The 56624-nt window shown below is 72.1% G+C and carries 50 protein-coding genes (2 of these 50 cut by a window edge); 26 read left to right on the top strand and 24 right to left on the bottom strand.

Features of this window, described 5'->3' with window-relative positions; genetic code table 11:
• Nucleotides 1-1117, top strand: the 3' portion of a protein-coding gene (locus ACFUTX_RS12800) for a glycosyltransferase family 2 protein (RefSeq protein ID WP_378865121.1). The gene continues 53 nt to the left of window position 1, outside the view; the window shows 1117 of its 1170 coding nt (coding positions 54-1170); its start codon lies off the left edge, out of view; its stop codon occupies nucleotides 1115-1117.
• Nucleotide 1118: 1 nt separating this feature from the next.
• On the opposite strand, the gene ACFUTX_RS12795 is transcribed toward ACFUTX_RS12800, so the two are convergent.
• Nucleotides 1119-2528 carry a polysaccharide pyruvyl transferase family protein gene (locus ACFUTX_RS12795; protein WP_378865118.1) on the bottom strand — a complete coding sequence of 470 codons (1410 nt, stop codon included), beginning with the start codon at nucleotides 2526-2528 and terminating at the stop codon, nucleotides 1119-1121.
• Between the two features lie 188 nt (nucleotides 2529-2716).
• Between ACFUTX_RS12795 and ACFUTX_RS12790 the strand changes: the two genes are divergently transcribed.
• Nucleotides 2717-4252, top strand: a complete 1536-nt coding sequence (locus ACFUTX_RS12790) for an ArnT family glycosyltransferase (protein WP_378865115.1) — start codon at nucleotides 2717-2719, stop codon at nucleotides 4250-4252.
• Between the two features lie 34 nt (nucleotides 4253-4286).
• Here the strand turns inward: ACFUTX_RS12790 and ACFUTX_RS12785 are convergent, their stop codons facing one another.
• The 4 genes from ACFUTX_RS12785 to ACFUTX_RS12770 all read right to left on the bottom strand — a co-directional run bounded on the left by ACFUTX_RS12785 (nucleotide 4287) and on the right by ACFUTX_RS12770 (nucleotide 9987).
• Nucleotides 4287-5258 carry a glycosyltransferase family 2 protein gene (locus ACFUTX_RS12785; protein ID WP_378865112.1) on the bottom strand — a complete coding sequence of 324 codons (972 nt, stop codon included), beginning with the start codon at nucleotides 5256-5258 and terminating at the stop codon, nucleotides 4287-4289.
• Nucleotides 5255-7168, bottom strand: a complete 1914-nt coding sequence (locus ACFUTX_RS12780; RefSeq protein ID WP_378865110.1) for a glycosyltransferase — start codon at nucleotides 7166-7168, stop codon at nucleotides 5255-5257. Before ACFUTX_RS12780 ends, ACFUTX_RS12785 begins: the two co-directional genes overlap by 4 nt.
• A 102-nt stretch (nucleotides 7169-7270) precedes the next feature.
• Nucleotides 7271-8590, bottom strand: coding sequence for an O-antigen ligase family protein (locus tag ACFUTX_RS12775; RefSeq protein ID WP_378865107.1), 1320 nt, complete (start codon nucleotides 8588-8590; stop codon nucleotides 7271-7273).
• A complete protein-coding gene (locus ACFUTX_RS12770) occupies nucleotides 8587-9987 on the bottom strand; it encodes an O-antigen ligase family protein (protein WP_378865104.1) in 1401 nt (466 codons plus the stop codon). Before ACFUTX_RS12770 ends, ACFUTX_RS12775 begins: the two co-directional genes overlap by 4 nt.
• A gap of 76 nt (nucleotides 9988-10063) precedes the next feature.
• Between ACFUTX_RS12770 and manA the strand changes: the two genes are divergently transcribed.
• The 4 genes from manA (at nucleotide 10064) to ACFUTX_RS12750 (ending at nucleotide 16099) form a co-directional block, all read left to right on the top strand.
• A complete protein-coding gene (gene manA, locus ACFUTX_RS12765; protein WP_378865101.1) occupies nucleotides 10064-11251 on the top strand; it encodes a mannose-6-phosphate isomerase, class I in 1188 nt (395 codons plus the stop codon).
• Between the two features lie 173 nt (nucleotides 11252-11424).
• A complete protein-coding gene (locus ACFUTX_RS12760; protein ID WP_378865098.1) occupies nucleotides 11425-11751 on the top strand; it encodes a WhiB family transcriptional regulator in 327 nt (108 codons plus the stop codon).
• Between the two features lie 95 nt (nucleotides 11752-11846).
• Nucleotides 11847-14690, top strand: coding sequence for a glycosyltransferase (locus tag ACFUTX_RS12755; protein WP_378865095.1), 2844 nt, complete (start codon nucleotides 11847-11849; stop codon nucleotides 14688-14690).
• Nucleotides 14687-16099 carry a DUF5719 family protein gene (locus tag ACFUTX_RS12750; RefSeq protein ID WP_378865093.1) on the top strand — a complete coding sequence of 471 codons (1413 nt, stop codon included), beginning with the start codon at nucleotides 14687-14689 and terminating at the stop codon, nucleotides 16097-16099. Before ACFUTX_RS12755 ends, ACFUTX_RS12750 begins: the two co-directional genes overlap by 4 nt.
• A 28-nt stretch (nucleotides 16100-16127) precedes the next feature.
• Here the strand turns inward: ACFUTX_RS12750 and ACFUTX_RS12745 are convergent, their stop codons facing one another.
• Nucleotides 16128-16568, bottom strand: a complete 441-nt coding sequence (locus ACFUTX_RS12745) for a metallopeptidase family protein (protein ID WP_378865090.1) — start codon at nucleotides 16566-16568, stop codon at nucleotides 16128-16130.
• Nucleotides 16569-16627: 59 nt separating this feature from the next.
• Between ACFUTX_RS12745 and ACFUTX_RS12740 the strand changes: the two genes are divergently transcribed.
• Both ACFUTX_RS12740 and ahcY read left to right on the top strand, forming a co-directional pair.
• Nucleotides 16628-16834: a DUF3499 family protein gene (locus ACFUTX_RS12740; RefSeq protein ID WP_378865087.1), complete on the top strand. Its 207-nt coding sequence runs from the start codon at nucleotides 16628-16630 to the stop codon at nucleotides 16832-16834.
• A gap of 41 nt (nucleotides 16835-16875) precedes the next feature.
• Nucleotides 16876-18348, top strand: a complete 1473-nt coding sequence (gene ahcY, locus ACFUTX_RS12735; protein WP_378865084.1) for an adenosylhomocysteinase — start codon at nucleotides 16876-16878, stop codon at nucleotides 18346-18348.
• Nucleotides 18349-18357: 9 nt separating this feature from the next.
• Here the strand turns inward: ahcY and ACFUTX_RS12730 are convergent, their stop codons facing one another.
• A complete protein-coding gene (locus ACFUTX_RS12730; RefSeq protein ID WP_378865081.1) occupies nucleotides 18358-19203 on the bottom strand; it encodes an RDD family protein in 846 nt (281 codons plus the stop codon).
• Between the two features lie 16 nt (nucleotides 19204-19219).
• On the opposite strand from ACFUTX_RS12730, the gene ACFUTX_RS12725 reads away from it, so the two are divergent.
• Genes ACFUTX_RS12725 through katG form a run of 3 tightly spaced genes read left to right on the top strand, consistent with a single transcriptional unit; the run spans nucleotide 19220 to nucleotide 23058 of the window.
• A complete protein-coding gene (locus ACFUTX_RS12725) occupies nucleotides 19220-20215 on the top strand; it encodes a stage II sporulation protein M (RefSeq protein ID WP_378865078.1) in 996 nt (331 codons plus the stop codon).
• Between the two features lie 48 nt (nucleotides 20216-20263).
• Nucleotides 20264-20710, top strand: a complete 447-nt coding sequence (locus tag ACFUTX_RS12720) for a Fur family transcriptional regulator (protein ID WP_378865075.1) — start codon at nucleotides 20264-20266, stop codon at nucleotides 20708-20710.
• A gap of 38 nt (nucleotides 20711-20748) precedes the next feature.
• Nucleotides 20749-23058: a catalase/peroxidase HPI gene (katG, locus tag ACFUTX_RS12715; RefSeq protein WP_378865072.1), complete on the top strand. Its 2310-nt coding sequence runs from the start codon at nucleotides 20749-20751 to the stop codon at nucleotides 23056-23058.
• A 144-nt stretch (nucleotides 23059-23202) separates the two neighbouring features.
• On the opposite strand, the gene aqpZ is transcribed toward katG, so the two are convergent.
• From aqpZ to ACFUTX_RS12685, 6 genes are all read right to left on the bottom strand, one after another.
• Nucleotides 23203-24000, bottom strand: a complete 798-nt coding sequence (gene aqpZ, locus ACFUTX_RS12710; protein WP_378865069.1) for an aquaporin Z — start codon at nucleotides 23998-24000, stop codon at nucleotides 23203-23205.
• A gap of 114 nt (nucleotides 24001-24114) precedes the next feature.
• The gene (locus ACFUTX_RS12705; RefSeq protein ID WP_378865066.1) at nucleotides 24115-25416 is read right to left on the bottom strand and encodes a DUF58 domain-containing protein; all 1302 of its coding nucleotides are present in this window, start codon (nucleotides 25414-25416) and stop codon (nucleotides 24115-24117) included.
• 12 nt (nucleotides 25417-25428) lie between these two features.
• Complete coding sequence (locus tag ACFUTX_RS12700) at nucleotides 25429-26418, bottom strand: AAA family ATPase (RefSeq protein ID WP_378865064.1); 990 nt, start codon at nucleotides 26416-26418, stop codon at nucleotides 25429-25431.
• Nucleotides 26415-27617, bottom strand: coding sequence for a DUF4350 domain-containing protein (locus tag ACFUTX_RS12695; protein ID WP_378865061.1), 1203 nt, complete (start codon nucleotides 27615-27617; stop codon nucleotides 26415-26417). Before ACFUTX_RS12695 ends, ACFUTX_RS12700 begins: the two co-directional genes overlap by 4 nt.
• Nucleotides 27614-28303: a DUF4129 domain-containing protein gene (locus ACFUTX_RS12690; RefSeq protein WP_378865059.1), complete on the bottom strand. Its 690-nt coding sequence runs from the start codon at nucleotides 28301-28303 to the stop codon at nucleotides 27614-27616. Before ACFUTX_RS12690 ends, ACFUTX_RS12695 begins: the two co-directional genes overlap by 4 nt.
• A complete protein-coding gene (locus tag ACFUTX_RS12685) occupies nucleotides 28294-29763 on the bottom strand; it encodes a hypothetical protein (protein ID WP_378865056.1) in 1470 nt (489 codons plus the stop codon). Before ACFUTX_RS12685 ends, ACFUTX_RS12690 begins: the two co-directional genes overlap by 10 nt.
• 245 nt (nucleotides 29764-30008) lie before the next feature.
• On the opposite strand from ACFUTX_RS12685, the gene mtrA reads away from it, so the two are divergent.
• The 5 genes from mtrA (at nucleotide 30009) to hpf (ending at nucleotide 35624) form a co-directional block, all read left to right on the top strand.
• Entirely contained in the window at nucleotides 30009-30689 is a 681-nt protein-coding gene (gene mtrA / locus ACFUTX_RS12680; protein ID WP_378865053.1) for an MtrAB system response regulator MtrA, read from the top strand.
• A 7-nt stretch (nucleotides 30690-30696) separates the two neighbouring features.
• Nucleotides 30697-32406, top strand: coding sequence for an MtrAB system histidine kinase MtrB (mtrB, locus tag ACFUTX_RS12675; protein WP_378865050.1), 1710 nt, complete (start codon nucleotides 30697-30699; stop codon nucleotides 32404-32406).
• A complete protein-coding gene (locus tag ACFUTX_RS12670) occupies nucleotides 32403-34088 on the top strand; it encodes an LpqB family beta-propeller domain-containing protein (RefSeq protein ID WP_378865047.1) in 1686 nt (561 codons plus the stop codon). The genes mtrB and ACFUTX_RS12670 overlap by 4 nt, the downstream gene beginning before the upstream one ends.
• A 92-nt stretch (nucleotides 34089-34180) precedes the next feature.
• Nucleotides 34181-34879 carry a ComF family protein gene (locus tag ACFUTX_RS12665; RefSeq protein WP_378865044.1) on the top strand — a complete coding sequence of 233 codons (699 nt, stop codon included), beginning with the start codon at nucleotides 34181-34183 and terminating at the stop codon, nucleotides 34877-34879.
• A gap of 88 nt (nucleotides 34880-34967) precedes the next feature.
• On the top strand, nucleotides 34968-35624 hold the full coding sequence (gene hpf / locus ACFUTX_RS12660) for a ribosome hibernation-promoting factor, HPF/YfiA family (RefSeq protein ID WP_378865041.1): 657 nt from the start codon (nucleotides 34968-34970) through the stop codon (nucleotides 35622-35624).
• Nucleotides 35625-35673: 49 nt separating this feature from the next.
• Here hpf and ACFUTX_RS12655 read toward each other — a convergent pair whose 3' ends face one another.
• The 3 genes from ACFUTX_RS12655 to ACFUTX_RS12645 form a co-directional block, all read right to left on the bottom strand.
• On the bottom strand, nucleotides 35674-37029 hold the full coding sequence (locus ACFUTX_RS12655; RefSeq protein ID WP_378865038.1) for a hypothetical protein: 1356 nt from the start codon (nucleotides 37027-37029) through the stop codon (nucleotides 35674-35676).
• A gap of 64 nt (nucleotides 37030-37093) precedes the next feature.
• On the bottom strand, nucleotides 37094-38836 hold the full coding sequence (locus tag ACFUTX_RS12650; protein ID WP_378865339.1) for a DEAD/DEAH box helicase: 1743 nt from the start codon (nucleotides 38834-38836) through the stop codon (nucleotides 37094-37096).
• Between the two features lie 118 nt (nucleotides 38837-38954).
• Entirely contained in the window at nucleotides 38955-39542 is a 588-nt protein-coding gene (locus ACFUTX_RS12645) for a PadR family transcriptional regulator (protein WP_378865035.1), read from the bottom strand.
• Between the two features lie 209 nt (nucleotides 39543-39751).
• Here ACFUTX_RS12645 and secA point away from each other — a divergent pair, with 209 nt between their 5' ends.
• From secA to ACFUTX_RS12630, 3 genes are all read left to right on the top strand, one after another.
• Nucleotides 39752-42571 carry a preprotein translocase subunit SecA gene (gene secA, locus ACFUTX_RS12640; protein ID WP_378865032.1) on the top strand — a complete coding sequence of 940 codons (2820 nt, stop codon included), beginning with the start codon at nucleotides 39752-39754 and terminating at the stop codon, nucleotides 42569-42571.
• 92 nt (nucleotides 42572-42663) lie between these two features.
• A complete protein-coding gene (locus tag ACFUTX_RS12635) occupies nucleotides 42664-43890 on the top strand; it encodes a pyridoxal phosphate-dependent aminotransferase (protein ID WP_378865030.1) in 1227 nt (408 codons plus the stop codon).
• Nucleotides 43891-43957: 67 nt separating this feature from the next.
• On the top strand, nucleotides 43958-44305 hold the full coding sequence (locus ACFUTX_RS12630; RefSeq protein WP_378865027.1) for a hypothetical protein: 348 nt from the start codon (nucleotides 43958-43960) through the stop codon (nucleotides 44303-44305).
• Here the strand turns inward: ACFUTX_RS12630 and ACFUTX_RS12625 are convergent.
• Nucleotides 44302-44742 carry an Rv3235 family protein gene (locus ACFUTX_RS12625; protein WP_378865024.1) on the bottom strand — a complete coding sequence of 147 codons (441 nt, stop codon included), beginning with the start codon at nucleotides 44740-44742 and terminating at the stop codon, nucleotides 44302-44304. The genes ACFUTX_RS12630 and ACFUTX_RS12625 overlap by 4 nt on opposite strands.
• A gap of 125 nt (nucleotides 44743-44867) precedes the next feature.
• Here ACFUTX_RS12625 and ACFUTX_RS12620 point away from each other — a divergent pair, with 125 nt between their 5' ends.
• Nucleotides 44868-45467 carry a hypothetical protein gene (locus tag ACFUTX_RS12620; protein ID WP_378865021.1) on the top strand — a complete coding sequence of 200 codons (600 nt, stop codon included), beginning with the start codon at nucleotides 44868-44870 and terminating at the stop codon, nucleotides 45465-45467.
• A gap of 7 nt (nucleotides 45468-45474) precedes the next feature.
• Here the strand turns inward: ACFUTX_RS12620 and ACFUTX_RS12615 are convergent, their stop codons facing one another.
• Entirely contained in the window at nucleotides 45475-45756 is a 282-nt protein-coding gene (locus tag ACFUTX_RS12615; protein WP_378865018.1) for a DNA-binding protein, read from the bottom strand.
• 98 nt (nucleotides 45757-45854) lie between these two features.
• Here ACFUTX_RS12615 and ACFUTX_RS12610 point away from each other — a divergent pair, with 98 nt between their 5' ends.
• The 3 genes from ACFUTX_RS12610 to ACFUTX_RS12600 are packed head-to-tail and all read left to right on the top strand — an operon-like array spanning nucleotide 45855 to nucleotide 49238.
• Complete coding sequence (locus ACFUTX_RS12610) at nucleotides 45855-46484, top strand: SAF domain-containing protein (protein WP_378865015.1); 630 nt, start codon at nucleotides 45855-45857, stop codon at nucleotides 46482-46484.
• Nucleotides 46481-47746, top strand: a complete 1266-nt coding sequence (locus tag ACFUTX_RS12605) for a CpaE family protein (protein ID WP_378865012.1) — start codon at nucleotides 46481-46483, stop codon at nucleotides 47744-47746. Before ACFUTX_RS12610 ends, ACFUTX_RS12605 begins: the two co-directional genes overlap by 4 nt.
• A gap of 4 nt (nucleotides 47747-47750) precedes the next feature.
• On the top strand, nucleotides 47751-49238 hold the full coding sequence (locus ACFUTX_RS12600) for a sensor histidine kinase (protein ID WP_378865009.1): 1488 nt from the start codon (nucleotides 47751-47753) through the stop codon (nucleotides 49236-49238).
• Nucleotides 49239-49374: 136 nt separating this feature from the next.
• On the opposite strand, the gene ACFUTX_RS12595 is transcribed toward ACFUTX_RS12600, so the two are convergent.
• Nucleotides 49375-49623 carry a WhiB family transcriptional regulator gene (locus ACFUTX_RS12595; protein ID WP_018171995.1) on the bottom strand — a complete coding sequence of 83 codons (249 nt, stop codon included), beginning with the start codon at nucleotides 49621-49623 and terminating at the stop codon, nucleotides 49375-49377.
• Between the two features lie 254 nt (nucleotides 49624-49877).
• Between ACFUTX_RS12595 and ACFUTX_RS12590 the strand changes: the two genes are divergently transcribed.
• Entirely contained in the window at nucleotides 49878-50255 is a 378-nt protein-coding gene (locus tag ACFUTX_RS12590; RefSeq protein ID WP_378865007.1) for a histidine kinase, read from the top strand.
• A 21-nt stretch (nucleotides 50256-50276) separates the two neighbouring features.
• Here ACFUTX_RS12590 and bcp read toward each other — a convergent pair whose 3' ends face one another.
• From bcp to aroA, 3 genes are read right to left on the bottom strand one after another with little or no spacing between them, the layout of a single operon-like run.
• Nucleotides 50277-50750: a thioredoxin-dependent thiol peroxidase gene (gene bcp / locus ACFUTX_RS12585; RefSeq protein ID WP_378865004.1), complete on the bottom strand. Its 474-nt coding sequence runs from the start codon at nucleotides 50748-50750 to the stop codon at nucleotides 50277-50279.
• Nucleotides 50751-50759: 9 nt separating this feature from the next.
• Nucleotides 50760-51833, bottom strand: coding sequence for a ribosome small subunit-dependent GTPase A (gene rsgA, locus ACFUTX_RS12580; RefSeq protein WP_378865002.1), 1074 nt, complete (start codon nucleotides 51831-51833; stop codon nucleotides 50760-50762).
• Nucleotides 51830-53197: a 3-phosphoshikimate 1-carboxyvinyltransferase gene (gene aroA, locus ACFUTX_RS12575; RefSeq protein ID WP_378864999.1), complete on the bottom strand. Its 1368-nt coding sequence runs from the start codon at nucleotides 53195-53197 to the stop codon at nucleotides 51830-51832. Before aroA ends, rsgA begins: the two co-directional genes overlap by 4 nt.
• A gap of 62 nt (nucleotides 53198-53259) precedes the next feature.
• On the opposite strand from aroA, the gene ACFUTX_RS12570 reads away from it, so the two are divergent.
• A complete protein-coding gene (locus tag ACFUTX_RS12570) occupies nucleotides 53260-53949 on the top strand; it encodes a sigma-70 family RNA polymerase sigma factor (RefSeq protein ID WP_378864996.1) in 690 nt (229 codons plus the stop codon).
• On the top strand, nucleotides 53946-54188 hold the full coding sequence (locus ACFUTX_RS12565) for an alpha-ketoglutarate decarboxylase (protein ID WP_378864993.1): 243 nt from the start codon (nucleotides 53946-53948) through the stop codon (nucleotides 54186-54188). Before ACFUTX_RS12570 ends, ACFUTX_RS12565 begins: the two co-directional genes overlap by 4 nt.
• 11 nt (nucleotides 54189-54199) lie before the next feature.
• On the opposite strand, the gene ACFUTX_RS12560 is transcribed toward ACFUTX_RS12565, so the two are convergent.
• On the bottom strand, nucleotides 54200-55105 hold the full coding sequence (locus ACFUTX_RS12560; RefSeq protein ID WP_378864990.1) for a diacylglycerol kinase: 906 nt from the start codon (nucleotides 55103-55105) through the stop codon (nucleotides 54200-54202).
• Nucleotides 55102-56624, bottom strand: the 3' portion of a protein-coding gene (locus tag ACFUTX_RS12555; RefSeq protein WP_378864987.1) for an FAD-binding oxidoreductase. It continues 115 nt past the right edge of the window; the window shows 1523 of its 1638 coding nt (coding positions 116-1638); its start codon lies off the right edge, out of view — the gene reads right to left on this strand; the stop codon is at nucleotides 55102-55104. Before ACFUTX_RS12555 ends, ACFUTX_RS12560 begins: the two co-directional genes overlap by 4 nt.

Here is a 56624-nt window from a genome sequence, read left to right as displayed (position 1 = left end):
CATCGCCGCGATGGTCGAGCACCACCTCGCCCAGGGCGTCGATCTCATCATCGCCACCGACAACGGCTCGATCGACGGAACGCGCGACATCCTCGCCGCGTACGCCGAGACCGGCCGCCTCGAGCTGCACGACTATCTCGCCCACGACAAGAACCAGTCCGCCGTCGTGAGCGGCATGGCGTCTCGCGCAGCCACCGAGCACGGCGCGACCTGGGTCATCAACGCGGATGCGGACGAGTTCTTCCTCCCGGTCGATCCCGCACTCACCCTGCGCGACGCGCTCCGCCACACCCCGACGGGCATCGGCGCCTTCGAGGCGAAGGTGGTGAACCTCACCGGGGCGCCCGCGAAGTCGGGTGGGGCGCTCACGCGCCTCGTGCGCCGCGACCAGCGCCCGGAGGAGACCCTGATGCAGACGGTCGCGCTGCATGCGCACCCCTCCAGCGACATGATCCATGTCGGCCGCCCGGACGTCGAGGTCGTCCAGGGCAATCACGGCGTGAACATCCCGAGCATGGGTCAGCCGCCGAAGGGCTTCGCGATCGAGGTGCATCATCTGCCGTGGCGGACGTATGCGCAGTACAGCACCAAGATCATGAACACGGGCCGCTCGTACGACGCGAACCCGACGCTCAACCCGAGCCCGCGTCATCACGGCATGCGCGACTACCGGCTGTGGAAGGCGGGACTGCTCGAGCACCTGTACGTCGTCCGGCATCCGGGTGACGACCCCGGGCCGTCGTTCCCCCTCGACGACCGGGTCGTCCGCGGCTTGCTGCGCCTTCTCGACACCGGCGCGGCGCTGCGGCCCGATCTTCTCGCCCCCAGCCTGTCAGCCGAGTTCGAGGAGTACACGCCCGAGGAGCGCGAGACGGCTCGCGAGATCGCCGACCTGGTGATCCCCCTCGAGATCGAGCACCTCGCGGCCAGCACGAAGTGGCGGGATCTCTACCGCGGCGAAGCGGCGGCTCGGCGGCGCGACGCCGCCGAGAAGGATCGTGCGGTCGAGCTCGCGGAGCGGCTCCAGCGGCGGCCGGAGGCCCGGCTTCGTCGGCTGGTGGGGCGGGTCATCCGCGCCCCGCGCGCCGTGGCCCGTCGCGCGCTCGACCGGCTCTGACTCAGGGGAGGCGCAGGCGCGTCTTCGCCCGGTCCACTGACTCGAAGAGCTGCCAGCGCCGGCTGCCGCGGATCTCGTCCAGTTCGGCGCGGACGGCATCGGTGCGCTGGGCGGCGGCGTCGGCCAGTGCCCGCTGCCGATCGACCTGTTCGGCGGCCGACCGGATCTCGGCGGTCGCCCGCTGGGCGACCAGGGACGCATCGTCCGCCTCGCGTCGGCACGCCGCCAGGCGGGTGCGGACGGCCGCGGACCTGTCCGCCTCGACGGCGGCAGCGAGCTCGGCCGCCACGGCCGTGAAGTTCTCCAGGGCCTGCTTCGCCAGGTCGTCGCGCGGCGCGGCATCCGTCCCCAGAGCCTGCGCCACCGCGCCGGCCAGCGTGTCCACGGTGACCCCGAACGGCTGCTCCGCGTCCCAATCCGCGGCGTAGGCGTCGACCTTCGGCTTGGCCAGGCTGACCCGGGGCACGCCATACGCCGACGCGATGACGCGACCGTGAAGGGATGCCCCGATCCACAGGCGCGACGCGGAGATCTCATCGACGCGGTCCCAGATGCCTCGGGCGGGACTCACCGTGACGTCGCGGGCCGGGGCCAGGCGACGGATCGCGGCGGCCACCGCTTCGGCGGACGCCTCGGTGTCGTGGCCGGGCGCCAGGCCCGCGGTGAACATCCGCAGCGGGACGTCGGCGTCGGGCAGAGCGGCGACGAGGGCGGCCGCCCAGGATTCGATGTCCTGCTCGCTGAGCGCGTGCTCCGACAGGTGCACGAGCACGGGCCCCGATGCGTTCCGCGGGCGGGGGCGGTCCTTCGCCACGGTGTGGGCGAAATCGGGGGCGAGCCGGTGGGCGATGCCCTGTTCGTCGAGGAAGGCGCTCGAGGCGCGATCGCGGACCGAGACGATGTCGGCCTCGCGCACCGCGGCGATGAGGCGCGGCTGGCGCCAGCCCGCCTCCCGCGCGATCCCCGAGAGGCCGACGGAGTTGAGGACGAGGGCGACACCCGCGTTGCGCGGCACCGCCGACGGGCGCGGGATGTACGGCGGGTCGAGCACCTGCCCGCCCATCGCCTTGGCGAGGGTCAGACGGCTCTCCTCGAGAGAGGAGTGCGCGAGCTGCCGGCGTGCGTCGGTGCCGTACGTCGTGAGGTAGGCGTACTCGGGCGGAGTGGCTCCCACTTCGCCGCCGACCACCCACGCGGCCTCGAAGTCCTCGGTGTCGAGCAGGGTTCGCCAGTTTCCGACCGCGTCGTCCAGGGGCGAGACAGCGGGGGCGATGGGCGCGCCGAATGACAGTGCCCATTCGGGCAGTCGATCCTTCAGCAGCACGGCGTAGAGGAGGTCGCCGAAGTTGTCTCGCTCGATCGCACCGGTCGCCAGGAGGCGCGGTCGCGAGTCGGTGGCCGACTGGGTCATGATGGGTCCTTCTCCGCGCGCGACGCACGCGGTGCTCGGGTCGACCACGTCGGCGTCGCTCCGATGCTACCCACCCCGGCACGGGAGTGCGTGCACGCTCGTTTAGAATCGATCGACCGCGCGAGAGGAGCCATGTGGCCGCCCCTGTCCTTGACACCGTCGGATCGGCCGCTGGAGGCTACCCCGCCGTGAGCCGCCGCGAGCGCGGCGCGATCGCGGCCGTCACCGCGGGCATCCTGGCCGTGATGGTGCTCTGGGCTCTGCTCGTGCCCGTCTTCGGCGCTCCTGACGAGCATGCCCACGTCAACAGCGCAGTCCGTCTCACGCAAGAGATCGCGTGGCCCGACCCGGGCGACGCGGCCATGTACGGGATGGTGGCGGCGGCCCGCGAGGAGGCCGCGCTGCCCGCGGCCGATCGCTCCACCTTCGCAGAGCTCGACGAGCGCGTTCCGGGCTGGGGCGGGGTCGATCAGATGACGCAGCATCCGCCCCTGTACTACGCGTTCGGTGCGGCGGTGCTGCAGTCCATCGGCTTCATGGAGCTGCGCGCCGACATCGCCGTCACCGCTCTGCGTCTTGCCGGCCTGATCTTCGCCCTCCCGCTGCCGCTGCTGCTGTGGAACTCCGTGCGCCGGCTCACGCGGTCACCGAAAGCAGCGGTCCTGGCCGCGGCGAGCATCCTGGCCGTCCCGCAGCTCGCGCACATCTTCGCCGCGGTGTCCAACGACGGGCTCACCGTCCTGCTGTGCTCCGTCGTCATCTGGCTCGCCATCCGCGCGATGACGGGCGATCACCGATGGCGGACGGTGCTCGGGATGGGGGCGGCTCTCGGACTGGCACTGCTGGTCAAGGGGACCGCGCTTCCTTTCGTGCCGTTCGTCGCCGCGGTGCTGCTGATCTGGCCACGTCATTCGCCGTTCCTCGCTCGTCTCCTTCGCGCCGGAGCATCCCTCCTGCTCGCCTTCGCGATCGGCGGCTGGTGGTGGGTGCGCAACGTCCTCCGCTTCGGCGACATCCAGCCCAGCGGACTCGCCAACGTCCGTGACACGGTGCCCTGGGAGCCGGGAACGGAGCCGAACCCGATCGGTTTCCTGGATCGCCTCTGGTCCCGCGCGTCGGTGAGCTTCTGGGGCAACTTCGGCTGGCTGGAGTTCCCGCTCCCGCAGATGCTGACCGACATCCTCACGGTGGCTGCGCTGCTCGTCGTCGCCTTCTACGCCTATCGCCGCGGCGCCACGCGCCTTCCCGCGATCGTCCTGACGGCGCTGCCGGTCGTCCTTCTCCTGATGCTGTTCCTCAACACCTGGCGGCACTACCTTCGCACCCAGCAGTTCACCGGAATGCAGGGTCGATACTTCTTCGTCGCACTGGTCGCCCTCGTGGCGGTGAGTGCCATCGCCTGGCGGCGATTCGTGGCGGCCGAGCATCGCGTGCGTGTGGGCCTGGCCCTGCTGGGCGTGTTCGCCGGTCTCGCCGCGTTCGGACTGTTCCGCGCGTACTGCGGCCTGTATGAGAACGACATCTACCGCATCACCCTCGAGGGGATGCGGGAATGGGCGGCCCTCGTCGCCGGCGGTTGGCTGTCGATCATCGCGGGGTCCCTCCTCGCGGCCGCCGCCGGTGTCTTCGCCGTGCTGGTGGCGTGGCGATTCATCGGCAGCCCGCCGCAGCCGACGGACACCGCTGCGGAAGACCTCCCCGCCCTCGCCGCGCCGACCGCCTGATCGCCGCGGCTGCACCGCCGGGAGACAGCGCGGATCACGCGCGGGCCGGCTCCAGCGGAGGCATCGGCTGCCACGAGCGGTCCTTGGCGATCGCGCGGCCGTCGCGGAGCCCGCGGAACAGGTTCGACGTGCCGCGGACGGTGCGCTCGACGAAGAGCAGGCGGATCAGCTCCTTGCCGAAGGTGAGCGCCGTCCCCGCGGCGAACGGCACCCGCCTGTAGACGCCGAGCGACCGATAGTAGTGCTTGATGTAGGCACGGTTGCGCATGATGTAGTACCGGTAGGCGTTGCTCGAGGCGTTCAGATGGCGCACGCCCATGTCCCACTGCTTGATCTCGCGCCCGCGCCGCAGCACGAACTCGTTGACGATCACCGAGTTCGTCTTGCGCGACGCCAGCCACCCGTACGTCTGGTCGTCCCAGTAGATGAAGAATCGGGGATCGGGCAGCCCGATCTGGGCCACGATGTCGCGATGGATGAACATGCCCTCGAAGCATCCGGAGTTCATCGGACGGTAGCCGGACGCGTCGAAGCCCGCGGGAGCGAACGGGATGGGAATGGCCAGCGGCTCGGCCACCCGGTACTGCCAGTAGAACTCGCTGCCGTCGTAGTCGTAGCGCCGGCCCTGGATGCTCTGGAACCGCGGCGCCCACTTGCCCATCTTGGCGAGGCCGTCGGGGATGACCTCGACGTCGTCGTCCATGAGCCAGATCCACTCCGACCCCAGTTCGTACGCCACGCGCACACCCTCGCTGAAGCCGCCCGATCCGCCGGTGTTCGTCTCCATGCGGCGGTAGACGAGCGTCGTGCCGATGCGGTCGGTGAACGACGCGACCAGCTCCGGGGTGTCGTCGACCGAGGCGTTGTCGATCACGACGACGTGGCCGGGCTTCGGGTCCATCTCGCCGATGCTGGTGAGAAGCCGCGAGAGCAGGCCCGAACGGTTGTAGGTGACGATCGCGATCGTCGCGGTCGCCGGGTCGAAGGGGCGCGCCGGAGCGGTCACGGGGTCGTCTCCTCGAAGGTCCGCTGCCAGGACGGCAGCGAGGTGAGCTCGTCACGGGCGGAGCGATACCGCGCGGCCAGGGCCGGCCATTCGCGCCGCAGCCGCCGGTGAAGGCGGACGCTTTCGAGCAGCATCCGCCGGAAGGCGCCCCGGTCGCGAGTGTAGATGTTCTTGCCCGACCCGTCGGCCGCGCTGACCAAGGCGCTGTCGAAGACCGGCAGGCGCCACCAGTGCGCGTCGCCCTTGCCGAACTCGACCTCGGGGTGCGCGACGTTCTCGGGCCGGGGGGAGTGGAACCAGTGCGAGATCAGCGTGGTCACCGTGAACCAGCGCAGACGTAGCCCGGTCGGGTTGTCGAGATCGTTCGCCCGGCGATGGGCGAAGACCACCCGGCCCCGGCGGGAGCGCATCGGCACGCCGGTGTCGCGGTGGACCACCGTCTCGGGGAAATCGGCGGCGAGGGCGCGTGCGGCGGGCATCGCGGTCGCCAGCGTGCGGCGCATGTGCTCCGGACCGGACAGCACGTCGCGCAGTGCGCGGTGCCGGAGCGCGACCGGGTAGTACTGCATCATCATGAGGTGCTTGAGGTCCATGCGGCGGCTGTGCCGGAGCAGCGTCCCGCCGCGCGGGACGGAGGAGTGCAGGAGGCCGCTCACGATGCGGTTCCGAGCATGGAAGTAGGCCTGCCAGTCGATCGAGTCGTCCTTGCCCACCCACGACACGTGCCACAGGGCGACACCGGGCACCGACACGGTCGGGTATCCGGCCTCGCGCGCGCGGAGGCAGTACTCGGCGTCGTCCCACTTGATGAAGGCGGGGAGCGCCAGGCCGATCTCACGGATGATCGAGACGGGGATGAGGCACATCCACCACCCGTTGTAGTCGGCGTCCAGACGCATGTGCAGCATCGGCGACTGCCGCAGGTTCGCGACGCTGAAGTCGTGCGGCAGCTTCTCCTGGTAGAGCGCGCGCCACATGAACGGCACCTCGTCGACGACCTCGGCCCATGCGTGGAGCTTGGGACGGTCGAGCAGATCGAACATGTGGGCCCCGACGATCGTCGGGACCGTCGCGTAACGCCCGAAGACGATCGAACGGCGCACCGACTCGGGCTCGATGCGGACGTCGTCGTCCAGCAGCTGCACGAAGTCGCTCTCGTGCCGCGCGAGCGTCTCGGTCATCGCCCGGGCGAAGCCGCCCGAGCCGCCCAGGTTGGGCTGCGAGACGATCTGGAGCGTCTCGCCGAGTGCGGCTGAGATCTGCGGATACTCGGGGCGCTCGTCCACCCGCCGGTTGCCCTGGTCGACCACGAAGATGCGGTCGATGAGCTCCAGCGCATCGGGGGACTCTGCGAGGCTCGCGAGCGTGGCGACGCAGTACTCCGGCTTGTTGAACGTCGTGATGCCGATGGACGCCTTGCCCTCGCGGACCGGCGCCGACTCGGTGGTCCAGTCCGCTCCCTCGAAGACGGCGTTCTTCTCGTCGGCCACGATGTCGAACCAGATGAACCCGCCGTCGCTGTACTGGTCGAGAACCAGGTCGAAGCGCGCCGTCGACTCGCCGTCGACCTCGCGGGTCTCGATCCGCTGGCGGACGCCCGACCCGTTGGAGCGGTAGACGAGGATGGTCGCCGGCCCGACGGTCCGCACGGTGAGGGCCACTTCGCGCACCGAGGTCCAGTGCTGCCAGTACGAGGCGGGGAACGCGTTGAAGTAGGTGCCGAAGGACACGCGGCGGCCCGCGAGGATCCGCGCGCGCGTGCGGCCGAGGATGTTCCCGAGCTGGGCCCGGTTCGACACGCGCACCGGCTCGTGGTCGATGACGGACCAGGTCTCGGGATCCACGTAGAGGGGCAGCAGATCGGGATCGCGGTCCGTGGGGAAGACGACGTTCTGGAGGACGTGGGGCACGGGGGATATCTCCGGAGGGCTGGCGGGCGCCGGGTCGGTGGGCCGAGAGAGAAGCCTACCCTGGTCGGCCTGCCGCTTCCCTGAGCGCGCTGCGGGGGCCGGCTACGCGCCCGCGCCGCCGCGAGGCAGGCCGTCGTCCGCGCCGGGCACGTCGATCCGCTCTCGCCAGGACCGCGACATCCCGGCCCGCACGGCGCACAGGACGAGCATCATCCACCCGATGCCGACGAGGGTGAAGCTCTCGAACATCGAGTCGATGATGAGCGCGATCAGGATGAGCGGCGTCCACGCGTAGATGACGGAGCGACGCTCGCTGGCGGCGAGCCACGCCCGCACGAAGGCGGTGGCGGCGAGCGCGACGAAGAGGATGAGCCCGACCCAGCCCAGCTGGAGGAGGACGTCGAAGAAGGCGTTGAGCCCGGTGGCGTGCGTCGCGTCGAGGAAGTAGTTGATGGTGCCGAACGGCTGCTCGAGGGGCGGCCACGCGCCGAACCAGCCCCACCCTTGGACGGGCTTGAAGCGCACGAAGTCGAGGATCATGTTCCACAGGTCGACGCGCATCGAGAAATCGGTGCCAGCTCCGAGCCACGCGATGATCGGGTGCCGGGCGACGTATCCGGCGACGAGGCCGATGACCACGGCCGCCCCGAGCCCCAGCTGCAGCGCCCCACGGTTCTCGGGCTTCGTGTGGCGCACGAGCGCGAGGGCGGCGACGGCGAGGCCGACGCCGACGGCGAGGACGAGCACGGTGGGGGAGTCGCTCAGCGCGGCGAGGCCTCCCGCGAGCACGACCGAGGCGATCGAGACGCCCGGGCGCACCGACTGGGTGCGGTACTCGATGAGGAAGGTGATGAGGGCGAGCACGGCGACGAAGCCGAGCATGTTGCGGGTGCCGAAGATGCCCTGGACGGGACCCAGTTCGGCGAGGCGCCCCTGCACGCCGAGGAACGGGAACGGCATGTCCAGGAGCACTCCCGCCAGCACCTCCACTGCCAGCGACGCGCCGAGCAGCACCCGCAGCACGTCGCCGACGGCTCGCGCCGTCTGCAGCGTGTCGCGCACGTGCCCGATGACCACGGCGAGGAAGGCGAGTGCCGCCGTGGTCACCCAGCTCCACAGCGAGTCCGAGGCATCCGTGCTCCAGAAAACGCTCGCGAGCGCCCACCCGAGGAAGACCATGAGGGTGGTGGGGACGAGCCGCACCAGCGAGATCTCGTCGCGGCGCGTGCCCAGCATGCCCGCGCCGATGACGCACAGCCCGACGATGATCGTCACGTACGTGACCAGTCCCGCGATGCGCTCGATCGCGAACGACGCGAACACGGCTCCCAGCACCGCGAGCGTATACGCCCGCGCGAGCGCCGCCGAGCTCAGCAGCGAGCGGAACCACCCCGGCGAGGAGTGCGCGGGCCGCGCCGTCACGGCGCCTGCTTCGCGGGCTCGCCGCGCTCGATCGCGGCGCTCTGCTCCGCGGGGCCCTCTCCCACATGGGGCGACTGCTTGATCTTCGCGCCGAGCATCACCACGAACAGCCAGCCCCACAGGATCAGCGGGCTCGATTCGGCCAGGCCCTGCACCAGCACGATCGCACCGACGAGCGTGGGGAGCAGGGTGAGCGCGCTGTAGGGGCGGTCGTCGCGCAGATCCCATCGGGGGCGGTCCACGGCGAAGAACCACGACCGCCAGACGAACGCGAGGTACAGCAGCGCCAGCAGCACCACTCCCACGATCCCGAGCTGCATGCGGATGTCGACCCACATGTTGTGCGCCTGCAGCACGGTCTGCCCGTGGTCGATGATCCAGCCGTCGAACGCCGGATCCCACGGGGCCCACGGGGTGGCGTAGCCCCAGCCCAGCCAGGGGCGCTCCGAGGCGCGGGCGAGGACCGCCTCCCAGATCGCCTCGCGCCCCGTCAGGTCGGAGCTGCGGCCGAGCGACCTGAAGATCGTGTCGCGCAGCAGGTAGAGCGCCGTGAGGCCGCCGAGGCCCACCACGGCGTAGCCGATGTAGTACCGGGTCCGCTCGCCGGGCCGGCGGGTGCGCCGCATCAGGAGGACGGTGGTCAGCACGACGACGACGCCCGCCGCCGCGACGTACGCGGTCGCCGACGACGCTCGCACGAACAGGAACGCCGAGAGCCCGATCCATGCCCACAGCAGCGTCCGCCGGGGAGCGCCGGCGGCGATCCGGATGCCGAACACGATGATCGCCAGCAGCGCCACCGGTCCGAGCAGGTTCGCGTTGCCCATGATCCCCTGGATGCGCCCGCCCCAGTCGAAGAGGTTGTCGCGCGACCAGTACTCGATGGGGTCGTCGGCCTCGCCCACCACGAACCCGGGCAGGATCGGCGCCTGGATGACGACCGAGACCCACAGCTCGAAGAGCAGCGAGAGCGCCATGACCCATTTCAGGGCGGATGCCGCGGCCCGCACGAGCTCGCGCCATGTGAGCACGCTCCCCACGAACAGCGCCTGGATCGTCGTGATCCACAGCAGCAGGAGAGTGAGGGCGGTGGTCTGCGGCCACGCCGACCAGATCAGCGACAGGGTCGCCCACGCGACATAGGCGACCACGAACCACGGGAGTCGGCGCCACTGCACCGGCGGGCGGATCGAGAACCACAGGATCACGGAGAGGATGCCTCCGCCGATCGTCACGACCGCCGCCGTCGGCTCGCCGAACGCGTGCACCCAGGCGGTGCCCGACAGCGCCATGAACATCACGAAGATGCACCAGCCGCGCAGCATCAGGTGCCCCGTCTTCTCACGGACCGGGGGCGCCGGCGGCGCGGACGCCGGATGCTTCGAGTGGACGGCCATCGCACACAGGTTACCCCCGGGGCGCTGCGCGTCCGCTGCGCCCCGGCGGCCGTCGTCCCCGCCCTACGCTGGGGGCATGCTCATCCCGCTGACGAACGAGCCCCGGGACTATTCGTGGGGCTCGCCCTCCCTCATCGCCGACCTCGAGGGCCGGGCGCCGTCGGGTCGCCCCGAGGCGGAGGTGTGGTTCGGCGATCACCCGGGCGATCCCGCCGTGATCCCCGACGGGCGCACGCTGGCCGAATGGCTCAGCGACGAGGCTGCGCGCACGGGCTCGCCGGAGCGGCTCCCGTTCCTGCTGAAGCTGCTGGCCGCGGCATCCGCTCTGTCGATCCAGGCGCACCCGTCTCGGACGCAGGCCGAGGCGGGCTTCGCGCATGAGGAGGAGGCGGGCATCCCGCGCGACGCGGCGGAGCGCACCTACCGCGACGCGAATCACAAGCCGGAGCTCATCGTGGCGGTGAGCCCGAGGTTCCGGGCCCTCGCCGGTCTGCGCGACCTCGACGCCACCCGGCGCCTGGCCGCTGCGCTGGGGCCGGGCGGTGCCGCGCTCGCGGAGCGGCTGGAAGCGGATGCCTCGCCACGCGACCTCGTGCGGTGGGCGCTGTCACCGCACAGCGCGGCGGAGGTCCGCGGCGTCCTGGACGCCGCCCGGTCGGCGTCGTCGGACGAGTTCGCGGCCGAGCTCGAGCTGGCGCGCGCGCTCCACGAGGGGTTCCCCGGCGATCCGGGCATCCTGGTGGCCCTCCTGATGAACCTCGTCACCCTGCGGGAGGGGGAGGGGATGTTCGTCCCGGCGGGCGTGCTGCACGCGTATCTCGAGGGCCTGGGCGTGGAGCTGATGGCCGCGAGCGACAACGTGCTGCGCGGGGGGCTGACGCCCAAGCACATCGATGTGGCCGAGCTGCTCGCCGTGCTCGACGACCGCCCCGGCCTTCCGCCGATCGTCCGGCCGCGCCCCGAGGGGCCCGGACGAGTTCGCTATGACGTGCCCGTCGCCGACTTCTCGCTGGTCCGCGTCGACGTCGGCGCCGGCGTCGAGGTCCGGCACCCCCTCGACGGCGCCGCGATCGTGCTCGCGACGGCGGGTGGGGTGCGGGTGGAGGGCTCGGCGGGCGCCGCCCCGGGCGCTTCGGGCGGGTTGGTCGATCTCGCGCCGGGCGCCGCCGCCTTCGCCTCGCCGGACGAGCGAGCGCTCGTCTTCTCGGGGACGGGCACGGTGTTCGTGGCGTCGCAGGGACGCGAGCAGTCCTCGCCGGCGTGAGCGGGCGAGTTCTCATCCGACCGTTATCGGGCGCGTCGCGCGCCCGGCGCGTCGCGAAGGTTCAAGACCGAGTTGAGGCTTTAGTATCTGCGACTTGACCTGACGGAACTACACCGGTGTAATTACTTCAACACGCACCCAGGCGTGGGGGGGATCACCGGGGGGAGAACGAAGTGACGGCATCCCAGTACCGTTCAGGCGTTCCCGACAATTGGTTCGTCGATCCAGTCCAGCTCGGGGTTCCGGGCGTTCGCCGACAGGCCGACGTCGAGGACGACAACCCGCTCAGCTGGCAGACCGACGCGCTGTGTTCGCAGACCGATCCGGAAGCCTTCTTCCCGGAGAAGGGCGGCTCGACACGCGACGCCAAGCGGGTGTGCCAGTCGTGCGACGTCCGCGGCGAGTGCCTCGAGTACGCACTCCAGAACGACGAGCGCTTCGGCATCTGGGGCGGACTCAGCGAACGCGAGCGGCGCAAGCTCAAGCGCCGCGCGAGCTGACCACCGCGTCGGCCGCGGCATCCGCGCCGCCGATCTGCGATCCGCGGCGCGTACGCCGCCGCGTGTCGCGGATGCCCGCCTAGGCTGACCACGCCATGCCCGCTCGAGTACACGCCATCCTCGTCGTGCGTCCCGACGGTCGCACGCCCGCCGCGTACCACCTGCGGCGCACGCTCGCCGCGATCGCCGAGCAGGCCCGACCGGTCGACGTCCTCACGATCGTGCTGTGCGGCGGCGATGACGCGCTCGCCGAGGTGGCGCGGTCGTCGACCGCGGAGTCCGTCGTCACCGCGCCGCACTCCACCGGATACGCGGGCGCCGTCGACCTCGTCACTCCGCGGATCGACGGCGACGCGGTCTGGCTCCTGTCGCAGGACACCGCCCCCGAGCGCGAGGCGCTCGCTCGCCTGGCGGGAGCGCTCGAGCGGTCTCCGTCGGCCGCGTTCGCCGCGCCCAAGCTGGTGCGATGGGACGACCGGTCCGAGATCGTGTCGCTCGGGATCGGGATGACGAGGCTCGGGCGCTCGGTGGGTCTCGCGGACGGCGAGCTCGACCAGGGCCAGCACGACGGCCGCGACGACGTCCTCGGCGCCGACGTGCGCGGGCTCCTCGTGCGGGCCGACGCGTGGCGCACGCTCGGCGGCCTCGATCACGGGCTGCACGGCGCCGACGAAGGTCTCGACCTCGGAGTGCGCGCCCACCTCGCGGGCGCGCGGGTCGCGCTCGCGCCGACGGCCATCGTCGCGACCGCCGGCGACGGCGTCGCCGGTCTCCCGGCTCCGCTCACGAGCCAGCGCCGCCGGCGCATCGCGTTCGCGTCGCGGGCGGCGCAGCTGCACCGCCGCCTCGTGTACGCCCCGGCTCCCACCGTGCCGCTGCACTGGCTGGCGATCCTGCCGCTGGCGCTGTGGCGCACCGTCGTCGATCTCGTGCGCAAGACCCCGGGCGACATCCTTCCCGAGTGGGGTGCGGCCGGTGTCGCGATGGTGCGCCTCGTCTCCGTCGCCCGGGCGCGGCGCCGACTCGCCGCCGTCAAGCGTCTCTCGTGGGCCCAGCTCGCTCCCTTCCGCGTGTCGCGTGCGCAGCTGCGCGATCGCGGCGACGACGAACCGGCCGACGTCCTGCCCACTTCGGCACGAAGGACCGACCTGCGCTTCTTCTCCGGCGGCGGCGCGTGGCTCGTGCTGGGCGCGCTGCTGCTCTCCATCGCCGTGTTCCCCGCGCTCCTGGCGTGGCCCGTGCTGGGCGGGGGAGCGCTGCAGCCCTTGCGGGCGACCGTGGGCCAGCTCTGGACCGACGCCGCGTTCGGCCAGCGCGCTCTGGGCCTCGACACGATCGGTCCCGCCGACCCGTTCGCCGCGGTCATCGCCGTCCTGGGCTCGCTCTCGCCGTGGGAGCCGTCGCGGGCGGTGGTGGTGCTGTGGGTGCTGGCGCTTCCCCTCGCCGCTCTCGGCGGCTGGTTCGCCGCCACGCGCGTCACCGAACGCTCGGGCCTGCGGCTCGCGGCGGGCGTGCTGTGGGCGCTCTCGCCCGCGTTCCTCGCCGCCCTCACACAGGGACGTCCTGCGGCGGTGATCGCCTACCTCCTGCTGCCGTGGCTCTTCGTGGCCGGATCGGCGGCCCACCGCTCGTGGGCGGGGGCCGGGGCGACCTCGCTGATCGCGGCGGCGCTCCTCGCGGTGGCGCCGTCGCTCGCGCCCGCACTCGCGGTGATCTGGCTCGCGGCGGTCGTCGTCGCGGCGGCGCTGCGCGCCGGGCGCGGCATCGCGAAGCTCGTGTGGGTCGTCGTCCCCGCCATGGCGGTGTTCGCGCCGCTGGTGTGGAGCGCCGTCCGGCGGGGCGAGTTCTGGGGTCTCGTGTCGGATCCCGGGGTCGTGTGGGCAGGGCCGCAGGTCGCCGCCGACGCGACCGGCCGTGCGCTGCTCACGGCCGGGATCCCCACGCCCGATCTCGCGGGCTGGACCACGTTGCTCCCCGAGGCGCCCACCTGGTGGGTCCCGCTGCTGACGGTGCCGATCGCGGTGCTCGCTCTCGTCGCTCCGCTCACCCAGCGGTGGGCGGCCGGCGTGACGCTGCTCGGCGTCACCGCGCTGGGCCTCGCGACCGCCTTCGCCGCCGTGGGCATCGCCGTGTCGTTCGAGCAGTCGCTCCCGGTGGCCGTCTGGCCGGGGAACGGTCTCGCGCTCGCGTGGCTGGGCGGGGTGGGTGCGGCGCTCGTCACCCTCGACGCCGGGCTGGCCCCGCGCCTGCGGTTCGCGCGCGGGGCGGCCGCCGCGGTCGCCGTGGTCGGTGTGGCCGTGCTGGCCGTGCCCGCCCTGCTCAGCGGCACCGCCCGCCTCACCAACGGCCCGGCCAGCACGCTTCCGGCCTACGTCGCCGCCGAGGGACGCGACGACCCGGATGTCGGGACCATCGTGCTGACCCCCCAGAACACCGACGGCATCTCGGCGCGGGTGATCTGGGGCGGCAGCGAGACCCTGGGCGGCCAGACCACCCTGCTCTCCACGCGCACCGAGGCAGCGGCGCAGGATGCCGCGATGGCCGACCTGGCCGCCGACCTCATGACCGACTCCGCCGAGGACGTCGTCGCCCAGCTCGCCGAGCGGGGGATCGGCTTCGTGTTGCTCGCGCCGGCGGCCGCCCCCGAGTCCGACGCCGCCCGCACCACGAGGCTGTCGGCGACCACCGCGCTCGACCAGCGCGACACGCTCGACGCGGTGGGCGAGACGACGAAAGGCTCGCTCTGGCGGGTGACGGCGGATGTCGCGTCCCGGCCCGGGGTCGAGGCATCCGTCCGCACCACCGCGGTGACGATCGGCATCGCGCAGGTGCTCGTGCTGGCCGCGGCGCTGCTGCTCGCCCTGCCGACGGCCGCCTCGCGGCGGGAGGCACGGCGCACGCCGCGCGTGGCCGGACCCCACTGGCAGGAGGGACGATGAGCGACAAGCGTGCTTTCCGGTGGGCGACCACCAGCACCCGGCGGCTGGTGGGGACGCTCGTGTCGGCCGCGGCCGTCGTGGGGGTCGTCACCGCCGTGACACTGCCGTGGCCCACCTTCGCCCGGGAGCCGCTGAGCATCGCTGCCGTCCCCGCACCGGCCGCGTCGGTGGTCGCGTGCGACGGCGGGCTGCTGTCGGTCGGGCGCGACGTCGCCGCGGCGGCGTCGTTCGCGGTCGCCGCGCCGCAGGACGTGACCAGCGGCGTCACCCCGGGCGCGCCCGCCCCGCAGCAGCAGGCGCTGCAGTCCGAAGGGGCGGGCGAGGGGCCGGCGGTCTACACCGCGCCGCCGCAGGGCCGCACGCGGGTGGACGTCGCGGCCGCGGGTGCGGCCATCGTCGCCGACGAGGATCTCGCCGGGTTCGCGGCATCCGCCTGCCGTCCTCCGCTCCTCGAGTCCTGGCTCGTCGGCGGGTCGGGCGAGACCGGGGCGGCCGACCTCGTCCTCCTGTCGAACCCGGGGGCGGTCCCGGCGACCGTCCAGCTCACGGTGTTCGGCGCGGAGGGCGCGCAGACGCCGCCGGGCGGAACGGACGTCGTCGTCGCGGCCGGCGCGCAGCGCGTCGTGCCGCTGGCGGGCCTGGTCCTCGGCGAGGCGAGCCCCGTGGTGCGCGTCTCGGCGGTCGGGGCGCCCGTGCACGCCTCGCTGCAGACGAGCATCACGCGCACGCTCACGCCCGGCGGGGTCGACCAGGTGAGCGCCATCGGGCAGCCCGAGACGTCGCCGACGATCACCGGCGTCGCGGTGACCGCGGCCCCCGGGGCGGAGGGGGCGTCCGATGCGGCCACCGTCCTGCGGCTGCTGTCGCCCTCCGCCGACGCCACGGCTTCGATCCGCGTCGTGCCCGTCGGCCGCGCGGACGCCGCGCTCGAGCCGGAGGACGTGGCCCTCGTCACGGGTCAGCCCGTCGAGGTCGCGCTCCCCGGCCTCGCCGTCGGCACCTACACGGTGCAGATCGACGCCGACGCCCCCGTCGTGGCGGCGGTGTGGCAGACGACCGGGTTCGGTGCGGGCGACGACTTCGCCTGGTACACGCCGTCGCCCGACGTCTCGGTGCCGAGCCTCTTCGCCACCACGTCGGGACCGCCGCCCGTGCTCTCGCTGGTGAACACCTCGGAGGAACCCGTCTCGACGGTGGTGTCATCGGCCGACGGCTCGTACATCGTGGAACTCACCGTGCCCGCCGGCGGCAGCACCACCGCGCGGCTGTCGCCCCGAACCGTCTACTCGCTCGACCCGGGCGAGGGCGCCGTGCGCGCGGGAGTGTCGCTCACGGGCGACGGCGCCCTCGCCGGCCTGCCGGTATGGCCGGCCGATGCGGCCGCGCCCGAGATCCTCGTCTACCCCTGACGCGCCGCCGTCGCGCGAGTCTCTCGGGTCACAGGAAGCGGAAGCGCTCGGGACCCAGGTCCCACGGATCGCGCTCGAGGTACTCGGCGGCCGCGCGGAAGACGCTGCTCTCGATCATCATGCGCCGGTGCAGATCGTCGTCGCGGTGCAGGTGACTGAGCCGTTCGATGGGGAGCCGGTACATGATGATCCGCCGCGCGTCGCGCAGCACCGTCCACCGGGGGATGCCGTCCTCATCGGATGCCGGCGGCATGTCGGCGATCTCGAAGCTCACGTCGCGCAGCTCGCTCCATGCCGACCTCAGGAACTCGGCGGCCGTCCCGACCGCCAGATCGAAGCGGTCGATGCGCGTGTCGAGCGGCGGCAGCGGCGGGCGCACCACCGGGCTGCGACCCTCGCGTCCGTGGCGGCCGTGACGCGAGCGCCGAGGGGCCCGAGCCTCGCTGGTCCGGGTACGCCGCCACGCCATGCGACCATCCTAGGCGCGGCGTCCCCGCCCTCGGCCACCCGGCCGATAAGGTCGCGGTGATGCGCGAGAGACTCTGCTCCAAGGTCGGCTGCGCCCGAGAGGCCGTCACCACCCTGACCTACGACTACGGCGACCAGATGGCCGCCCTCGGTCCCCTCGGTGCCGGCGGCGATCCGCACGCGCACGACCTGTGCGCGATCCACACCGACCGCCTGTCGGTGCCCAAGGGCTGGGTCGTCGTGCGGCACGAGACGCTGCGCGTCTGAACATCCGGCGCCCCCTCCGGGCGGGATGCGAGAATGGGCGGATGCCGACCCCTACGTCCGCCCCCGCCGCACGCACGCTCGAGTTCGAGGTCGCCGACCTGTCGCTCGCCGAGGCCGGGCGCCACCAGCTGCGCCTCGCCGAGAACGAGATGCCCGGCCTCATGGCCCTCCGCGAGGAGTTCGGCCCGACGCAGCCGCTGCGCGGCGCGAGGATCGCCGGTTCCCTTCACATGACGGTGCAGACCGCGGTGCTCATCGAGACCCTGGTCGCGCTCGGCGCGCAGGTGCGCTGGGCGAGCTGCAACATCTTCTCCACTCAGGACGAGGCGGCCGCCGCGGTCGTGGTGGGACCCACGGGCACCGTCGACGCTCCCGCCGGCGTGCCCGTGTTCGCGTGGAAGGGCGAGACCCTCGAGGAGTACTGGCGTCTCGCCGACCGCATCTTCGACTGGTCGGCAGAGGGCGAGGACGGGCCCAACCTCATCCTCGACGACGGCGGCGACGCCACCCTGCTCGTCCACAAGGGGGTCGAGTTCGAGCGTGCCGGCGCGGTTCCGGATGCCTCGCCCGCCGACTCCGCCGAGTACCGCATCGTGCTCGACACCCTGCGTGCGAGCCTCGCGCGCGATCCGCAGCGGTTCACCCGCATGGCGGCCGGCATCATCGGCGTCACGGAGGAGACCACGACCGGCGTCCACCGCCTCTATGAGCTCGCGGCTTCCGGCCGGCTGCTCTTCCCGGCGATCAACGTCAACGACTCGGTGACGAAGTCCAAGTTCGACAACACGTACGGCATCCGGCACTCGCTGCCCGACGGGCTGAACCGTGCCACGGATGTGCTCATCGGAGGCAAGGTCGCCTTCGTCGCCGGGTACGGCGACGTCGGCAAGGGGGCGGCCGAGGCGCTGCGCGGACAGGGCGCTCGCGTCATCGTCGGCGAGATCGACCCGATCTGCGCCCTCCAGGCGGCGATGGACGGCTTCCAGGTCGCGCGCCTCGAGTCGGTGCTCGACCAGGTCGACATCCTCGTCACCGGCACCGGCAACACCCGCGTGGTGACCCCCGAGCACCTGCTCGGGCTGAAGCATCTCGCGATCGTGGCCAACGTCGGCCACTTCGACGACGAGATCGACATGGCCGGCCTCGCCGCCATCCCGGGCGCCGAGCGCATCGAGATCAAGCCGCAGGTGCACGAGTGGCGCCTCCCCAGCGGCCGCAGCGTGCTGGTGCTCAGCGAGGGCCGGCTGATGAACCTCGGCAACGCGACCGGCCACCCGTCGTTCGTGATGAGCGCCTCGTTCACGAACCAGGTGCTCGCGCAGCTGGAGCTCTACACGAAGCGCGACGAGTACCCGGCAGCGGTGTACACGCTGCCGAAGACCCTCGACGAGAAGGTGGCGCGCCTCCACCTGGCGGCGCTCGGCGTGGAGCTCACGACCCTCACCCCCGAGCAGGCGGCGTACATCGGCGTGCCGGTCGACGGGCCGTACAAGCTCGACCACTACCGGTACTGAGCCGGCGGCTCACCGCGCCGGGAAGTCGCGCGGCCGCCGCGCCGCGGGAGGCGTCATCGCCGCGACGCGCGCGGCCTCGAGCTTCAGCGCACGCAGTTCGCGCTGACGCCGCACCGCGATGACGCCCATGATGAACGTCTCGGGGTCGACGGCGGGCACCGGCGAGACGTGCTGGGCCGCTTCGGCGGCGAGGGATGCCCCGGCCCGCGCGCGTGCCGCGGGCGCCAGGTTCCGGGCCGACGCGGCGAACTGGGCGAGGCGTCGCGCGAGGCGGTCGGGCAGTCGCCCGACATCGGCGACGGCCGCCCACTGCGTGAGCGCCGGCGGCACCGCGAAGTCTGCGGGCGGCAGGGGCGGCGTCCGGGTGCGCTCGGAGTAGGTGCCGGCGAGGAGGTCGCCCAGTCGCTGAGAGCGCGGCGTGAACGCGCCGACGAGCGCCGCCACGGCGCCCAGCGTCATCCAGAGCTCGAACACGCCCACCAGGGCGCGGATGAAGGCGTGCCGGAACCCGCTCGCACCCCCGTCGACGCGCACGATGCGCCCGCCGACCGCGAGCTTGCCGAGGCTGCGGCCGCGGGTGGTGGTCTCGACGACGGTCGGGATGACGACGAGCACGAGCACGATGGTCGAGATCGTGAGGATGGTCACCGCCGATTCGTCGACCGCGCCCGAGCCGAGCAGCCAGCCCGTCACCACCGAGAAGAGGATGAGGAGTGCGACCCCGATCAGCATGTCGATGAGCACCCCGAGGGCCCGCAGGAAGAAGCCGAGGGGCTGGACGTCGAGGGCGACGGCCTCGCCGGTGAGGATCTCGTCCTGATGGACGTCGATGACGGCGGCGCGGCCCGATGGCATGAGTACAGTAAAGCAAATGGATCTCGACGCCCTCACCGCCGCTCGCCGGGAGGAGTGGGCGCGTCTGGATGAGCTCAGTCGCACCCGACGCCTGCGCGGGGCCGAAGTGGACGAGCTCGTCGATCGGTATCGCGCCGCCTCCGCCGACCTGGCCGACGCGAAGACGTCGGCGGGCCGCAGCCCCCAGGGCGATCACATCTCCACGATGCTCGCCCGGGCCCGCCTTCGCCTCACCGGAGCTCCCGAGAACGTCCTCCGCCAGATTCCGCGCTTCTTCGCCCTCCAGCTTCCCGCCGCGCTCTACCGAGTGCGGTGGACAACCCTCGCGATCGCCGTGGGGTTCGTCGCGGTCGGCACGATCGTCGCGCTGTGGATCTCCAGCGACCCCGCGCTCGTGGCCACGCTCGGCAGCCGCATGCAGCTCCAGCAGTACGCCGAGAACGACTTCACCGACTACTACAGCGAGAACTCGCCGGCCGTGTTCGCCGGGACGGTGTGGACCAACAACGCGTGGATCGCGCTCCAGTGCGTCATCTTCGGCGTCACGGGATTCTGGCCCGTGTTCGTGCTCGTCCAGAACGCCGTCGGCGTGGGCACGGCGGCCGCCGTCCTCCTCGCCTTCGATCGCGGCGACGTGTTTCTGCTCCACATCGCACCGCACGGGCTTCTCGAGCTGACGTGCCTCTTCGTGGCAGCGGCTGCCGGGCTCGGCATCTTCTGGGCGTGGGTCGCGCCGGGGCGCCGGTCGCGCGCCGAAGCGCTCGCCGCGGCGGGGCGTTCGCTGGCGACGGTCGCGATCGGGATGGTGTTCGCGCTGGCGGTCGCAGGGCTCATCGAGGGCTTCGTCACGGCGCAGCCCTGGCCCTGGCCCCTGAAGATCGGCATCGGCGCGGCGGCTCTGGCCCTCTTCCTCTTCTACATGATCTTCGTGGGCGGGCGCGCGTACCGTCGCGGCGAGACCGGCGACCTCACCGAGTACGAAGCCGGGACGCCGACGCTCGTCGCCGGCTGAAGCCGTCCTCCGTTTTTTTAGTCGATCAAAAGACGGTAGGCTCGGGGCATGACCTCGCACCCCGTCGCCGCACTCGACGCGGCGGCTCGGATCCGCGCGGCCGGGCTCCGGGTGACCGACTCCCGGCGCGCGGTGATCGAGGCGCTCGATGAGAGCCCGCACGCCAGCGCCGACGAGATCTTCGCCCTCGTGGCCCGGGGCGTCCCGCACACGAGCCTGCAGTCGGTCTACAACGCCCTCGGCGACTTCGTCGACGCGGGCCTCGTCCGCCGCATCGAACCGGCGGGGCGCCCGGGTCTGTTCGAGCTGCGGGTGGACGACAACCACCACCACCTCGTCTGCACCGGCTGCGGCGCGGTCCAAGACGTCGACTGCGCCGTCGGCCCCGCGCCCTGCCTCACCCCCGCCGAGAGCCACGGATTCGCCGTGAGCACCGCCGAGGTGACCTTCTGGGGCCTCTGCCCGGCCTGTGCCGCGGCATCCGTCCCCTCCTGACCCGACTCCGCCCGAAGCCCCCTGAGAAAGGAACTCCCATGCCGGAGAGCAACGACACCGTCCCCGAGATCGGCGAGGACGTCGGCAACGCCGACCAGGCGGTCACGCCCATCGACACCCCGGTCGACGAGCGGGAAGACGGCGAGACCCGTCCGCGCCCGAACGAGGCCGAGGGATGCCCCGTCATCCATGGCGGTCAGCCCCACCCCACGACCGGCAACGCCAACAGCGTGTGGTGGCCGAACCAGCTGAACCTGAAGATCCTGGCGAAGAACCCCGCGGTCGCCAACCCGCTCGGCGAGGACTTCGACTACAAGGCCGCCTTCGAGGCGCTCGACCTCGCGGCGGTCAAGGCCGACATCGCCGCGACGCTCACCGACTCGCAGGACTGGTGGCCGGCGGACTTCGGCAACTACGGCCCGCTCATGATCCGCATGGCGTGGCACAGCGCGGGCACCTACCGCGCGACCGACGGCCGCGGCGGCGGCGGGGCCGGCCAGCAGCGCTTCGCGCCGCTCAACAGCTGGCCCGACAACGTCAACCTCGACAAGGCCCGCCGCCTGCTGTGGCCGGTGAAGAAGAAGTACGGCCAGTCCATCTCGTGGGCCGACCTCATGATCCTCGCGGGCAACGTCGCGCTCGAGTCGATGGGCTTCAAGACCTTCGGCTTCGCCGGCGGACGCGCCGACGTGTGGGAGCCCGACGCCGATGTCTACTGGGGTCCCGAGACCACGTGGCTCGGCGACGAGCGCTACTCGGGCGACCGCGAGCTGCAGAAGCCGCTCGCGGCGGTGCAGATGGGCCTCATCTACGTCAACCCCGAGGGCCCCAACGGCAACCCCGACCCGCTGGCCTCGGCGCGCGACATCCGTGAGACGTTCGGCCGCATGGCGATGAACGACGAGGAGACCGTCGCGCTCATCGCCGGCGGCCACACCTTCGGCAAGACCCACGGCGCCGCGCCCGACTCGAACCTCGAGGGCAACCCCGAGGCCGCGGGCCTCGAGGCGCAGGGCCTCGGCTGGAAGAACCACCACGGCTCCGGCCACGGCGACGACACGATCACGTCGGGCCTCGAGGTGACGTGGACCTATCACCCGACCCGGTGGGACAACGAGTTCTTCCACATCCTCTACGCCTACGACTGGGAGCTCATGCGCAGCCCGGGCGGCGGGCACCAGTGGCGCCCGGTCAACGGCGGCGGCGCCGACATGGTCCCTCTGGCGCACTCGAACGGACGGCGCGAGCCCCGCATGCTCACCAGCGACATCGCGCTGCGCACCGACCCCGAGTACGACCGCATCTCGCGGCGCTTCAAGGACGACCCCGACGCCTTCGCCGACGCGTTCGCCCGCGCCTGGTTCAAGCTCACCCACCGCGACATGGGCCCGATCGAGCGGTATCTCGGACCCGAGGTCCCGGCGGAAGAGCTCCTGTGGCAGGACCGCGTGCCGGCGGTCGACCACGAGCTGATCGACGCCGACGACGCGGCGGCCCTGAAGGCCCAGGTGCTCGCCTCGGGCCTCACGGTCACGCAGCTCGTCGAGACGACGTGGGCGGCGGCATCCTCGTTCCGCGGCAGCGACAAGCGCGGCGGCGTCAACGGCGCCCGCATCCGCCTGGCCCCGCAGAAGGACTGGGAGGTCAACAAGCCCGCGCAGCTGGCGACCGTCCTCGCCGCGCTCGAGTCGATCCAGGCGTCGTTCAACGAGGGTCGCACCGACGGCAAGAAGGTGTCGCTGGCCGACCTCATCGTGCTCGCCGGGAACGCCGCCGTCGAGAAGGCGGCCGCCGACGCGGGCGTCGAGGTCGAGGTGGACTTCCACCCCGGCCGCACCGACGCGACGCAGGAGCAGACCGACGAGGTGTCGTTCGCGTACCTCGAGCCGATCACCGACGGGTTCCGCAACTACTACGGCCCGCGGGCGTTCATGCCCGAGGAGCACCACCTGCTCGACCGCGCGAACCTGCTCACGCTCAGCGCGCCCGAGCTGACGGTGCTGGTCGGCGGGCTGCGGGTGCTCGGCGCGAACTGGGACGACTCCGACTACGGCGTGTTCACCGATCGCAAGGGCGTTCTCACGAACGACTTCTTCGTGAACCTGCTCGACCTCGGCACGACCTGGAAGCCGCTCGACCCCGGCGCCCACGCGTTCTCGGGCAGCAAGGACGGCTCGGGCGAGCCCGTCGGAATCGGCACCCGTGTCGACCTCTTGTTCGCCTCGAACTCGGAGCTGCGCGCCGTCGCCGAGGTGTACGCGAGCGACGACGCCAAGGAGAAGTTCGTCCGCGACTTCGCGCGGGCGTGGGGCAAGGTCACCGAGCTCGACCGGTTCGACCTCGTCTGAACCGGCGTCCTCGCACGCAGAAGCGGCCCGTCCCTGAGGGGGCGGGCCGCTCTCGCACCTGCGCGCGATGCTGAGTCGCCAAGACACGCCGCTCGCCCCGCCGGAGATCGGCGTGTCTTGGCGACTCGCGGCGGTGCGGGGGCGCTACTTGACGCGCGCCTCCGCCTGGACGGGGGGCAGGGTTCCCTTCGGCTCGAAGAGCGCCCGGTGCAGGTAGCCGGCCAGCAGCCCGCCGACGATCGGGAACACGATGAACACCCACAGCTGCGACAGCGGTGCGACGCCCCCGTAGATCGCCGTGGCGATCGAGCGGGCCGGGTTCACCGACGTGTTGTCGATCGGGATCGAGACCAGGTGGATGAGCGTCAGCGTCAGACCGATCGCGAGGGGCGCCAGGGCCGCGGTGCCCCGGGTCGAGTGGGTCACCCCGAGGATGATCAGCACGAAGATCGCCGTCAGCAGCACCTCGGCGATGATGGCGGCGCCGAGGTGGAAGCCGCCGGGCGACCCGAAGTCGCCGGTGCCGAATCCGTTCGAGGCGAAGCCGGAGTCCTGGGCGTTCGCGAGCCAGTTGTCGGTGCCGAAGATGCCGATCAGCACGATGAGCGTCGTGCCGAGCACGCCTCCCACGACCTGGGCGATGATGTAGCCGATCGTGTTGCGCCATTCGAACCGGCCCGCCGCGGCAAGCCCCAGCGTGATCGCGGGGTTGAAATGTCCGCCCGAGATCGGGCCCCAGGCGTAGGCCCCGGCGACCACCGTGAGACCGAACGCGAGCGAGACGCCGACGAACCCGATGCCGAGCGGATTACCCTCCGATCCGGCCGGGTAGTTGGCGGCGAAGAGCGCCGAACCGACGCCGCCGAAGACGAGCAGAAATGTTCCCAGTGCCTCAGCGACGAGTCTGTTCACCGTGGTGGGCGGGATGGCTGTATCCGACATGGCGGACTCCTTTCCTCGTCGCGAGGGTATCGCCCCTCCCAGCCGGCTCCCAGGGAAGCCCGGCGGAATGTCCGCGGGTTACGTGCGGGCCCCGGCCGGGGCCTGCGGCAGACGTCAGAGCCGCCCGGCAGCCTTCAGCGCGAGGTAGCGGTCGGCGATGCGCGGCGGAAGCTGCTCGGGCGACGCGGAGATGGCCTCGGCGCCGGCCCGGCCCATCGCCGCGGCGACGGCGGCGGCATCCCGAGCCGTCTTCTGCTCCGCCGCTTCGCGGTAGACGGATGCCGCGTCCGGCCGCTCCTCCGGGGCGACGTCCTCGTCGGTGACGGTCCCCACGAGCACGGTCGTGCGGCGCGTGAGCGCGGGCAGCGAGCCGAGGAAGCCGCGCGCGGCCTCCGGCGCGTCCTGCGCGGTGAGCAGCACGACCAGCGACGGCCGCGACGTCAGCAGGCGCACCTGCGCGAACGCGGCGTCCCAGTCCGTGTCGATCAGCTGCGCCTCGACAGGGGCCATCGCGTCGACGAGCGCGGGCAGAAGCGCCGAGCCCTCCACCCGCGTGACGCGCGCGCGGGTGACGCGGTCGAACATGAGCAGGTGCGTGTGGTCGCCGGCGCGCGAGGCGAGCGCCGCGAGCAGCAGCGCCGCCTCCATCGCGGCGTCCAGGCGCACGCCGTCGCCGACGCGCGCCGCTGACGTGCGGCCGGTGTCGATGACGATCACCACATGCCGGTCGCGCTCGGGACGCCACGTGCGCAGCATCGTCGTCGACGATCGCGCGGTGGCCCGCCAGTCGATGGACCGCACGTCGTCGCCGCGGACGTACTCGCGGAGGCTGTCGAACTCCGTGCCCTGGCCGCGCACCTGGACGCTGGTGTTCCCGTCGAGCTCGCGCAGCCGGGCCAGGCGGGAGGGGAGGTGGCGCCGGGCGGTGAACGGCGGGAGCACCCGCACCACGCCCGCCGAGTCGTGCCGGGCCTGACGCCCCGCCAGTCGCAGCGGACCGTCGGAGCGCACGACGACGAACTGCGACCGCAGCTCCCCCCGCCGTCGGGGAAGGAGCGGCACCGCGAGGGTGCGGCTCTCGCCCGGCGGCAGCGTGAGCGCGATGCGCGCGTCGGGGGCTCCCGCGGTCGGCTGCCACGCATCGCGCACCCGCCCTCGGATCGTCCGTCGGCCGAGGTTGCGAAGGCGCAGCTCCGCGACCGTGCTCGCACCGAGGAGCACGGCGCCGGGCTTGCGGCGGCGCACTTCGATGCGCCGCGGGTCGGGCGCGGCCGCAGCATCCGCCGTCGCCGCGACCAGGCACAGCAGCACCCACCCCGCCGTCGTCAGCCAGGGGTCGACACCCGCCGCCGAGAGCAGCACCACGGGCAGCGCCCCCAGGGCGACCAGGAGGGGCAGACGTCCGGTGAGGTACATGGGGCGGGTGGCTCAGATCGGGACGCGGGTCTGCTGGACCACGGATCCGAGGACGGCGTCGACCGAGACGCCCTCGAGCTCGGCATCGGGTCGCAGCCGGAGACGGTGACGCCACGTCGGAACCAGCATGGTCTGCACGTGGTCGGGTGTGATCGCGGGGTAGCCGCCGAGCCACGCCCACGCCTTCGCGGCGGCGAGCAGGGCGGTGGCCGCGCGGGGGCTCACGCCCAGCTGCACCGACGGGCTGCGGCGCGTGGCCTGGGCGAGGTCGACGACGTAGCCCAGCACGTCGTCCGAGACGGTGACGGATGCCGCGGCCCGCTGCGCCGCGCGGATCTCGTCGGCGCTCGCCGCACGCCGCAGCCCCGCGGCCGAGAGGTCGCGCGGGTCGAATCCACTCGCGTGCCGTCGGAGGACGGCGAGTTCGGCGTCGCGCGCGGGCACGTCGACGATGAGCTTGAGAAGGAACCGATCGAGCTGCGCTTCGGGCAGGGTGTAGGTGCCCTCGTGCTCGACGGGGTTCTGGGTCGCGGCGACGAGGAAGGGGTCGGGGAGCGCGCGGGTCACGCCGTCGGTCGAGACCTGTCGCTCCTCCATCGCCTCGAGCAGCGCCGCCTGCGTCTTGGGCGGAGTGCGGTTGATCTCGTCGGCGAGCACGACGTTGGTGAACACCGGGCCTTCGCGGAACTCGAACTCGCCGGTCTTGGCGTCGTAGACCAGCGATCCGGAGACGTCGCCCGGCATCAGGTCGGGGGTGAATTGGATGCGCTTGGTGTCGAGCCCCAGTGCGGTGCTGAACGCGCGCACGAGGAGCGTCTTGGCGACGCCGGGGACCCCCTCGAGCAGCACGTGACCGCGGGCGAGCAGCGCGATGAGCAGGCCGGTCACGGTGCCGTCCTGCCCGACGACGGCCTTGCCGACTTCGAGCCGCACGCGGTTCATCGCCTCGCGCAGCGCGGCGTCGTCGTTCACGGTGGCGGCCGGCGTGGTGGTGTCGGTCATCGGGGGTTCCTTTCGGGACGGGTCGCCGCGGTGACGGCTTCCTCGAGCTGTCGGAGCCGCTGACGGAGCGCCACGAGCTCGGCGTCGTCCGCGGGCAGGTCGTCGATGAGGATGCGTCGCGCTTCGCCGCGGTCGAGCTGCGCGCGGGCGGCGGCGGCGTCGGCGATGTCGGCGGCCGAGGCGGACGGACCGAGGCCCAGGGTGCGGGCGAGGCGGTCGAGGGCGCCGAGCCGCAGCTGGTCGGCTGCGTGAAGGGCGTCGCCGGCCTGCGCGTACAGGCGCGCTCGCCCTTCCGTGGTCTCGGATGCGCGGACGGTGACGGGAAGGCGCTCGGTCACGAGGGGGCCGAAGCGGCGGCCGCGCCAGATGCCGGCGGCGAGGGCCGTGACGAGGAGCAGCACGATGACCGGGCTCACCCACGGCGGCGTCAGGTCGCCCAGCGTGGGATCGGTGTCGGGCAGGTCGGTATCGCCGATGCCCGGTTGGTACCAGACCACGAGGTCGTGGCGGCCCATGAGGTTCACGGCGAGCGCCGCGTTGCCGTCCTCGGCCAGGTACTCGTTCGTGAACAGGGTGGTGCCGTCGATGACGGCCGTCGTGCGCTCGCCGACGCGCGACACGAGCAGCCCCGCTCCGTCGCCGGCGGGATAGCAGGCGGCGGTGTACCCGGACCCGGCGTCGTAGACGGCGCCCGGCTCGACCGCTCCGGCGCGGACGGCCGCCTCGACGTCGCACGCCGGGTCTGCGAGCCCGAGGGGCGCGGTGCCGGCGAGAGAGGCATCCGCCACGGCGAGCTGGAGCGTGCGCGAGCGGGGGTCGATCAGCACGACGTCGGTCGCGCCGCGCGTGAGCCGTCGCCAGCCGGCGTCGGACAGGGCCGGGGTGTCGGGCAGGACGAGGGTCGCCGCACCGCCGTCGAGGGCCGCGGCGGCGTCGCGACGGTCGCGGACGACCTGGACGTCGACGCCGTGCTGCCGAAGGATCTGCGTGAGACCGCGCGTGCCGTCGGGTCCGGTCGACTCGGGGTCGAGGGCGTCGCGCTGGGTCCATTCCCCCGAGGCCGCGATGGCTGCGCCGAGGGCGCCGACGATGAGGAGCGCGATGCCCACCGCCACCCAGGTGGCGATGCGCCGTCGCGCGGGTCGCCCGGACGGCGGCGTCGCCGCCGGTGCCGGGGTGAGGTCGGCGGGGGCGCTCACGCGAGCACCTTCTCGGTCGAGGCGGGTCGCGCGGAGGCGACCGCGGCGTCGGCCTCGGCGACCAGGCGGTAGAGGTCGGCGGTGCCCGGCCTGCGGAGATAGCGCACGTCGTCGAACGCCCGCGCGGCGTCTTCGAGCGCGTCGGCCAGGTCGGGGAAGGCGCGGGCGCCGGCTCGGGCGAAGCCGTGCACGGTGGCGCCCGGCGGCGTGTCGACGACCCCCCGCTCGGCGCATCCGCGGGCGAGAGCACGGAAGCGGAGGATGACCGCCTGATCCCACTCGGCGCTGCGGGCGTGGGATGCCGCGGCCTCTCGCAGTTGGGCGGCGGAGCGGCCCTCGGCCTCGCCGAACAGCGCGGCTGCGGGGGCGGCGGCCCGCCGTGTCGAGCGGGGAACTCCCCAGACCGCGAATGCCACCGCGATCACCGCCACGACCAGCGCCGCGGCGACGACCGCGGCCAGGGAGCCCCAGCCGTCGGACAGCTCCGGGGAGAACAGGCTGGTGAAGAAGTCGGCGATCGCACGTGCGGCACGGTCCAGGGGCGTCGGCTCGGCGATGTCGTAGGCCGGGTGGGACAGCTCCTCTTCCGCCCAGCGCCGCGCCTCGTCGCCGTCGGGGGTGAGCGGCGGCACCGAGTCGGCGACGGGCGCGGCCAGCCCGACACGGAGCGACGCGCTCAGGCCCACGGCGACTCGCGGTCGGTGCCGTCGGTCGCGGCGCCCGGCGCCGCCCACGTCGTCGTCGCCCCCGGGTGCGCCTCGGCGGTCGCCTCGCCGGAGTCCGTGCCGCCGGCTGCCGGCGCCTCTGCGTGCTGCTGCGGTGCGGGAGGCTGGTGCCCGTACGACGGGGCGGCCGCCGCGGGGTTCGGCGCGTGCGGCGGCTGACCCGCCGGCGTCTGCGCGGAGGCGGGTGAACCGGACAGGACCGCGCCGTACGGCGGCTGTGCGGAGACGGGCCGACCGGCGGGGGCACCGTACCTGGGGGCGCCGTACCCGGGGGCACCGTAGCCGGGGCCGCCGTACCCGGGTGCGGCGTAGCCGGCCGGATAAGCGGGAGCGACCGGGTACCCGGGCGCCGCCGGGTAGGCGCCGGTGAACCGCGGCGCGACGGCGCGACCGATGTGCTGGCGGTAGGGATCGGGAAGATCCGTGGCTCCGGCGTCGCGCCGCTCGACGTACGCGAGCAGGTCGAGGTCGAGCCCCTCGTGCCGCATGCGGCAGTCGATGTAGATGATCCCCGTCGCCGTCGACTGGACGACGATCGCGACGGACTGGATCAGCAGCGCGAGCGCCTGGGTGACCACCAGGCCGACGATCGCGGCGGTGACCCCGGACGGGTCGGTGGTGCTGGTGGGGGCGAGGATCCCACCGATCCCCGACGTCAGCAGACTGACGGGGAACGTCACGGCCTGCGCGACGAAGCCGAAGACGAACGCGATGAGGACGATCACCCCGAGGATGGGCCAGAACCGACGCTTGGTGAGCGACCATGAGAGCGCGAGCGCCCTGCCGATGGTCGCGTGCTCGAGGATGATCGCCGCCGGGACGAGCAGCAGCTTGGTCGACAGCCACAGGAAGAGCGGGATCAGGGCCAGCACGAGAGGGATCGCGAGGGCGAAGACAGCGGGTCCGACCGCGACCCCGAGGGCGACCAGGGCAACGAAGATGAGGGCGAACGCCGCGCCGATCACGAGGACGAGCAGCGCCGCGTAGCCGACGAGCCGCCACGCGACCGGCTTCACCTGCCGCCAGAGCGCGCCGAGCGTGAGCTTCTCGGCGACCGCCGCATGGGCGACCTCGGCGACGACGATCCCCTGCACGATGACGCCGAGCACGCCCGAGGCCAGTCCGAGCACGAACCCGGCGATGAGGGTGATCGCGACGGAGCCCGCGAACAGCGTCTCGTAGTCGTCGGTGCCCGGCATGACGGTGAAGAGCCGTGAGAACGACGCGTAGGCGATGCCGACGATGGCCGCGTTGGTCACGAGGTACCCCAGCGTCTGCACGACGAGGGCGAAGCCGAGGAGCACCTTCGGGTTCTGCCGGAGCGCCGTGAACGAGCGGCCGAGGATCGTGCCGAACGAGAGCGGATGCAGCGGGATGATCCCCGGGCGGGATGCCGGAGTCCAGGCCGGATAGGCGGTCACTGGCTGTCGTCCTCCTGGGTCTGGCTTCCGGGTCGCGCGCGCGAGGCCCGCATTGGTGCCTATCGTGTCATACCGGCCGGGCGCGGCATCCGATTCCACAGCCTTCGGCCGTCTCGCGCACTCATCCGCCACCCGGGCGGTGTTCGGCCTGCGCTCAGCCGCCGTCGACTACTCTGTGGGGAGCGCAAGGGGACGGCGCGGTGCGCGCCCTGCCCTGGCGACGAAGAGAAGGACGAATCCGCGCGATGACATCACGCATCCTGGTGGTCGACGACGACACCGCCCTCGCCGAGATGATCGGCATCGTGCTGCGCACCGAGGGATTCGACACGGTGTTCTGCGCCGACGGCGCGCAGGCGGTCGAGGCCTGGCGCACCGAGCGCCCCGACCTGATCCTGCTCGACCTGATGCTCCCCGGCATGGACGGCATCGAGATCTGCACGAGGGTGCGCGCCGAGTCCGGCATCCCGATCATCATGCTCACCGCCCGCACCGACACCGCCGACGTCGTGAAGGGCCTCGAGTCGGGCGCCGACGACTACATCGTCAAGCCGTTCAACCCCAAGGAGCTGGTCGCGCGCATCAAGACGCGGCTGCGTCCGGCGAGCCAGCCCGCGAACGACCACCTGCGCATCGGCGACCTCACGGTCGACGTCGCCGCGCACGAGGTGCGACGCGGCGACGCGGCGATCGCGCTGACCCCGCTCGAGTTCGAGCTGCTCGTCGCGCTCGCCTCCAAGCCGCAGCAGGTGTTCTCGCGCGAGATGCTCCTCGAGCAGGTGTGGGGCTACCACTACAAGGCTGACACGCGCCTGGTGAACGTCCACGTGCAGCGTCTGCGCGCGAAGGTCGAGAAGGACCCCGACAACCCCAAGATCGTGACGACGGTGCGCGGCGTCGGCTACCGCGCCGGCGCCGTCGTGTGAGGGCCGGATGGCAGCCCCGAGCACAGGGGTGACGGCGACCCGCACGCCGCTGACGGGATGGCGCGACTGGCGCACCTGGCCCGGCAACGTCACCGCGCTGTGGCGCAGGTCGCTGCGATTCCGCACGATCATGGTCACCCTGGGCCTCACCGCCCTCGCGGTGATCGTCGCGTGCGTGTGGATGGCGCTCGCGATCCAGAACGACCTGTTCGTGTCGCGGAAGGACCAGGTGCTCCTCAACGCGCAGCGGGCGACGGCGGCGGCGCAGGTCACCCTCGACAGTGCGACCGCGCAGGACGACGTGCAGCTGCAGAACGCGATGGGTCTCGTGCAGACCACGCTCAACCAGCAGTCGGCGGCCGACGCGTACGCCGTGTTCCGCATCGGGCCGCCCTCGCCCGGGGCGCCGCAGGACTTCACGTCGGATCTCGGCTTCGAGGAGCTCCTGACCCCGGGACTGCGTGAGAGCGTCCGCGCGAACGACGACCGTCAGGTGTGGCAGTCGGTGGCCCTCACCGCCGAGGACGGATCCAGCATCCCGGGGATCGTCGTCGGTCAGCAGCTCGACGTCCCCGGAGTCGGCCCGTACGAGCTCTACCTCGCCTACGACCTGGCCAACGCGCCCCAGACCCTCGGCTTCGTGCAGGGGACGCTGTGGATCGTGGGCATCGGACTCGTGCTGCTCATCAGCGGCATCGCGTGGTTCGTGCTCCGTTCCGTGACGACCCCGATCGGCGAGGCGGCCGACACCAGCGCACGGCTGGCCGCCGGCGAGCTCGGCGTGCGCCTCCCCGTCCGCGGCGAGGACGAGCTGGCCACCCTCGGCCGGTCGTTCAACGCGATGGCCGACAGCATCGAGTCGCAGATCAAGGAGCTCGCCGACCTCTCGCTGGTGCAGCAGCGGTTCGTGTCGGACGTGTCGCACGAGCTGCGCACGCCGCTCACGACGATCCGGCTCGCCGCCGACATGATCAACGACCAGCGCGACGACTTCGACCCCGCGACGGCGCGCGCGGCGGAGCTGCTCAACAATCAGGTGCAGCGGTTCGAGACGCTGCTCACCGACCTCCTCGAGATCAGCCGGTACGACGCCGGCTCGGTGCAACTCGAGCTCGAGCCGACGAGCCTCGCGCACCTCGCCGAAGACGTGATCGCATCGATGGAGCAGCTCGCCGAGCAGCATCGCACCGACGTGCGGCTGGTCGCGCCGGGCGGCTACTCGCCGGTCGACATGGACCCGCGCCGGGTCCGCCGCATCGTGCGCAACCTCCTCGGCAACGCGATCGAGCACGGCGAAGGGCGGCCCATCGTCGTCACGGTCGACAGCGACCAGCAGGCGGTGGCGATCGGGGTGCGCGACTACGGTCTCGGCATGAAGCCCGACGAGGTCGAGCGGGTCTTCGACCGCTTCTGGCGCGCCGATCCGTCCCGCACCCGCACGATCGGGGGCACGGGTCTCGGGCTGTCGATCGCGCTCGGGGACGCCCGGCTGCACGGCGGAGAGCTGGGCGTGTGGTCCGAGCTCGGCCGCGGCACGAACTTCGTCCTGACCCTTCCCCGCAAGAGCGGCCGGCTGTCGGGCCCGTCGCCGATCCCCCTCGACCCCGGTGACGACTCGATCGCGTCGATGGACGACCTGGGGCTGACCCAGCCGATCACGCTTCCCCGCTCCGCGGCGGACGCGGCGGATGCCACGGCCCGGGGCGGTGCGCAATGACCCGGCGGCGCGGCATCCTGGCCCTGCTCGTGGGCGTGCTCGCCCTGGCGCTCGCGGCATGCTCGGGCCTGCCGACCAGCGGCAAGGTCAACTACGGGCTGAGCACGTCCGACGCGCCCGACTCCGACGACGTGTCGTTCCTGCTGCCCGACAGACCGCAGCCGGGGGCTACGCCCGAGCAGATCGTGGAGGGCTTCATCCGCGCCGGCTCCGGACCGGGCGCGCGGGCGCGATGGGACCGTGCGCGGGAGTTCCTCACGCCGGAGTTCGCCGGTGTGTGGGACCCGGGTGCCGGGGTCACGGTCGACGAGTTCGAGGACCGGGTGTACACCCAGCCCGAGGACGGACTGGTGGCGCTCACGCTGAGCGCCGTCGGCACGGTGGACGACAACGGCACCTATGAGCGCGTGGAGATCCCCGAGCGGCAGCTCCCCTTCGAGCTCGAGCAGGTGGACGGCGAGTGGCGCATCCGCGCGGCGCCCGACGGCGTCGTGCTGGATCGCGCGGAGTTCCCCCGGGTGTTCCACAACTACTCGCTGATGTACTTCGACCCGTCGTGGCAGTTCCTGGTCCCCGATGCCCGGTGGTTCCCCACCACCGATGCGCCCAGCCAGATCGCCGATCGGCTCGTCAACGGAACCCCCAGTGCGTGGCTGGCCGAGTCGGTGAAGTCGGCCGTGCCGGAGGGCGTCGCGATGGTGGCGGCGGTGCGGCAGCAGGGCGACGCGTACGACATCGACCTGTCGGCCTCCGCGCTCTCGGCCGACTCCGCCACGCTCGATCGCATCTACACGCAGTTGCAGGCGAGCCTCGCGACCGCCGGTGTCTCGGACGTCGAGCTGACGGTGCAGTCGGCGCCGATCGCCGCCGAGCCGGTCGCGGTCCGATCCACCAGGATCCCGGGCGCGCCGCTCGTCCTCACCGAGGACGGCTTCGGTTTCCTCACCGGCGAGGCGCTGGAGCCGATCCAGGGTCTGTCGCAGATCGTGGAGCAGCTCTCGCCGGCGGCGGTCCAGGTCGGCGCGGACCGTGCGGCGGCCGCGGCACGCCTGACCGGCGGAGAAGCGGTCCGGCTCCTCGATGACGGGCGGTACCAGGTGCTCGACACCCGGGAGGGCCTCGTGGACCCGACGATCGACCCGTTCGGGACGGTGTGGTCGGTGCCGCGCGAGCAGCCCGCCGCGGTCCGGGTCTTCCTGGCGGGCGACACGGCGCCGCTCGACGTGGCGGACGCGTTCGCCGGCGCGACGGTCGTGCACGCGATGTCGGTCTCGCGGGACGGCGCCCGGGTGGCGGCCGTGGTCACCGCCGGGGGCCGGACGGCCCTGTGGGTCGCCGGCGTGGTGCGAGATCCCGACCAGGTTCCGATCCGGTTGGGCGCGCCGGTGCAGCTCAGCCTGATCGACGGCAGAGCGCGCGGACTCGCGTGGCTCGACGACCTGTCGGTCGGCGTCCTCTCCGGCGATGCGGAGGGGTCGACCGTCCTCGAGCAGGTCGTGGGCGGTACGTCATCCACGCAGAGCGCTGCGGCGGGCATGGTCGAGATCGCCGGAGGCACGACGCTCTCGAGCGTCCGCCTGCGCGGGGAGGACGGGACCCTGTCGGTCAAGCGGGGCACCACGTGGCAGCCGACGGCGTCGGGCGTGCTGCTGCTCGCCACCCAGCAGGGCACCCCCGAGTAGCGGCTCCTCCCCAGCACCCCGGGGCGACCACTCCGGCCACTGAACTCTGTCGAGGGGCCCGCGCTCGTGCCGCGAGCTGACAGCGTGTCTTCATGAGCCGGTTCCGAGCGTCAGAGGTGGTGCGCACGGCGGTCGGCGACGCGCTGGCGCTGCTGCTCCCCGTCGCGTGCGCGGGCTGCGACGCGCCCGATGTCGTGCTCTGCCCGTCGTGCGCGGCCGCGCTCGAGCCCCGACCCGTGCCCCGCGTCCTCGACGCCCCGGGCGGTGCCGTCACCGTCTGGAGCGGGCTTCCCTTCGACGGCGTCGCGGCTCGCGTCGTACGGGCGATCAAAGAGGAGGGGCGCACGGGGCTCGTGCGCTCCCTCGCCCCCGCGCTCGCGGCAGCCGCCTCGCGTCTGGGGCGGGACGACGCGGTGCTCGTCCCTCTCCCTACGTCGCGCGCGTCGTACCGCCGTCGGGGCTACCGCGTCCCGGATCTCCTCGCCGCGCGCACCGGCAGGCGCGCGCGCCGCCTCCTGCAGACCGCGCGGCGCACCGCCGACCAGCGCGGCCTCGACCGCGACGAGCGCCGCCGCAACGTCGCGAACAGTCTGCGGGCGACGACGGATGCCGCGGCCCAGCCGGTCATCGTCGTCGACGACGTGCTCACCACGGGGGCCAGCCTCGCCGAGGCGGTCCGCGCGTTGCGCGAGGCCGGCGCGGAGGTCGTCGGCGCGGCGACCGCCGCCGTGACGCCGCTGCGGATGAACGGCGGGCATCGCGGCGGCGTCTCCATCGAAACTCACAGGTGACAGTCGCGAGGTGCCGGGCTACCGTTGGGGGCACAAGGCGACTGAAGGTCCGCCCTTGGCCGGGAGGACCGGAACAAGGAGGTCAGGGATGGAAACCAGCATCGTCGGCGTGGGAGTGGGGATCACGGATCGCTTCCGCTCGGTCGTCGAAGACAAGGCCGCCCGCATCGAACACCTCGCTCCGCGCGCCCAGCGCGTGGACGTCAAGGTCACGCACCGCGCGTACCACAACGGCCGCGTAGAAGACGACACGGTCGAACTGACCCTCACCGGAAAGGGCCCGATCGTTCGGGCCGAGGCCACTGACGGTGACAAATTCACCGCGCTCGATCTCGCGGTCGACAAGTTGTGCGAGCAGCTTCGTCGCGCGAAGGACAAGCGCGTGGATTCCCGCAACCATCCCCGGGGCGCCAAGCTCGACAAGGAGAGCGGCGCCCTCCAGGGCATCGATGTGCAGCCCGCGTCCGCCGACGTGCTCCGCGCCGTCGCGACCGGCGAGATCCCGATCGTCACCGGGAACGAGGAAGAGGACGGCTACACCCCCGTCGTCATCCGCACGAAGCAGTTCGAACCCGAGTGGATGTCGGTGGAGGAGGCGGTCGACCGCATGGAGCTGGTCGGCCACGACTTCTTCCTGTTCGTCGACGCCCGCACCGACCACCCCAGTGTCGTGTACCGCCGCAAGGGCTGGGACTACGGGGTCATCTCGCTCACGACCCAGACCGCCCCGGAGGCTGTCGCCTAGCGACCCGAAGGGGGAAGGCCCCGGTCGCGCTCCGCGGCCGGGGCTTCGGTCAGTCGATGAATCCGTCGAGGATGCTGCCGATGACCAGACCGCCAAGGATGCCGCCCATGAGGTCGCCGCCGCCGCTGCGGCGCCCGCCGCCCCATCCCTGCTGCGGTCCGCCCCAGCCGTCGGGGCCGTTCTGCGGCCGCGACGAGTCGATGTCGCGCTGCGCCAGCTGAAGCGCTTCGCCGGCGAGGAAGGCGACGCGCCGCGCCATGGCCATCGCCTGCTCGCGGTGATCCTCGTCGATGACGGTGGCGGCGCTGGCGGACGTGCCGAGGTAGCGGTCGAGGTCGATCCGGATGCGCTCCGCTTCGGCCAGGCGGGTGCGCGCATCCGCTCCGATCCACCCGCGGTGCCCGGCGATCACGTCGCGGGCGACCGCCAGCTGCCGGTCGCCGTCGTCGATGGCATGACGCACGTGCTCGAGCGGCGGGATCGGCCGCGCGGCGCGCTCGCGGGCCTTCGCGATCGCCTCGTCGAGTCCCGCGTTGGCGGCGCGCAGTCGTGAGAGCTGCGTGAACGGGTCGGTGTTGACGCCCGCTGCCGGCAGCGACGCGAGGGCCGCCTGCAGTTCGGAGATCGCGGCGCTCACGCCGGGGGAGTGCGGCTCGCGCAGTGCGACGGCGATGTCTTCGCGGGAGTCCTCGACGATCGCCGAGAGCGTCGACTCGGCGCGCAGCGCCTCGACCTCGAACGTCTCGACCGCGTCGATGAGCGTGGCCGCGCGACGTGCGGCCTCGGCGCAGGCCTCGAGTGCCAGGTTCGCCTGCTCGCGCTGACCCGCCTCGCGGCGGCGCTCGGCGATCCCGGCGCTGTGTTCGGCGAATCCGATCAGCTGCTCGGCCTCGGCCGGATTCGCCTCGACCTGGGCGAGCGCCTCGGCGGAGTACCGGGCGGCCAGGCGCTGGATCGTCTCGCGGGCCTGCGGCAGTCGGGCACGCAGGCGAACGGCATCCGCCCGCACTCCGGCGATGATCTCGGGAGCCCGGCGGGCCCGCTCGATCGGCGCCGCGAGCGCCTCGGTGCGGTCGTCGAGCAGATCCTGCGCCCAGTCGCACAGCTGCACGATGCGCGCATTGCGGGTGCGCAGCTCTTCGGGGGTGTCGGGGATCTCGTCGTGGTTGAGCTGGTGCAGGTGGAAGGCCTCGGCGAGGTGCGTCCGCACCGCGTCGAGCGCGTCGCGCAGCTCGCGAGTGGGCTCGACGCCCAGCTCCGCCTCGGCGAACGCGAGCTCGTCGGTGGTCACGCGGATGCGCTCATCGGCCTCCACCAGCGCCGTGCGCGCCCGGCGGGCGAGATCGGCGTCCTGCGCTTCCAGCTCTTCCTGCTCGCGCTTGCGTCTGCCCCAGAATCCGGCCATGCATCGATCCTACGGGCGGTCGCCCCGAGACGGCCGTGAGCCCGTCGGCGCCCCCGTCCCGGCGTCAGTCGCGGTGCCGCGGCTTGCGCGCCTTGCGGTCGTCCGACTCGAAGCGGCGCTCCGGGCCGCGATCCCGGTCGTCGCGGCGTCGGGACGGCCCGCCCGTGTCGAGTCGGAGTTCGATGAGGCGGCCCGAGATGCGCGTGTCGGACAGGCGGTCGATGGTGCCGCGGGGCAGGTCGGCCGGAAGCTCCACCAGCGAGAAGTCGGGCCGGATCTGGATCGCACCGAAGTCGTCGCGCCGCAGTCCGCCTTCGTTGGCGAGGGCGCCCACGATCTGGCGCGGCTCGACGCGGTGCCGCTTGCCGACCGCGATGCGGTAGGTCGCCATCCCCTCGCGCGCGTGACGGGGACGGCGCTCGGGCCGGTCGCCGGCGTCGCGGTCGAAGCGGCCCGGCCGGTCGTCGCGATCCCGTCGCGGCCGCTCGGCCGGCTCGGGGTCGGGCTCGAGGAGGAGCGGCGAGTCGCCCTGCGCGACCACGGCGAGCGCGGCGGCGACGTCCACCTCGGGGACGTCGTGGTGCCGCACGTAGTGCGCGACGATGTCACGGAAGCCCTCGATGCGGTCGGTTTCGGCGAGGGCCGCCGTGATGCGGTCGTCGAAGCGCGAGAGGCGGGTGACGTTGACCTCGTCGACGCTCGGGAGCTGCATCTCGGTCAGCTCCTGCCGCGTCGCGCGCTCGATCGCCCGCACCAGCCCGCGCTCGCGGGGGGTGACGAAGCTGATCGCGTCACCGGAGCGGCCGGCTCGGCCGGTGCGGCCGATGCGGTGCACGTACGACTCGGTGTCGGTCGGGATGTCGAAGTTCACCACGTGAGAGATGCGCTCGACATCGAGGCCGCGGGCCGCGACATCCGTGGCCACCAGGATGTCGAGCTTGCCCGACTTGAGCTGATTCACGGTGCGCTCGCGCTGCACCTGTGCGACGTCGCCGTTGATCGCGGCGGCCGAGTACCCGCGTGCCCGCAGCTTCTCGGCGATCTCCTCGGTGACGCTCTTGGTGCGGCCGAACACGATCATCCCGTCGAAGTTCTCGACCTCGAGGATGCGCGTGAGGGCGTCCATCTTCTGCGCGTAGGACACGATCAGGTATCGCTGCGCGATGTTGGCGGACGTCGTCGTCTTCGCCTTGACGGTGATCTCTTCGGGGTCGTGCAGGTACTGCTTCGACATGCGGCGGATCGCGGCGGGCATGGTCGCCGAGAACAGCGCGACCTGTTTCGTGTCGGGGGTCTCGGCGAGGATCGTCTCGACGTCCTCGGCGAAGCCCATCTTGAGCATCTCGTCGGCCTCGTCGAGCACGAGGTACTGCAGCTCCGACAGGTCGAGCGTGCCCTTGTCGAGGTGGTCCATGATGCGACCGGGGGTGCCGACGACGATGTGCACGCCGCGCCGCAGGGCTGACAGCTGCACGCCGTAGCCCTGGCCCCCGTAGACGGGGAGGACGTGGACGCCCTTCAGGTGGGCGGCGTACTTCTCGAACGCCTCGCAGACCTGCAGCGCCAGTTCGCGCGTGGGGGCGAGCACCAGGGCCTGCGGGTTCTTCTGCGACAGGTCGAGGCGGTCGATGATGGGCAGCGCGAAGGCGGCGGTCTTGCCCGTCCCGGTCTGCGCGAGGCCGACGACGTCCCGGCCGCCGAGGAGCGTGGGGATGGTCGCCGCCTGGATGGCGGACGGGGTCTCGTACCCGACGTCGCGGAGCGCCTTGAGCACCGCATCGCCCAATCCGAGGTCGGAGAACGTCATCTCGGCGGGCTCGGAGGGAGCCTCGGCCTCGATCGGGGAGTCGGTTTCGGTCACGCTTAAGGGTAGTGCGTGCCGCCTGGGAGTCGACAGGACGCCTCGGCCGCGGCATCCGTCCCCGTCACGTCCGCGCGGGTCGCCCCCGCCGGGGCCGCTCGGTCGACAGCTCGAGCGACATCGCATGATCCGGATGCTGCGCCAGGCGCCGTTCGACGTGGTCGAGCCACCGCAGTTCGGCCTCGGCGGCGAACACCGTCGAGTCGTACACGAGCGTTCGCGCGAGCGCCTCCGGGGTCGTCCCGTCGCCGGCGGAGGCGGTTGCGGCGCGCAGGGACTCGAGACGCTCCGCGGCGACCCGGCGCTGGGCGCGGAGGAGTTCCGCCACGTCGACGCCGGGAAGCGTCGCCGCCAGCGAGAGCTTGATCGCGAGCTCGTCACGCGTTCCGGGGCCCCGCTCGACCGGAGCCGTCAGCCACCGGCGGGCCTCGACGGAGCCCGCGACGGTGATCTCCCAGTACACGTGCCCGTGCTCGTCCGCGTCGCTCTTGACGACGAGGCCGTCACGTTCCAGGCGCTCGAGGGTGTTGTAGATCTGTCCCACGTTGAGGGGCCACGTCGAGCCGGTGCGCCGGTCGAATTCGGCCCGCAGCTGATAGCCGTAGCACGGGCCCTGATCGAGGATGGCGAGCAGGCTCTGCCTCACCGACATCGCATCCTCCTGCCCAACCGCACCCCGGGTGAGTACATGCCGAGTATATGGATGCCGGGAAACCCCGATCCCCGAAGGCGGTGCCGGACCCCGCTCACACCCAGCGCACGCCAAGGTCACGGCCCGATAACATGGGAAGGTATGCCTCGGCCCCCGAGCCCGGGCGGCACCGGCGCCATCGCGCCACACCCGACAGATGGAGACACTCCGTGGCCAACCCCCTCGAGAAACTGCTTCGCGCCGGCGAGGGTCGCATCCTCCGGCGGCTGCAGCAGGTCGTCAAGGCCGTCAACGCCCTCGAAGAGGACTACGCCCACCTCACCGACGAGGAGCTGCGGGGCGAGACGGCCGAGCTCCGGGCCCGCTTCCACTCCGGCGCGACGCTCGACCAGCTCATGCCCGAGGCGTTCGCCGCCGTCCGCGAAGCAGCCAAGCGCACCCTGGGGCAGCGCGCCTACGACGTGCAGATCATGGGCGGCGCCGCCCTCCACCTCGGCAACATCGCCGAGATGAAGACCGGTGAGGGCAAGACGCTCACCGGTGCCTTCCCGGTGTACCTCAACGCGATCGCCGGCAAGGGCGTGCACGTCGTCACCGTCAACGACTTCCTCGCCTCCTACCAGGCCGAGCTGATGGGTCGCATCTACCGCGCGCTCGGAATGACCACCGGCATCATCGTCGCCGGCCAGACTCCCGAGGTGCGTCGCGAGCAGTACAACGCCGACATCACCTACGGCACGAACAACGAGTTCGGCTTCGACTACCTGCGCGACAACATGGCGTGGCGCAAAGAGGACCTCGTGCAGCGCGGTCACTTCTACGCCATCGTCGACGAGGTCGACTCGATCCTCATCGACGAGGCCCGCACGCCGCTCATCATCTCGGGTCCCTCGTCGGGCGAGGCGAACCGGTGGTTCATGGAGTTCGCCAAGATCGCCCGCACGCTCGAGGCCGGCGTCGACTACGAAGTCGACGAGAAGAAGCGCACCATCGGCGTGCTCGAACCGGGCATCGAGAAGGTCGAGGACTACCTCGGCATCGACAACCTCTACGAGTCCGCCAACACGCCGCTGATCTCGTTCCTCAACAACTCCATCAAGGCGCTCGCGCTGTTCAAGCGCGACACCGACTACGTCGTCATGAACGACGAGGTCATGATCGTCGACGAGCACACGGGCCGCATCCTCGTGGGCCGGCGCTATAACGAGGGCATCCACCAGGCGATCGAGGCGAAGGAGGGCGTGCCGGTCAAGGCCGAGAACCAGACGCTCGCCACGGTCACGCTTCAGAACTACTTCCGCCTGTACGAGAAGCTGGCGGGCATGACCGGTACGGCCGAGACCGAGGCGGCCGAGTTCATGTCGACCTACCAGCTGGGCGTCGTGCCGATCCCGACCAACAAGCCGATGATCCGCAAGGATCAGCCCGACCTCGTCTACAAGAACGAGCAGGCGAAGTTCACACAGGTCGTCGAAGACATCGCCGAGCGCCACGCCGCAGGGCAGCCGGTCCTGGTGGGAACGGTCAGCGTCGAGAAGAGCGAGTACCTGTCCCGGCTCCTCGCCAAGAAGGGCATCAAGCACGAGGTCCTCAACGCGAAGAATCACGCGCGCGAGGCCGAGATCGTCGCCCGCGCCGGCCGTCTGGGCGCGGTGACCGTCGCCACCAACATGGCCGGTCGAGGCACCGACATCATGCTCGGCGGCAACGCCGAGTTCCTCGCCGTGCAGGAGATGAAGGCGAAGGGTCTCGACCCCGTCGAGACTCCCGACGAGTACGAGGCCGAGTGGGACGCCGTCTACGAGACCGTCCGCGACCGCGTGGCCGAAGAGAGCACGAAGGTCGTCGAGGCCGGCGGGCTGTACGTCCTCGGCACCGAGCGGCACGAGTCGCGGCGCATCGACAACCAGCTGCGCGGTCGCTCCGGCCGCCAGGGAGACCCCGGTGAGAGCCGGTTCTACCTGTCGCTGACCGACGATCTCATGCGGCTCTTCCAGTCCGGCGCCGCCGAGGCCATCCTCGCGCGCACGAACTTCCCCGACGACGTCGCGATCGAGTCGGGCATGGTCACGCGGGCGATCAAGTCGGCGCAGAGCCAGGTCGAGGCGCGCAACGCGGAGATCCGCAAGAACGTCCTCAAGTACGACGACGTGCTCAACCGCCAGCGCGAGGCGATCTACTCCGACCGCCGCCACATCCTCCAGGGCGACGACATCGCCGACCGCGTGCAGCACTTCATCGAAGACGCCATCAACGCCGTCATCGACGACCACACCGGCTCGGGTCACAACGAGAGCTGGGACTTCGACGCGCTCTGGACCGAGCTCAAGACCCTCTACCCGGTGGGCGTCACGATCGACGAGGTCGTCGCCGAGGCGGCGGGCCGCAAGGGCGGCATCACGGCCGAGGGCCTGAAGCGCGAGATCCTCTCGGACGCGCGGATCGCGTACGACAAGCGCGAGCAGACGCTGGGCACCGCGGCGACCCGTGAACTGGAGCGTCGCGTCGTGCTGCAGGTGCTCGACCGCCGCTGGCGCGACCACCTCTACGAGATGGATTATCTCAAGGACGGCATCGGCCTTCGTGCCATGGCCCAGCGCGACCCGCTCATCGAGTACCAGCGCGAGGGTTACCAGATGTTCCAGGCGATGATGGGCCAGATCAAGGAGGAGTCGGTCGGCTACCTCTACAACCTCGAGGTCGAGGTGCGCCGCCAGGGCGAGGGCGAGGCGCAGGTCGAGGCGAAGGGTCTCGGCGCCCAGCCCGTCGAGGGGCAGCGCCTCGAGTACTCCGCGGCCAACGACGCGGGTGAGGTCGAGGTCCGCAACGACCGCGGTCAGGTGCAGCAGGCGGCGACCAACCGCCTCCGGCAGGCGGCGGCCGCGGCATCCGCTCAGCCCGCCGCCGCGCCCGCAGCCGAGCCGCAGCGCGGTGCCTTCGGACAGCGGACGGATGCCGCGGCCCCCGCTCCGCAGCAGGCCCCGCTGAACCGAGCCCAGCGCCGGGCTGCCGAGCAGCGCAAGAAGTAGCGACGGCGCACGCCCGGCGGAGATCGATCTCCTTCGCCGGGCGTGCCACGCGCCGTCCATTGGCCCTCACGCACCCCGGATATCCTGGGCCGATGGCCCCTCTCCGCCCGCTCGACCAGTCCAGCAAGCTCAAGGATGTCCTCTACGAGATCCGCGGGCAGGCCCTGGTCGAGGCCGACCGGCTCGAGAACGAGGGTCACACCATCCTCAAGCTCAACACCGGCAACCCGGCGGTCTTCGGTTTCGAGGCGCCGTTCCAGATCGTGCGCGACATGATCGAGGCGGTCCCGCACGCGCACGGCTACAGCGACAGCCGGGGGATCATGTCGGCGCGGCGCGCCGTCGTCTACCGGTACGAGGAGGACCCGACCTTTCCGTCGTTCGGCCCCGACGACGTCTATCTCGGCAACGGGGTGTCCGAGCTCATCACGATGGTCATGCAGGCCCTGCTCGACGAGGGCGACGAAGTGCTCATCCCGGCTCCCGACTACCCGCTGTGGACCGCGATGACGAGCCTCGGCGGCGGCACCCCGGTGCACTACCGGGCCGATGAGAACAACGGGTGGCAGCCCGACCTGGACGACATCCGGGCGAAGGTCACGCCCCGCACGAAGGCCATCGTGGTCATCAACCCCAACAACCCCACCGGTGCCGTGTACTCGCGGGAGGTGCTGGAGGGGATCGCCGAGATCGCGCGGGAGAACTCGCTCCTGGTGCTCGCCGACGAGATCTACGACCGCATCCTGTTCGACGACGCCGTGCACATCCCCATGGCCTCGGTCGCCCCAGACCTGCTGGTGCTCACCTTCAACGGGCTCTCGAAGACCTATCGCGTCGCCGGTTACCGTTCCGGATGGCTCGTGATCACCGGCCCGAAGTCGCACGCTTCGGGATTCCTCGAGGGCATCACTCTGCTGGCCTCGACGCGCCTCTGCCCGAACGTGCCGGCCCAGCACGCCGTGCAGGCGGCGCTGTCCGGTGTCCAGTCGATCGACGCCCTCGTCGGTCCGTCCGGGCGTCTCCACGAGCAGCGCGACGCCGCCTGGCGCGGGCTCGAGGCGATTCCCGGCGTCTCGTGCGTGCAGCCGCAGGGTGCGCTGTACGCCTTCCCGCGGCTCGACCCCGAGGTCCACGAGATCCGCGACGACGCCAAGCTCGTGTACGACTTCCTCGTCGCCGAGCATGTGCTGCTCGTCCAGGGCACCGGCTTCAACTGGCCGACTCCCGACCACCTGCGCATCGTCACGCTGCCCGAGGCCCGCGTCCTCACCGAGGCCATCGAGCGGCTCGGCAACTTCCTGTCGTCGTACCGGCAGTGATCCGGAGCGGGGGCGTGGCATCCGTCAACCCCTCGCGCGGCGCTCGACGCGCTCCTACGCTCGCGGCATGGCCATCGAACTGAATCAGCCGGCTCTCCGCCACGCGCGCGCCCTCATCCGCGCGGGCGACGTCGTCGAGGATGAGCGGGACGACTGGTCCGAGGCGGCGCCCACCGCCGATGAGGAGAACGCCTTCATCGAACGAGAGGGCTGGACCGAGTACGGACACTGGCACCTCGGCGTGGACAGATCGGCCGACCGCGAGACGAAGAAGGCCTGGTCGTTCCCGATCGGCGACTTCCGGAAGGTGCATCGGGCGGGCGTCATCGCCGCCGAGAGCCGTGCCGGCCAGTTCGATCACACCGAGATCCGGGACGCCTGCAAGGCACTCCTCGAGCTCATAGACGCCGACTAGAGCAGGGCGAGCGAGGTCGCGCGCCAGCGGCCGTCCCGTCCCTCGAGGCGCGATGCGACGGCGCGTGTCCGCGCCGGACCGCGCACGATGACGACCGCTTCGACAACGCCGTCAGCGGGCGAGGAGATGTGCACCGACAGGATCTGGTGCACCGGCCGGCGGGCCGCCACACCCCGCGCGCTGCGCGCCCGGGCGGCGAGATTCGCGCGGGTGAGCAGCTTGCGGTAGGAGTCCTCGGTCAGCCACCGTGCGAGCTGCTCCACCTCGCGCACCCCGGCCAGAACCTCCAGGACACCCCGGGTGATGTTGCGCACGAACGTCTCAGGTTCGGGGAGGGACGTCGTCGGCGTGCGCTGGGGCGCGAAGAACCGCGAGAGCTCGATGACGGATTCGGGCGCCCGGCGTGCGGGCGCGGAGCCCGGGGGCTGCGTTGCCATGGTGCCTACCTCGTGTGCGATGCCTGTTCGCACAGTAGACCACATACCAACCGAAATGAGAAATTTCAGCATGAGGGTGTGGATGAATCCGCAGTCCGGGGGGAAGAGTGTCTTAGCATCGCGGCATGCGATGGGACCGCCTGTTCGACGACCTGGAGGTGCAGCTCGTCTCGGAATGGGAGGCGGAGCGCGCCGCACTCGACACCGAGGCCGAACGACTCCGTCTGTCGCAGCTCTCTCTGCGCGACCGACTCTCCCGGCTCGCGACCGCGGGGGCTGCGACCGCGGTGTTCGAGCTCTCGGATGGGACGGTCCTGCGCGCGCGCGTCGGCGGGATCGGAGGGGATTGCGTCGCCCTCGCTCCCGAGGAGGGGCGAAGCGGAGTCATCCTCGTTCCGCTCTCCGGCGTGGTGAGCGTCGCGCTGCCCCATCGCGAGCTCGTCCACACGGCGCGGCCGGGGGAGGCGCCCTCGCTGCTCTCGGCGCGGCTCACCTTCGGGTACGTCCTCAGGGACCTCGTTCGGCGCCGGGTGGGCGTCTCCGTGCGGCTGACGGTCGGCCGATCGCTGACCGGGACCATCGACCGCGCCGGGGCGGATCACCTCGATCTCGCCCTGCATGATGCGGGAGCCGCTCGGCGGACGGATGCCGTCACCGGCTATCGCGTGGTCCCGTTCGCGGCGATCTCGTGGGTTCGCGTCGACGGAGCCTCGGCCGTGCTGTGACGAGCGGTCAGTCCGCGTGCCGCACGGGCCCCGCGCCCCACAGTTCCGGGAAGCTGGCGTGCTGCGCCTGTCGCCACAGAGCTATGCGTCGCGCTTCCTCTGCCTGGTCGTCGAGGTAGTCCGACACGCTCGCCTCGTCGACGCGCCAGCGCGCCGGCGAGCCCACGCGCACCCCTCGGAGACGACCCTCCATGACGAGAGCCATCACCTCGTCGACCGGGAGACCGAGGACCTCGCCGACCTGGGCGGGGGCGAGGAGGCGTGCGTCCGCAGTCGGGATCCCGGGCATCAACCCATTATGGACCCGTCCCCACCGGGGCGGTGGCGGGGCGGGTGGCCTGTGGACAACGAAACGCGCGCATGCGCGCTCTGCGCCACCATGGTGCCATGACCCTCGCCGACACCTCTCGTCGACCTCGCCGAGCCTTCTGGGGCGACGCGCGCTTCTTCCTCGGCATCCTGCTCATCATCGCCTCGGTGGCCGGTGTCTGGCTCGTCGTCTCGTCGGCGCGCCAGACGGCTCCGGCCTACGCGGCGGCGCGCACGATCGTGCCCGGACAGCCGATCGCGGAGTCAGATCTGCGCGCGGTGGAGGTGGGACTCGGGCAGACCGGCGACGCCTACCTCACGCCCCCGCGCTGGCGCACCGGACTCGTCGCGACCCGCACGATCCTCGCGGGCGAGCTGGTGCCGCGCGAATCGGTCGGCGATCGGTCCGAGAGCCGCACCACGCGGGTCGTCCTGCGCAGCGCGGTCGATGTGCCGGCCTCCGTCGAGGCGGGGAGCACCGTCGAGATCTGGGCCGCGCCCCTGGTCGAGTCGGGCGAGTACGACCAGCCGCGGATCCTCGTCGCCGATGCGACCGTGGTCTCGGTCGAACGCGACGGCTCGATGCTCGGCGGCGGGTCGGCGTCGCTGGAACTCGTGATCCCGCGCGCCGACGTGGCGGACGTCCTCGCCGCGACGGCGGACGAGTCCCTCGTCTCGATCGTCCCGGCTTCCGGCGACGGCTCGTGAGGGTCTTCGTCGCGGTGGACGATCCGGCGGCATTCGCGACCGGACTGGCCGGCGAAGGGCACGAGATCGTCCACACCACCGCAGCCGTCCTGCCGGCGCTCGTGGCGGGCGAGGCCGTCCTCGGCGCCGAGGCTCACGCCGTGCTCCAAGCGGTGTCCTTGGCCGACGCGGTCCTCCTCGAGGTGCGGCGCGACACCCTCACCTCGGAGCTCGTCTCGCTGTGCGACACGGCCGGCACACGCATCGTCCCCCTGTGCGCCGCCGACGCCGACGTGCGCCTCGCCGCGGCTTTCGGACTGGAGCGGGCTCAGCAGCGCGAGGTCGAACCGTGGCGGCTGTCGGAGGTGCTCCGGGCCGTCCCCGCCCACGCCGCCGCGAAGGCCCCGGGCGAACCCTACCCGCGTGTCGTCGCGGTGTGGGGACCCGCGGGAGCGCCGGGCCGCTCGACCGTCGCGGTCGAACTGGCCGTCGAGCTCGCGCGCGGCGGCCGCCATGTGGGGCTCGTCGACGCCGACACCCACGCGCCGTCCCTCGCCCTGGCGCTGGGGCTGCCCGACGAGGGGCCCGGGTTCGCCGCCGCCTGCCGTCAGGCCGAGCTCGGCGGACTCGACGTCCGGGAGCTCACGCGCATCAGCGAGCCCCTCGGCCGCACGGGCGTCGACGTTCTCACCGGGATCAACCGCCCCTCGCGGTGGCCGGAGCTGAGTGACGCGCGGGTCGGGCGGGCCCTCGCCGTCTGCCGGGACTGGGCCGACTTCGTCGTGGTCGATGTCGCGTCGTCGCTCGAGCGCGACGAAGAGATCGTCAGCGACCTCGACGGCCCGCGCCGCAACGCCGCGACCATCGCCGCGCTGCGTGCGGCCGACGTCGTGGTCGCGGTGGCCGCCGCCGACCCGATCGGGATCGCGCGGTTCCTCCGTGCGCACGCAGAGCTGCGGGCCACGATCGGGGCCACTCCGATCCGGGTGGTGGCCAACCGGCTCCGTGCCGGCACACTAGGGCTCGACGCGCGCACACAGGTGCGGCGGACCCTCGACCGGTTCGGCGGCATCGGCGAGGTGTGGTTCTTCCCGCCCGACGGCCGGTCGGCGGATGCCGCGATCCTCGCGTCGCAGCCGATCGCCGAGGTGGCTCCGCGCTCGCCGCTGGTCCTCGCCGTTCGTCGCTTCGTGGGGGAGGCTCTCGTCCCGGCCGGGGGCGCTGCCGCGGAGTCGCGGGCCGCTCGCCGGAAGAAAGGGGCGCGCGAGCGGCGTCTAGGCTGAGAGCGTGTCGACCCTCAGCGATCTCGTGTACGCCCAGGGCCGCTCCCGCGCGGAAGACGTGGAGTGGCTCCATCGCCTCGCCGGCGACGGACAGCTTCTCGCCGATCTGGCGTTCGCCGACATCGTCCTGTGGGTCCCGACATCCGACGACTCCTTCGTGGCCGTCGCGCACACGCGCCCCAGCGGAGCGGCCACGCTGTTCTACCGCGACATCGTCGGCGACAGGGTGCGACCCCAATGGCGGACGCAGGTGCGCGACGCGTTCCAGACCGGGAAGATCGTCGACTCAGCGTCGCCGGACTGGTTCGAGGAGACGCCCACACGCGTGCGCGCTGTGCCGGTCAGGCGGTCCGGCGGCGGAGAGGCGGCACAGACCATCGGCGTGCTGACCCGCCACACCAATCTCGGCGAGGCCCGCACGCCCTCGCGTCAGCAGATCACCTTCAACGACTGCGCCGACGAGCTCTTCGGCATGGTGGCGACGGGGGACTTCCCCGACATGTCGGCGCCCACGTCGCCCCGCCGCGGCGCCCCCCGGGCGTCGGACGGGCTGGTGCGCCTCGACGTCGACGGCATCACCACCTTCGCCAGTCCCAACGCGCTGTCCGCCTTCAACCGCCTCGGTTTCGACGACGAGCTCGAGGGCGAGTCGCTCGTCGAAGTGGTGACCCAGATCCTGCCCGAGAAGCGGCAGTTCGACGAGTCGCTGCCCGTCGTGCTCACGGGCCGCGCGCCGTGGCGGGCAGACATCGAGGCGCGCGGCGTCACGGTGTCGCTGCGCACCATCCCGCTGCGCGATCACGGCACGCGCATCGGTGCGATCGTGCTGTGCCGCGACGTGACCGAGATCCGGCACCAGGAGCAGGAGCTCATCACCAAGGACGCGACCATCCGCGAGATCCACCATCGCGTCAAGAACAACCTCCAGACGGTCGCGTCGCTGCTGCGGATCCAAGCCCGCCGCTCCCACACCGACGAGGCCAAAGAGGCGCTCACCCAGGCGATGCGCCGCGTCTCGGCCATCGCGGTCGTCCACGACACGCTGTCGGAGGGTCTCGCACAGAACGTGGACTTCGACGAGGTCTTCGACCGCGTGCTGAAGCTCGTGGCCGAAGTGGCCGCCGCGCCCAACACGCGCGCGAGGACCCACTCCACGGGGCGGTTCGGCACCCTGCCGAGCGAGTACGCGACACCTCTCGCGCTCGCGCTCACCGAACTGGTGACCAACGCTGTCGAGCACGGGCTCGCGGGACAGGAAGGCGACGTCGAGATCGTCGCCGAGCGCACCGACGACCAGCTCGCGGTGCGGGTGCGTGACACCGGCTCCGGCCTCCCCGAAGGTCAGGTCGGTCGCGGGCTCGGCACCCAGATCGTGCGCACGCTCATCCAGGGCGAGCTCGGCGGCACCATCGACTGGCACACGATCATGGGCAGCGGCACCGAAGTGACCATCGAGATCCCGCTGCGCTACATCGAGCGCTCCCCGGTATAGACCCGGGCAGCGCGGCTGTGCCCTTTCGCACCGACTCCGTCGGTGGCAGGGGTGGCCCGGTTATGAAGCTCGGCGCGCCCGGGCAGCGCGGCTGTGCCCTTTCGCACCGACTTCGTCGGTGGCAGGGGTGGCCCGGTTATGAAGCTCGGCGCGCCCGGGCAGCGCGGCGCTTCAGAGCACGACGCTCGTCCTCGGAGAGGCCGCCCCACACACCGGAGTCCTGACCGGTCTCGAGCGCGTACTGCAGGCAGATCTCGGTCACCGTGCAACGGGCGCAGACGGACTTCGCCTTCTCGATCTGATCGACGGCGGGGCCGGTGTTCCCCACGGGGAAGAACAGCTCGGGGTCGACGGTCAGGCAGGCGGCCTTGTCGCGCCAGTCCATGGTGGTGCTCCTTGATAGCGGGGTGATTTTCAGGCGAGGGAGGGCGACCGATTCGGGTCCGGTACCCTGTGGGATGTGCGAGCGTTGCTCGCCCCACGTCGCTGTGGGAGCACACGGCTTTACCAATCGTCCCATAGCGGTTTACCTAGATCAAGGGATCCGTGGGGCGTTTCTGTGCAACTTGCTGAGTATTCCCTTGACGACATAGAGGGTTCGCACAATTGTCCGCCCGTCCATTCGAAAGTTGATCAGTCATGCGCACAACCCCCCTCGGCCGCATCGCGGGAGCGCTGGTGACTCTCGAAGGCGTCGGTCTCGTCGCGCTCACGGTCTGGCAGATCGTCGCGATCGCCGGCGGCGACACGTCGTCGATCGACAGTGCCCTCGCGCTCATCGTGCTATCGGCCGTGGGCGCGGCGGCGGTCATCGCCTTCGGCGTGGCCGTCTGGCGCGGTCGCTCCTGGGGCCGTTCGGGTGGGATCGTCGTGCAGCTGCTGATCCTGGCCGTCGCTCTCGGCGCCGCGACCGGGGCGTACGCCGAGCCCACAACAGCCCTCCTGCTCGCGGCGCCCGCGGTCGTCGTGCTGGTGCTCCTGGTGCTCGCGGTGCGCGAGGCTGCGCCGCGCCGGTGACGGGGTCGCGTATCGCTGCCGTCAGGCGGCGAGGCCGACCAGGCTGCGGATCCGGCGGACGTGGCCGGTCGCTCGCACGTTGTAGAGCGCGTGCTCGACGCGTCCTTCGGGGTCGATGACGAAGGTCGATCGGATGACGCCCATGACGGTCTTGCCGTAGTTGGTCTTCTCGCCCCACACGCCGTACGCCTCGTGGACGGCGTGATCGGGGTCGCTCAGGAGGTCGTAGGTGAGGCCGTCGCGTTCGCGGAAGCGCCGCAGCTTCTCCTGGTCGTCGCGGGAGACCCCGAGGACCGTGTATCCGGCCGCCTGAAGCGGCGCGAGGCTGTCGCGGAAGTCGCACGCCTCGGTGGTGCACCCGGGGGTCATGGCCTCGGGGTAGAAGAAGAGGATCACCCGACGGCCACGCAGCGACGACAGCGACACGTCGCGGCCGTCCTGGTCGGCGAGGGTGAAGTCGGGCGCGGGGCTGCCGGGTTCGAGGCGGATCGTCACGCCTCCAGCCTAAGCGCCTTCGCGCGGCGCGTTGCCGGTGTCTCGCTTGGCGAAGGTCTCGAGCAGCCGCTGCAGCGAATCGAGGCGTGCGGCTCCGCCCGGCCCGAGTCGCCCTTCGGCCACGGCTTCCGCGATCGCGCAGTCGGGCGCGTCCGGAAGGTGGGTGCAGCCGCGCGGGCACTCCTTCGCGAGCTCGTCGAGGTCGGTGAACGCCCGCAGGATGTTGGCCGGGTCGACGTGGCCGAGACCGAAGGATCGCACGCCCGGCGTGTCGATCACCCAGCCGCTCCCGCTGGGCCCGGAGTAGCGCAGTGACACGGTCGAGCTGGAGGTGTGGCGACCGCGCCCGGTCACTTCGTTGACGTGTCCGGTGGCCCGGCGGGCGTCGGGGACCAGCGCGTTGACGAGGGTGGACTTGCCCACGCCGGAGTGGCCGACGAACACCGTGGAATGCCCGGCCAGGGAGGCGCCGATGCGTTCGAGAGGCATCTCCTCGCGCCCGCTCGTGAACACCTCGAGATCGAGGCCGTCGAAGTGCGCGAGGAACTCGGCCGGGTCGGCGAGATCGGTCTTCGTCACCACGAGAAGGGGACGGATGCCGGCATCCAGCGCCGCCACCAGGTAGCGGTCGACGAGACGGGGCCGCGGCTCGGGGTCGGCCGCGGCGACCACGACCAGCATCTGGTCGGCGTTGGCCACGATGACCCGCTCGACCTGGTCGGTGTCGTCGGCGCTGCGTCGGAGCAGGGAGGTGCGGTCTTCGATCCCCACGATCCGCGAGAGGGTGCCGGCTTCGCCCGAGGTGTCTCCGACGACCCTAGCGCGGTCGCCGGTGACGATCGGCGTCTTGCGCAGTTCACGGGCGCGCACGGCGAGGATGGTGCGCTCGTCCTCGTGATCTTCGTCGACGAGGACCGTGTAGCGTCCGCGGTCGACGCCGAGAACGCGTGCGATCCGGGCGTCGGAGTGCGCGGGGCGTCGCTTGGTGCGTGGACGGTTCGCCTTGGGGTTGGGCCGGACGCGGACGTCGGCTTCGTCGAACTCGGGTTCGTCGCCGTCGTCGAGATCGTCGAGCCAGCTCACGATGCCCGCATCGCCTCCGCGTCGTGGGCGGCATCGCCGGCCTCGACCATCGCGCGCCAGAGCTGCGGGAACTCTGGCATCGTCTTCGCCGTCGTGCCGATGTCGTCGACCTCGACGCCCGGGACCGCCAGCCCGATGACAGCGCCCGTCGTGGCCATGCGGTGGTCGTGGTGCGCGTGCCAGGTGCCGCCGTGCAGCGGCCGGGGCACGATGCGGATGCCGTCGGGGAGCTCGTCGGCCTCGCCCCCGAGCCCGCGCAGCTCGGAGACGAGAGCGGCGATGCGGTCGGTCTCGTGGCCGCGGATGTGGCCGATGCCGTGGAGGGTCGACGGGCTGTCGGCGAAGGCGGCCAGTGCGAAGATGGTCGGCGTCAGTTCGCCGGCCGCCGAGAGGTCGAGGTCGATGCCCTGGATCGCGCCCCCGCCGGTGACGGTGAGAGCGCCGCCACGGCGGTGCACTTTGGCGCCCATGAGGGCGAGGATCTCGGTGAGCATCGCGCCGGGCTGGGTGGAGTGCGCGGGCCAGCCGGTGACCGACACCGAGCCGCCGGCGATCATCGCGGCGGTCAGGAACGGTGCCGCGTTGGAGAGGTCGGGCTCGATCGCGACGTCCTTGCCCCGGATCGGACCGGCCGGGACGATCCATTCGCCGGATGCGGGGCGCTCGACGTGGACGCCGCGGTGTCCGAGCGCTTCGACGGTCATGTCGATGTGCGGGATGCTCGGGAGGCGGTGGCCGGAGTGGTGCAGGTGGAGTCCGACGTCGAAGCGGGGCGCGGCGAGCAGCAGGCCGGAGACGAACTGGCTCGACGCGCTCGCGTCGATCGTCGCCTCGCCGCCGCGGGTGTGCCCGTGACCGCGGACGATGAAGGGAAGCGCCCAGTGGCCGCCGTCGTCGATGTCGACGCCGACGTCGCGGAGGGCGGTGATCATCGCCCCCATCGGTCGGTGCAGGGCGCTCTCATGCGCGGTGATGGTGACGTCGCCGCGCGCGAACCCACCGAGGCCGGCGATGAACCGCATGACGGTTCCCGCCTGTCCGCAGTCGACCTCGGTGTTGCCCTTCAGCGGCCACACCGGCGTCACGACGATGTCGTCACCGAACCTGCCGTCGCCCGGCTCGAGCTCGATGCCCACCCCGAGCGCTCGGAGCGCCTCGATCATGCGGGACGAGTCGTCGGAGTGCAGCGGCGCGATCAGGCGGCTCGGCCCGTCGGCGAGCGCGGCGAGGATGAGCTCGCGGTTGGTGAGGGATTTCGATCCCGGCACCGTGACCGTCGCGTGCAGCGGCCCGTCGGCGACGGGGGCGCGCCAGGCCCCGCGCCCGTCCGGTGCGGTGGTGGGGGAATAGCCGCTGCCTGTCATCGGGTTCTACCCTACTGAACCGCGCTCGACCGAGCCGGATCGGTTGTGGAAAGTGGAGCCGGATGATCGCCACCCTTGATCGCCTCGACCTCGAGGCGACGTCACGGGACCTCTCGGGTGCGGAGGAGGTGCCGCACGTAGACTGGCGCGTGATGAGCGAGTCGATCGACCAGGTGCCGGATACGCGCACGCAGTTCGAAGAGCAGGCGCTGCCCTTCATGGACCAGCTGTATGCCGCGGCCATGCGCATGACCCGCAATCCCGCCGATGCGGCCGACCTCGTGCAGGAGACCTTCGTGAAGGCCTTCGCCTCGTGGAAGACGTTCACGCAGGGCACGAACCTGAAGGCGTGGCTGTACCGCATCCTCACCAACACCTACATCAACACCTATCGCAAGAAGCAGCGCGAGCCCTATCAGGGCACCATCGACGACCTCGAGGACTGGCAGCTGGGCGGTGCCGAGTCCACGACGGCGACGAGCACCCGCTCCGCGGAGGCCGAGGCCATCGACCACATGCCGGCGTCGGTCGTCAAGGACGCGCTGCAGTCCATCCCGGAGGATTTCCGGCTGGCGGTGTACCTGGCCGACGTCGAGGGCTTCGCCTACCAGGAGATCGCCGACATCATGAAAACCCCCATCGGCACGGTCATGAGCCGTCTGCACCGTGGCAGGCGCATGCTGCGTGAACTGCTGGCCGACTACGCGAACGAACGCGGCATCTCGACGGCCGCCACGAGGAGCACGAAATGAGCGATTGCGGCTGCGACAAGGCGCGGCGCGACCTGGAGGAGTACCTGCGCAACGAGGTGTGCAAGACGAAGCACACCGACATCGCCGAGCACCTCGAGAACTGCGAGGGGTGCCGCGACGAGGCGCTGGTGGCACGCACCCTCACCGAGGTGGTGGCGCGGGCCTGCAAGGAGACCGCTCCCGAAGAGCTGCGCGACCAGGTGCTGGCCAAGCTGCGCGCCGCCCAGGCGACGCACTGAGAGCAGGCCGTTCAGGGCACCGCCGCGAACACCGTGAGCGCACCGGCGGACACGTCGATCGTGAGGGGCAGCGCCCCGATCGGGTCGCCGTCCGCGTAGGCGGTGACGCCCGCCGAGACGACGGTCACCGAGCGCACGCGCTCCACGGAGACCTCCGGCACCGACGTATGGGTTCCCCGGTATACGCGGGGGAGCAGCCGCAGCAGTCGTGCGCGACCCGCGGGCCGCACCAGCACGAGATCGAGCAGGCCGTCCGACGGGTCGGCGTCGGGGCAGATGGGGATGCCGCCGCCATACGTTCGTCCGTTGCCCACGGTCGCCATCACGAGGTCGCCGTCGACGCGGCCGATGGACCCGTCCTCGCGCTCGAACGCCACCTCGTAGGGGATCCCCGCGAGCGTGACGAACTCCTGGAGGATGGCGATGTTGTAGCGCGAGCCGCCGCGGGGCCAGCGCATCGCGTTGGCACGGTCGTTGACCTTCGAGTCGAAGCCGCTGGCGAGGACCGTGGCGAAGAACTCCGTCGTCCCGTCCGGCCGCGACACGCGCGCGAGGTCGATGCGGCGCGTCGCTCCCGCGGCGATCGCGTCGGCGGCGGCCTCGGCATCCCCCTCCCGCAGCCCGATCATGGCGGCGAAGTCGTTGCCGGTCCCGGCGGGGACGATGCCGAGCGGGATGCCACGACCCGCCACCTCCTGCACGGCGAGCCGCACCGTCCCGTCGCCGCCGACGACGGCCACGGCGTCGACGCCCGCATCGATCGCCCTCCGCAGCAGCTCACTCGACTCGGCGGCGCTGCCTCCGCTGACGAGCGTCGTGCGCACGCCGTGCTGGCGCAGCCGCTCCGCCGCCCGTCCCGCCGTGCCCGTCTGCGCGCCGGCGCGGGCCGCCGGGTTCACCAGGAGTGCGATGTTCATGCGGTCTCGGCCGCGACGAGCACGCCGGGATTCATGATGCCGTGCGGGTCCACCACGCCCTTCACCGCGCGCAGGATGTCGACGCCCAGCGCCCCGACCTCGCCCTCCAGGTACGGCCGGTGGTCGCGGCCGACGGCGTGGTGATGGGTGATCGTGCCGCGGGCCTCGCCGATCGCGCGGGACGCGGCATCCTTCGCGCTCTGCCACTGCGCGACGGGATCGTCGGTGAGGGCGGCGACCACGGTGAAGTACAGCGAGGCGCCCGCCGGGTAGACGTGCGAGACGTGGCACAGCACGACGGGCTTGGTGCCCCCGGCCCCGAGGGTCGCGGTGAGCGCGTCGGTCACGCCCTCTCTCAGGCGGGGGAGCTGCGTCCACGTCGCCGCGGTCTCGAGGGTCTCGGCGAGGACGCCGCTGTCGAGGAGGGTGTCGCGGAGCGCCGGAGCGGCGAAGCGTCCGCGTTCCCATGACCGCGCCGGATCCTCGCCGCGCGACCTGCCGCCGTGGGCGGCGAAGATCCGGTCCAGGTCGGCGCGCGTGCGGTCGGCCGCGGCGGCGTCCGCGCCCTCGAAGGTGGCGATGGCGAGGCATCCGCGCAGGCGGGTGAGGTGACCGCCCATCGCGGCGTTCACCCTCGTCTCGGTCTCGTCGCTCAGGCGGAGGACGGTGGGGCGGATGCCGCGCTGCGTCGCTTCCCGAAGGGCGGCGCTGCCCGCGGCGAAGTCGCGGAAGGTCCACGAGCCGTAGGCGGTCGCGCCCGGTACCGGGCGGATGCGCACGGTCACCTCCGTGATGACGCCGAGCGCGCCCTCGGACCCGAGGAACAGCTCGCGCAGGTCGGGCCCGGCCGCGCTCGCCGGCGCGCGCCCCAGGTCGAGGTCGCCGGCGGGCGTCGCGATGCGGAGGGCGTGGACGAGGTCGTCGAAGCGGCCGTAGCCGCGCGAGGCCTGACCGCTGGAGCGGGTCGCCGCGTAGCCGCCGAGCGAGGCGTGCGCGAAGCTCTGCGGGAAGTGACCGAGCGTGTAGCCGCGCGCGCCGAGCTGCTCTTCCGCCTGCGGCCCGGTGGTGCCGGCGCCGAAGGACGCCAGGAGCGAGGTCTCGTCGAGGTCGAGGAGCGCTGCCGTGGGCGCGAGGTCGAGGGCGATCACGGCGCGATGGCGCCCGGGCTCGGGGTCGACGCCGCCCACGACGGAGGTGCCGCCGCCGAAGGGGACGACGGCGATGCCGCGGGCGTCGCAGACCGCCAGCACGGCCGCCGCCTCGGAGTGGCAGGTGACCGCGACGACCGCGTCCGGCGCGATCTGCGGGTCGTCCAGGCGACGGCGGAGCAGGTCGGGCGTGCTCTTGCCCCCGAGGTGGAGCATGCGCACGGCGTCGTCGATCGTGGCCCGGCCGGACGGCGCTGCCGTCGCGAGCGCCTGGAGGTCGCCCCCGTCCAGACGGGTCGGGGTGAGGCGCGGGGTCGGGCGTCGACGGACGGGGTGAGGCCGGCCCGGGAGCAGGGTGGACACGATCGCTC

This window comes from Microbacterium sp. NPDC057407, from assembly GCF_042803895.1.
Lineage (GTDB): Bacteria > Actinomycetota > Actinomycetes > Actinomycetales > Microbacteriaceae > Microbacterium.
This window is presented reverse-complemented; position numbering and strand designations above follow the sequence as displayed.

Excerpts from the sequence above, each read along its gene's own strand:
- ACFUTX_RS12795 (WP_378865118.1), bottom strand. The coding sequence starts at position 2,528 with ATGACCCAGTCGGCCACCGACTCGCGACCGCGCCTCCTGGCGACCGGT.
- ACFUTX_RS12770 (WP_378865104.1), bottom strand. The coding sequence starts at position 9,987 with ATGGCCGTCCACTCGAAGCATCCGGCGTCCGCGCCGCCGGCGCCCCCG.
- manA (WP_378865101.1), top strand. The coding sequence starts at position 10,064 with ATGCTCATCCCGCTGACGAACGAGCCCCGGGACTATTCGTGGGGCTCG.
- ACFUTX_RS12755 (WP_378865095.1), top strand. The coding sequence starts at position 11,847 with ATGCCCGCTCGAGTACACGCCATCCTCGTCGTGCGTCCCGACGGTCGC.
- ACFUTX_RS12750 (WP_378865093.1), top strand. The coding sequence starts at position 14,687 with ATGAGCGACAAGCGTGCTTTCCGGTGGGCGACCACCAGCACCCGGCGG.
- ACFUTX_RS12745 (WP_378865090.1), bottom strand. The coding sequence starts at position 16,568 with ATGGCGTGGCGGCGTACCCGGACCAGCGAGGCTCGGGCCCCTCGGCGC.
- ACFUTX_RS12740 (WP_378865087.1), top strand. The coding sequence starts at position 16,628 with ATGCGCGAGAGACTCTGCTCCAAGGTCGGCTGCGCCCGAGAGGCCGTC.
- ahcY (WP_378865084.1), top strand. The coding sequence starts at position 16,876 with ATGCCGACCCCTACGTCCGCCCCCGCCGCACGCACGCTCGAGTTCGAG.
- ACFUTX_RS12730 (WP_378865081.1), bottom strand. The coding sequence starts at position 19,203 with ATGCCATCGGGCCGCGCCGCCGTCATCGACGTCCATCAGGACGAGATC.
- ACFUTX_RS12725 (WP_378865078.1), top strand. The coding sequence starts at position 19,220 with ATGGATCTCGACGCCCTCACCGCCGCTCGCCGGGAGGAGTGGGCGCGT.
- ACFUTX_RS12720 (WP_378865075.1), top strand. The coding sequence starts at position 20,264 with ATGACCTCGCACCCCGTCGCCGCACTCGACGCGGCGGCTCGGATCCGC.
- katG (WP_378865072.1), top strand. The coding sequence starts at position 20,749 with ATGCCGGAGAGCAACGACACCGTCCCCGAGATCGGCGAGGACGTCGGC.
- aqpZ (WP_378865069.1), bottom strand. The coding sequence starts at position 24,000 with ATGTCGGATACAGCCATCCCGCCCACCACGGTGAACAGACTCGTCGCT.
- ACFUTX_RS12705 (WP_378865066.1), bottom strand. The coding sequence starts at position 25,416 with ATGTACCTCACCGGACGTCTGCCCCTCCTGGTCGCCCTGGGGGCGCTG.
- ACFUTX_RS12700 (WP_378865064.1), bottom strand. The coding sequence starts at position 26,418 with ATGACCGACACCACCACGCCGGCCGCCACCGTGAACGACGACGCCGCG.
- mtrA (WP_378865053.1), top strand. The coding sequence starts at position 30,009 with ATGACATCACGCATCCTGGTGGTCGACGACGACACCGCCCTCGCCGAG.
- mtrB (WP_378865050.1), top strand. The coding sequence starts at position 30,697 with ATGGCAGCCCCGAGCACAGGGGTGACGGCGACCCGCACGCCGCTGACG.
- ACFUTX_RS12670 (WP_378865047.1), top strand. The coding sequence starts at position 32,403 with ATGACCCGGCGGCGCGGCATCCTGGCCCTGCTCGTGGGCGTGCTCGCC.
- ACFUTX_RS12665 (WP_378865044.1), top strand. The coding sequence starts at position 34,181 with ATGAGCCGGTTCCGAGCGTCAGAGGTGGTGCGCACGGCGGTCGGCGAC.
- hpf (WP_378865041.1), top strand. The coding sequence starts at position 34,968 with ATGGAAACCAGCATCGTCGGCGTGGGAGTGGGGATCACGGATCGCTTC.
- ACFUTX_RS12655 (WP_378865038.1), bottom strand. The coding sequence starts at position 37,029 with ATGGCCGGATTCTGGGGCAGACGCAAGCGCGAGCAGGAAGAGCTGGAA.
- ACFUTX_RS12650 (WP_378865339.1), bottom strand. The coding sequence starts at position 38,836 with ATGACGTTCTCCGACCTCGGATTGGGCGATGCGGTGCTCAAGGCGCTC.
- ACFUTX_RS12645 (WP_378865035.1), bottom strand. The coding sequence starts at position 39,542 with ATGTCGGTGAGGCAGAGCCTGCTCGCCATCCTCGATCAGGGCCCGTGC.
- ACFUTX_RS12635 (WP_378865030.1), top strand. The coding sequence starts at position 42,664 with ATGGCCCCTCTCCGCCCGCTCGACCAGTCCAGCAAGCTCAAGGATGTC.
- ACFUTX_RS12630 (WP_378865027.1), top strand. The coding sequence starts at position 43,958 with ATGGCCATCGAACTGAATCAGCCGGCTCTCCGCCACGCGCGCGCCCTC.
- ACFUTX_RS12625 (WP_378865024.1), bottom strand. The coding sequence starts at position 44,742 with ATGGCAACGCAGCCCCCGGGCTCCGCGCCCGCACGCCGGGCGCCCGAA.
- ACFUTX_RS12620 (WP_378865021.1), top strand. The coding sequence starts at position 44,868 with ATGCGATGGGACCGCCTGTTCGACGACCTGGAGGTGCAGCTCGTCTCG.
- ACFUTX_RS12615 (WP_378865018.1), bottom strand. The coding sequence starts at position 45,756 with ATGCCCGGGATCCCGACTGCGGACGCACGCCTCCTCGCCCCCGCCCAG.
- ACFUTX_RS12610 (WP_378865015.1), top strand. The coding sequence starts at position 45,855 with ATGACCCTCGCCGACACCTCTCGTCGACCTCGCCGAGCCTTCTGGGGC.
- ACFUTX_RS12595 (WP_018171995.1), bottom strand. The coding sequence starts at position 49,623 with ATGGACTGGCGCGACAAGGCCGCCTGCCTGACCGTCGACCCCGAGCTG.
- ACFUTX_RS12590 (WP_378865007.1), top strand. The coding sequence starts at position 49,878 with ATGCGCACAACCCCCCTCGGCCGCATCGCGGGAGCGCTGGTGACTCTC.
- aroA (WP_378864999.1), bottom strand. The coding sequence starts at position 53,197 with ATGACAGGCAGCGGCTATTCCCCCACCACCGCACCGGACGGGCGCGGG.
- ACFUTX_RS12570 (WP_378864996.1), top strand. The coding sequence starts at position 53,260 with ATGATCGCCACCCTTGATCGCCTCGACCTCGAGGCGACGTCACGGGAC.
- ACFUTX_RS12565 (WP_378864993.1), top strand. The coding sequence starts at position 53,946 with ATGAGCGATTGCGGCTGCGACAAGGCGCGGCGCGACCTGGAGGAGTAC.
- ACFUTX_RS12560 (WP_378864990.1), bottom strand. The coding sequence starts at position 55,105 with ATGAACATCGCACTCCTGGTGAACCCGGCGGCCCGCGCCGGCGCGCAG.